The organism is Mycolicibacterium gilvum (assembly GCF_900454025.1).
In the GTDB taxonomy this organism is placed as follows: Bacteria; Actinomycetota; Actinomycetes; order Mycobacteriales; family Mycobacteriaceae; genus Mycobacterium; species Mycobacterium gilvum.
Window position 1 is genome coordinate 3,843,616 of sequence record NZ_UGQM01000001.1, and the last position, 57,671, is coordinate 3,901,286.

Consider the following 57,671-nt stretch of genomic DNA (forward strand, 5'->3'; position numbering starts at 1 on the left):
GTGATGCGAAAGCACGCCGATTCCCACGCCTTCTCGCGGGAGGTGTTTTCGGCCTTAGCCATCGGCGTCGATGGCACCGGTCCCATTTGTTGCAGTCCGACGGCGTTCACCCGCAGACGACGTGACTGACACGCGCAATCTCGGCGGCGTGCAGCTGCCGATCAAACGATCAGTTGGCCCGCACTTCTTATGCCCTCGACCTTCAAACCGAACACCGACACAAGGTGCAGCCGCAGCGCCCCTCGATCCAACTGCAGGCCAGCCACTATGGACCATGAGTTGAACGCCGCTGCACTTGGTCCGTCGTCGCAATCTGGGGCGCTCCACACTGCCCCGCCAAGCACCGTGCTGCTCCTCAAGGGAGCCGTCGCGATCCGGCGGCCGGGTGGTCGCCCTCGGTGCTCCCTCCGTTTTGGGAGCCCACGCCGACCGTCGACGCCGTCGTCACACCGAGGCCGACTTAGCATTTTCTGTTGCGCCGTTGCCGGTCTCACTGTTGGATCCGCGGCGCAGCACCGCCACGTAGTGCATGCGAACCGCTTCTCGCCGTGCGCTTCTCAATCTTCGGCGCGTGTCGCAGCATGGCCCTGACCTCGCCGATGCCGTCGCCGGTCAGTTCGGCGATCGTCGTCAGCGTCTCACCACTTTCCTGCAGCAACCGGATCGCCTCGCCGGCCTCGGCCCGAGTGCCGGCACGCCGCTTGTTTGCCTCGGCGCGCACCTGCCCGGTCACCGCCGCCAACCTTTCGGTCTCCTAGAGGTCGATTTCGGCCAGCCTGGCCTTGGCCACGATGTAGGTCGCCGCGTTTTCGATGTTGGCACGCTCCCGTGCGGCACGGGCCTGGTTGGCGCGCCGCGTCGCTTCACGTGCTCGCCGGCGGGCCTCGATCTTTGATGCTCCTGCTGTTGTCATGGTCGGCACTTTAGAAGCCCGCGGGCTGAGCGGGCCACCACCACAGCCACATTCGCTGTTCACTAACTCTTACGCCGCCACTCCTGCCGCGCAACCCGGTGCCTCACTCATCCAACGCTGTCCGTCGTTTCCCGCCCCTCCTCACCACAACTCAGCTCACCCCTCACAGGCCCACCGACAGACCACACACCTCTTGCAATCAGGTGTAGATCCTGAGATTTGTTTAAGAGTCACGGGTTTGGTGGTGGCCCTCGGGAACGTCGGGTTCGTAGCCTGCGGCGTATGTGGGAGCTCAGGAGCACGCCATGGTGATGACATTGCACAAGTTGACCGCCGGGGACGGCTACCTGTACCTGGTGCGCCAAGTCGCGGCTGCCGATAGCACCCAGCGGGGCCGCTCCACGCTGGCCGATTACTACTCGGCCAAAGGGGAAGCACCCGGGCGTTGGTTGGGACGCGGCCTGAGAGCACTCTCGCACGCCGCGCCAACAGATGTCAGTGACGAAGCGCGGGAGGAACATTGGACGGTCCAGGCTGGCTCCGAGGTCGGCGAGGAGCAGATGCGCGCCCTGTACGGAGAGGGCATTCACCCCAACGCTGACCGCATCATGGGCTACGTCGCCGGACGCGGGATGCGCGCGCAGCGTACGGCCGCCCAGCTGGGTCGCCGGTTTTTGGTGTACGACGGTCAGCCCGAGTTCGCCCGCCGGCTGGCAGCGGCCTACCGCGATTACAACGCCGCGGCGGGCAGGCATTGGCGGACCACGATCGCGGCCGCTGACCGCGCGGTGATCCGCACCCGGCTGGCGGTGGAACTTTTCGCTGAGCAGTACGGCCGCCCCCCGGCCGATGACCGCGAGTTGTCGGGTTTCATCGCCCGCAACACCCGCGCCCGCACGACCGCCGTCGCGGGATATGACCTGACGTTCTCGCCGGTGAAATCGGTGTCGGCGCTGTGGGCCATCGCCCCGCGATCGGTGTCCGATCAGGTTGAGGCCGCTCATGATGCGGCGGTCGCCGACGTGTTGGAGTGGCTGCAGGATCAGGCCTGTTTCACCCGTACTGGCACTGGCGGTGTGGCCCAGGTCGACACCGAAGGACTCATCGCGGCAGCGTTCACCCACCGTGACTCTCGCGCCGGTGACCCCGACCTACACACTCACGTCGCGATCTCCAATAAGGTCTCCCACGTCGACGTCAACGGCGTGCGCCGATGGCTCGCCCTAGACGGTCAACCGCTGCATCGGGTGACTGTCGCGGCCTCGGAGTTGTACAACACCCGCCTCGAAGCCCACATGATCGACCGACTCGCGGTGCCGTTTGTCGAACAGTCCCGCGGACGCGGGAAACGACCGATCCGCGAGATCGACGGAATTTCAACAGAATTGATGTCGCGGTGGTCGAGTCGGCGCGCCGCAATCACCGCGCGCACCGCCGAGCTGGCCAAGCAGTTTCAGGCCGATCACGGCCGCGAACCCACCAACGTCGAAATCATCGCCCTGGCTCAACAAGCGACGCTGGAATCGCGCGAGGCCAAGCACGAGCCGCGATCGCTGGCCGAGCAGCGCCACGTGTGGCGCACCCAAGCCGTAGAAGTCCTCGGCCGCGACGGTCTGCATCGCATGCTGGCCGGTGTCCTGACCGGTTCCCACCGCGACCGCACCACACCCGTTGTCGACGAGGAATGGGTGGCATCGCGTGCTGGCGAACTAATCGCGACGGTGTCGAAATCACGCTCCACCTGGCAGCGTCACCACGTGCGCGCCGAAGCGCTGCGCATCGCGCGATCCCACGGCGTGGCGCACGATGTCGCATTGGTCGAACGTCTCACCGATACCGCTCTCGGAGAGGCGTTTTCGGTGCCGCACGCGCGCATCGCGGACGCCGAGTTGGGCGAGCCTGTCGCGTTGCGTCGCCGCGACAGTGCCAGCGTCTACTCCCGCCACGGCGTGGCGCTCTACACCAGCCGCGACACACTGGCCGCAGAGCGGCGCATCTTGGACACGGCGCACCGCAGCGACGGGCGCGCCGCCACCGCCGCGGACGTCGAGTTAGCGCTCGCAGATGCGGCGGCGCGCGGAAGCCCGCTCAACCCTGGCCAAGCCGCGCTTGTCTCAGAAATGGCCACCCGCGGACGCCGTGTCGCACTGGCGCTGGCGCCGGCTGGAACGGGCAAAACCACGGCCATGGCGGTGCTGGCGCATGCGTGGCGCAGCTCGGGTGGACATGTGATCGGTTTGGCCCCGACAGCCGACGCGGCGATCGTGCTCGGGGCCGACCTGGGTGCGGTCACCGACACCCTCGACAAGTACGTCTGGTGCGCCGATCCTGATAAGGCTGCAATCTCCGGCGTGCCCGACTGGTTTCAGCGGGTCGGTCCCGACACGCTCATCGTCGTTGACGAGGCCGGTAAGGCCGCCACAGCGGGCCTGGACGCGATGATTACCGACGCACTGCGCAAGGGCGCGAGCGTGCGCCTGGTCGGTGACGACGGCCAGTTGTCCTCCATCTCAGCCGGCGGTGTTCTGCGCGACATCGCCGAAGCGACCGACGCGCTCACCTTGAGTGAAGTCGTGCGGTTCAAGTCACCGGCCGAAGCCGCCGCCGGGCTCGCGCTGCACGACGCCGACCCGGCCGGCATCGGCTTCTACATCGACCACCACCGCATCCATGTCGGTACCGACGAGACCGCCGCCGACATGGCCTATCAGGCCTGGCGTGCCGACCTCGCGGCGGGCGCAGATTCCATCCTGCTCGCACCGACCAACGACGTCATCAACGAGCTCAACGCCCGCGCCCGCGCTGACCGCTTGGCCGCTGATCCCGAAGCGGCCCGCGCCGCCACGGTGGTGCTGGCCGATCAGCTGCACGCCAGCGTCGGAGACACCATCCGCACCCGAAAAAACAAACGCCGCATCACCATCGGGCGCAACGACTTCGTGCGCAACGGCTACCGCTACACCATCACCGAAGTCCGCACCGATGGCAGCGTGAAAGCCCGGCACCTGCGCAGCGGACGCATCGTCACGCTGCCCGCCGACTACATTGCCGAACACGTCTCGCTGGGCTACGCCGCCACCATCGACTCCGCCCAGGGCCTGACCGCAGGACGGCGTGACACCAAGGGCACCTGCCACATCGTCGGCTCAGACATGCTGACCCGCCAGCACCTCTACGTCGCGATGACCCGTGCCACCGACGAAAACCACCTGTACCTCTCCACGGCCGAAGGCGATCCCCACCGGCTGCTCTGCCCCAAGGCCACCCACCCCGACACCGCCGTGGACGTCCTGACCCGAACCCTGGCCCGCGACGGCGCCCAGGTGTCGGCCACCACCGAAGCCCGCCGCGCCGAAGATCCGGCGACTCGGCTACAGGCCGCGGCCGACATGTTCTACGACGCCCTCGGCGCGGCGGCCGAAAATCAGCTAAGCTCAGGGGCGCGGGACCGGTTGGACGCCATCGCTGATGACGTGATCCCCCGGCTGAGCCAGCGCGAAGCCTGGCCGGTGCTGCGGCGCAACCTGTCCGTCCTGGCGATCGGTGGTGCTGATCCCCGCGAGCTGCTGACCGAAGCACTGGCCAAGGGCAGCGTCGACGACGCCGCCGACCCCGCCGCGGTCCTCGATCACCGCATCGACCCCGCCGGCACCCACTCCGCGGGCATCGGGGTACTGCGCTGGCTTCCCGCCATCCCACCGGCACTGGCCGACGATCCGCACTGGGGTGCCTACCTGGCCCGCCGCGAGCACCTGGTCGAAGACCTTGCCGACCAGATCCGCGAGCGCGCGCGGGCATGGACCAACGCGACCGCCCCCGCCTGGGCGCGGCCATTGATCACCGTGAATCCGGCACTGACCGCCGAGATCGCGGTGTTCCGCGCCGCCACCGGCGTCGAGGACGCCGACACCCGCCTCACCGGCGCGCGCCAATACCCCGTCCGGACCCGCGCCGTTCAAGCCACCCTGCAGCGCTACGCCGCCGCCGACATCGGGCGCCGCAGTGCCGACACCACCCGATGGAACGACCTCATCGACGCCATCGACCCGCACCTGCGCGCCGATGCCTACTGGCCACAGCTGGCCACCCAACTCGCCCAGGCCACCCGCAGCACCGCCGACCTGCGACAGATCATCACCACCGCCGCCCGCCAAGGACCGCTGCCCGACGAGCTGCCCGCCGCCGCGCTCTGGTGGCGCATCGCCGGCGCCCTGTCCCCGACCGCCACACTGGCCACCACCCATTCGCGGCTACGGCCGTCCTGGATCACCGACGTCGACGCCGTGTTCGGTGCCGCGCTGACCGAAACCATCACCTCCGATCCAGCCTGGCCCGGGCTGGTCGCCGCCATCAGCGCCGCCGACCCGGCCACCTGGACCCCCCGCGACCTGCTCCATGTCGCCGCCGAACACCTCGCCGACGCCGCCGACGCCGACCACCCGATCCCGCCGGGCGACTACGCCCGCCTGATCACCTACACCGTCGATGCCTTCACCCACCGCCTGCAGGCGCGTCTGGGCATTGACGTCGAGGACCTCCCCACCCCCCAGCACGCCCCGCCCCACCCCGACGAGGAAGCACTCTTCCCGCCCGACCCGGAAAGCCCCTTCGCCGAGATCGACGTAGCTCCACCGTTCGACGACCACTTCGACATCGCCCCGCCCAACTACTCATTTGAATACGCGTTCGAAGAACTCGGAGATTTGCAATTCGGAGACCTCACAGCAAACCGCCCCACGCCGGAACTGGGCATCACCATGGAATTGGTCGCCACCCTGCAACAGGAATACCGCGAGGTCAGCGCAAGAATCAAAAGCCTGGATTCAGAAATTCGAGCAGGAAATGGCCCGGCTATGCGCGCCGCAGCCGACGAGCTGTTGCGGATGCGCCACCAGGTCGACGCCGATCGACCGTACGCGCTGGCTGTCGCCGCAGTGATGGAGCGGTGGGCCGATGCCGACGCCGCCTACAACGACACGCTGCGCATGATCGAGCACGCCCGCACTCAGCTCGATCTCCTGCGGGCCAACCCCGACGCCGACGAACTCGACATCGCCTCAGCCCGCCGAAATGTCGTGTTCTACACCGCACTACTCCCGGAGGAGCCGCCTTCGCTCCAGTTCCAGCAGGCCCTAGCCCAGGCACAAGCAGCGCGCACCGCGGCCGCCGGTGGAGACAAGATCGTCACCGAACATGACATTGTCGCCGCACGCGGTGACGCCGAGCGCGCGGACCTGGCCGCCCGCGCGCAGATGCGCGACCGCCGCCAGACGCTGCGCCGCAAGCTCGACCGCGCTGAGCGCGACGTCGCCGGTGCCTTCGCCGCCGCCCAGACCGCCACCTCCGACACTCTCGAGCAGCTGCTGAAATCGGCGCGCTCCGAAGTAGCCCTCCTCCAAGTGGCCGGCGACGCCGACCTCACCCGTACGCCCTTGCCCATCCCCCCGGCGGCCCTCGCAGCGCACGAGCCGCACACCGCGGACCGGCTCAAATCCTTGGCCGCGCAGCCCTATCGGCTCGCCGTCGTGCGCGCAGACACCACCGACCGCGAAACCGCTGCGGCGCTCTACACCCTGCGCAGCACAGCCAACGCCAACGACCGCAAAGTGCTCTGGCTCTCGACCACCGACGCCAGCGCGGCGCCCGCCCGCGAGGCCGATCTGGCCGACACCATCACCACCGCTTGTCGCGCCGAGCGCCAAATCAGCGACCAGCAATGGGCGCTACCGCCCGGAGCAATCGTCATTATCGACGACCCCGCGGCCGCCGAACCCGACCAGCTGGCCGAAATCGCCCACCACGCCGCAGCCGCAGACGCCCGAGTCATCCTCCTCGACCCCAGCAACAGTCGCGGCCCCAGCTCGTCGGCGCTCCGGCTGCTCACCAACTCCCTGCCGTGGAACACCACCCTTACAGCCACCCCGTCAAGTCCCGTAGATCCGCTGCTCGACGCCATCCCAGCCGTCACCTTGGCCGATCGCCTCGGCCGCACCCACCTCAGCGAGTCCTGGCGTCACGTGCTCACCCAATACGACAACGCAGTGCGCGCCGTGCGCGCCGCCCAACGTCGCAACCTCTCCGTGGGATGGCGTACGCCCAAAGCCACGGTCGACGTTCCAGAGCACACCGTCGGTGCCGGCGTCGACGACTGACAACCAACAAATCCCGCTGTGGTGGTGGACTCCTCTACGCGCCACCCGCACGAAAAGAGCGCATGCTCGGTAACGGCTTGCGCGCCGACCAGTGTCAGCGGGTACGCCTAGGGAAAGTCTTGTCGTCGAGCGCGAGCGGGCTCCTCCGTTCGGCGCTGCGCGGGTGCAATCCCCACTGACGCGCTTCCCACGTTGATCGATCTGCGTCAATACGTCATTGTGGGCCGAGTTGACAGCGCTTCGGCTTGCGCGGCGTCAAGGCCCATCTTCGGGATGCTCACGGGGTAACGGTAGGCAGTAGAAGCGACAGGCCATCACCGACACGCTAGAGAACTCATACCTCTCGTATGAGTTATCGCGAGTAACGTTTGTGCCGTGGCCCCCTCAGCGCCGAACAGCTCAGTACAAGCGGGGGGATGTTCGGTCAGCTCGCTCAGCGGGTTCCGGGATTACCAATGAGTCGACGACGATGGTGCCGAACAATTCCCCGGACGGGACGTGTATGCGCGTGCAGTTCAGAATCGATGCCACTCAGCGTCAATCAGCAGATCCTCGACGCTGTCAGCACTGTTTACTCAACGGAGCTCGGCCTACCCGAGGATTGGACCGACCATCAACGGGCAGATTTCATCGCCGCAGAGGCAGACAAGATCACGTGGATGGTACGCGCGGAAGCCAACACCATTGGCGACCGGCTTATCGCTGAACTGGGTCGTCGATCCGGAGGAACGATCCTCGGGCTTGAGGTGCGTACCGAGTTGATGGCCGCGGCTCGTGTCCAGGCATTCGATAGCGTCCTTAGCACAGAGCTCTACGAGCTGATAGCTGACGACACCCGCGATCTTTGATTCAGGCGGCTTGACTGACTGCCAATCCGAGCGTCAGTCAAGCCAGATTTCGCCGGTCGACGACGACAAGCGGGGACATGTGAAGAATTTGCCCCGGTGGGCAATCCAATATGGCTCAGCTGGTGGACCTCATTCGGGACTTGACCCCGTGTGTTGGACACGCTCAATCCCAGGAATGTGCTGGGGGAAGCGAGATGATCCAACCCGATGGCAAGGAAAAATTACCCCGATGAGTTCAAGCGTGACGCGGTCGCGCTCTACCGGGACACCGAGGGCGCGACGATCGCCCAGATCGCTGCCGAGCTCGGTGTCAGCGAGGCCACGCTCTCGGCGTGGTGCAAGTCGGCCGGGGTGCCGATTCGGCACCGCCGCGGTGTCGTAGTGGCCGAGCCTGTGCCAGGGGCCGAGAGCCCTGAGCAGGAGCTGGCCCGCCTCCGCAGTGAGGTCAAGGCGTTACGCGCCACCGAGGCGCGGTTGTCCACCGAGCGTGACATCTTGCGGTCGGCGGCCAAATATTTCGCCGGGGAGACGAACTGGTGAGCCGCTTTCAGTTTGTCGCCGACCACCTGCACGCCTTCGAGGTGAAGTGGCTCTGCGCAGTCGTCGAGGTTGCGCGTTCGTCGTTCTACGCGTGGTTGGCCGGTGCTGACGGACGAGCGGCCCGTCGGGCTGCTGACGAGGCGCTGGCCGAGCGTATCCGCGCCGTCCACGACGAGGACAACACCTACGGGGCGCCGCGGATCACCGCCGAGCTCAACGACGGTGCGCCCGAGGGGCAGCGGGTCAACCACAAGCGGGTGGCTCGGGTGATGCGCGGCGCCGGGATCGCCGGTTATCGACGCCGACGTCGGGTCAAGACGACCGTGGCGGACCCGGCGAACCAGAAGGTCCCCGACCTGCTCAAACGGGATTTCACCGCCGCGCAGGTCAACACCCGTTACGTCGGCGACATCACCTACTTGCCATTGGCGACCGGCGCCAACCTGTACCTGGCCACCGTGATCGACTGCTGTTCACGGCGGGTCGCCGGGTGGGCGATCGCCGATCACATGCGCACCGAACTGGTCATCGATGCGCTCAAAGCCGCTGCTGCACTGCGGGGTTCACTGGCTGGTGCAATATTCCATGCAGATCATGGAAGTCAGTACACCTCACGGGATTTCGCGAATCTCTGCCGCGATCTGGGGGTCGTCCAGTCGATGGGTGCGGTGGGGTCAAGTGCCGATAACGCGTTGGCCGAATCGTTCAACGCCGCCCTCAAGCGCGAGATTCTGCAAGACCGTAACTGCTGGCCGGACGCGGCGATCTGCCGCCGTGAGGTCTTTCGGTGGCTGGCCCGCTACAACACCACACGACGGCACTCCTACTGCCGTCATTCCAGCCCCGCGACCTACGAAAGGAACCTGACACCGGCTACGCTGCCCGAAGCCGCATAACCACAAATCCCGTGTCCACTACATGGGGGCAAGGCCCTTCCACCCGAAGTCATACGTTCGCGTTATGCAATACCACGCCCAGGACCGTGCGCCGAGTAGCGACCCGGTGACCTGTGGCCAAGTCGCACCTTCAGTGATCCTCCTAATGGCACTGCGCCAATTGTCCACAAACTCTGCCATTGCACCACTGATTGAGCAGTACGTGGTGAACCTACCTGAGCTTCGACAACCTTCGGATCGAGGAGGTGAAACAATTGAGCAATAACATTTTTGACGGCCTGCCGCTCTTACTGGCAGTTCCTCGAGCCGCTGCGATTCTGGGCATCAGCCGCGCGGCAGCGTACCGGCTCGCTGCCGCGGGTGAACTGCCGGTGCGCCGACTTGGCGGCCGCGTATACGTGGTCACCGCAGAGCTAGAACAGTTGATTGCGTCGTAAGCGGTCGCGCCCTGAATACAGTGTTCGCGACCGGTCCATTACGCCTAGACTCATCGTTAGCTGAGGCGGATGCACTTCGTCGTGTCTACCTGTCACATATGTGAGGCAACGTGGGATGGAAACACTGGGCACCGACGTGTCTCGGCAGGAGGGCAGATGACGAACACTGACGAGGCGGGCGCCAAGCGGCCCCGTCGCGCTGAGCCAATCAGCAAACATATCGCACGAAACGGCGCGGTCAGCTACAGGTTCCAAGTCGACGTCGGCATCCGCCCCGACGGCACCCGCGACAGGCAGCGGTTCACCTTTCCCACGCTCGCGGAAGCGCGCCGCGAATACCGGAGAATCACCACCGAGGTTGCAGCGGGGGCATTCGTCAGACGCGATTCCACGACTGTCGCGGAGTACCTGAGCCGGTGGCTCGACAGCAGACGCGACGTGCGCCCCAACACCCTCACTGGATACCGGCATTCCTTGAAGCCCGTCATCGAGGCGCTTGGCGGCATCGGTCTCCAGCACGTGCGCACCGCTGACATCGACGCCCTGGTGACTGTGCGGTTGAGCGGCACACCGATCAGACAGCGCGATAAGAGAGGCCGTCGCGCAGCTGAAGTGCTCATTTTCTTAAGGGAACGAGCCGAAGGGGCGCAGTACAACGAGATTTTGGCCGCCCTCGGCGAACCGGGTATCAAGTCCCTCGATCGGCTAGTCGCCTCGGGTGGCGTGGTGCGGATAGGCCGTGGGCGCTACGTCGCCGTCGAACCACGCGACCCACAGCGCCCCCGGGTTCCCGGCAGCGTTAGTCCGCGGACTGTGGTCACCATGCTCGTCGTGCTCTCGTCCGCACTTGATGACGCGATGCGAGAAGGTCTGGTGTCGCGGAATGTGGCGCGTATGGTTAAGCGCCCAACGGTCGAACATCATGAGATGCGAAGCTGGACCCCTGAACAGGCCAGCCAGTTTCGGCATCACGTGCGCGACGACCGTCTGAATGCCTGCTGGTTGTTGACTCTCGCCGGACTTCGCCGCTCGGAAATACTCGGGCTGAGATGGTCTGACGTCGATTTCGATGCCGGCACCGTGTCCGTCGCTCAGGGTCGTGTGGTGGTCGAAGGCAGGGGGACAGTCACCGGCGATCCGAAGTCCAAGCGCTCGCGCCGGGCGCTCCCGATGCCAGTCGACGTCCTCACGGCGCTTCGGACCTTCCGGCTTCGCCAAGCCCAAGAACGCCTCGCAATTGGATCGCAGTATCCCGACACCGGACTCGTTGCCGTCAACGCAGCCGGCTCCCCTATCCGGCCGGAAACATACTCATCCCAGTTCGCTCAGCACGCGAAAGACGCTGGCGTGCCTTTCATTCGACTGCACGATGTGCGACACACCGCCGCCACTATGCTGCTCGACAGCGGCACCACACCGTCTGCGACGGCGAAGTGGCTTGGCCATGATCCGGCGATCACGCTGCGGGTGTATGGGCACGTTTATGACGATGCTCTCGCCGCGGCGGGTGATGCCCTGATGGGGCGGTCGCGCATTACCGGAGAACAGAAACGTTAATCTCCCGTGGTCGGGTGGTGGCCCGCGCTACGCGCCAGCGTTAACGCGCGCCTCAACGGCAGTTGATCAGTCGGCGGCGGCGTTCTGCGATGCGCTCAGGATTCAGGTCCGCGTCACGCTCGGCGGCGGCTTCTTCCCAGGCGCGACGCATTTCAGCGTCGCGGCACTCCACGGTGTTCGCCCTCACTCACCCCTCCCGGAAGACGCGACCGCCCCCACTTCGGGGGGCATCTCCCACCGAGTCGCTGCGCCCAAGTAGCCGGCGCCATGCGCTAAGCGTTGGGACGAGCCACCACCTCGTTGGCTCACTCGTTCGATATCTCTTGGCACACTCTTGGCACACCGGGGGTTCTGAAATTGGCTCAAATTCATGACTTTAGGCCTTTGAGCTGCAATAACTTTGGTGGGCGCGGACGGTATCGAACCGCCGACCGCTGGTGTGTAAAACCAGAGCTCTACCACTGAGCTACGCGCCCGATCCCGGGCAGGCTACACGGATTCGCCGCGCAACTGGAAATCGGTTCAGCCTCTGAGCGCCGCCAGCGCCCGCGTCCACGCCGCCTGGTCGCGGGCCTCCCCCGGTTCGTTGCACTCGGCGAACCGGATGAGTCCGGAGCGGTCGACGACGAAGGTGCCACGGTTGGAGAAGCCGGACGCGTCGTTGAAGACGCCGTAGGCCTGGCTGACCGCGCCGTGCGGCCAGAAGTCCGACAGCACGGGAAACGAATACCCCCGCTCCTTCGCCCACACCTTGTGGACGGGTGACGGACCCACCGACACCGTCAGGGTCGCGGTCTCGTCGTTGACGAAATCCGCGATGTGGTCGCGGATCTCGTCGAGTTCGCGCTGACAGATGCCGGTGAACGCCAGCGGGAAGAACACCAGCACGACGTCTTTGGCGCCACGGAAATCCGTGAGCGACACCGCTTGCTTGTTCTGGTCCTTCAGCGTGAAGTCCGGCGCAGTCGAGCCGACGGAGAGCACTACCGCTGCTTCGTGACGGCCTTGGCCTTCGGCTGCACCAGACGACTCGCGATCCAGTCACCGAGATTCGCCGACGACGTCTGCATCAGCCCCGCCGTCGGCGCGGACTCCGCGATCTCGGCGGGCTGCACGTGGCCTGGCTTGCCGGTCTTCGGGGTGACGACCCAGATGACTCCGTCTTCGGCAAGAGGGGTGATGGCGTCCATCAACGTGTCGACGAGGTCACCGTCGCCGTCGCGCCACCAGAGCAGCACAACATCGACGACCTCGTCGGCATCTTCGTCGAGCAGGTCACCGCCGCTCTCGTCCTCGATGTCGGCCCGGATGTCGTCGTCGGTGTCCTCGTCCCAGCCCAACTCCTGCACAACCTGATCTTTTTGGATGCCCAGCTTGCGGGCGTAGTTCGGGGGGTCACCCGCCGACACCACGGTCAGTCCTCCTTCAGCCGACTCGGCGCGCGTGTGCGCCAGGTACATGTTCTTCAGCCCCTATCGTCGCATGCCGGGGGCCGACAGCAAGCCATCTAGCGGCAGGTTCATCGATATGCCGCATCGCAGCGGTCCAGCGCGGTGGTCTTCGCGCGGTTGAGCACCTCGATCGCGGCGTTGAAAGCGTCGATGCCGTAGTTGCCGGCGATGGCCGTCGCCACCCCGCGCGCCGCGTCCACCCATCCGTTGAGCGCGTCGCGTAACTCCGAGGTCAGAGGGTCGGAGAGGCTTCCCGCAACGAGATCGGCGCTGTGATTGAGGGCGTCCACAGCCGGACCCGCGGTGCGTTCGACGTCGGCGGGGCTGTTGTTCATCGCGTCCACGTAGTTGTTCACCGAGCCGACCGCCTCGGCGCTGCTGGAACTCATCGCCTCGCACGACGTCCGCACCGCCTCCACCGTCAGCGACGCCTGACGTTCGGCCTCCCTGGCGCTGGAACTCGCGGCGGCCTCCTCACTCGACGCCGTGACCGAGGCCCGGTACAGCGGCGCCTCTCCGTCGGCCACCGCCGCGTCTCCGTCGGTGACGTTCGTACACCCGACGACGACCATCGCCAGAACCGCGGATGCGCCGGTCACGAGGCCCGCGAGCCGCACCCGGGGGGCGGTCAGCCAGCCGTTGCGCACAGCCTGCAGAGGTTACCGGGCACCTGCCGTTTCCGAGCGGCGTTCACACCGGTTGCGCGCTCCGCCCCACCCGCTGGTGCGGATGCGGCAGGATGAGAGAAGGATGGAACAGCGCATGCCGACGGCAACGTCACCAACGGGACCCGACGTGTGCGTGCTTGTTCACCGCCTAACAAGGAGCGGAAATTGACCACCGAGTTCGTGCGCCAAGACCTGGCCCAAAACTCCAGCAGCACAGGCGAACCCGACCGTGTTCGGGTCATCAGGGAAGGGGTTGCGTCCTATCTGCCCGACATCGACCCCGAAGAGACCGGCGAATGGCTGGAGTCGTTCGACGATCTGCTGGAACGCTCGGGCCCGGCCCGTGCCCGGTACCTGATGCTGCGGCTACTCGAACGCGCCGGCGAGCAGCGGGTCGCCATCCCGGCGCTGACCTCCACCGACTACGTGAACACGATCCCGACGGAGCTGGAGCCGTGGTTCCCCGGCGACGAGGACGTCGAACGCCGTTACCGCGCCTGGATCCGCTGGAACGCCGCGATCATGGTGCACCGCGCACAGCGTCCGGGAGTCGGTGTCGGTGGCCATATTTCGACCTACGCATCCTCGGCGGCCCTCTACGAGGTCGGGTTCAACCACTTCTTCCGCGGCAAGTCGCACCCCGGCGGCGGTGACCAGGTGTTCATCCAGGGACACGCCTCCCCCGGCATCTACGCACGCGCATTCCTCGAGGGCCGGCTGACCACCGATCAGCTCGACGGCTTCCGCCAGGAGCACAGCCACGCCGGCGGCGGTCTGCCGTCCTACCCGCACCCGCGGCTGATGCCCGATTTCTGGGAGTTCCCCACGGTGTCGATGGGGCTGGGCCCGATGAACGCCATCTACCAGGCCCGGTTCAACCACTATCTGCACGACCGCGACATCAAGGACACCTCCAAGCAGCACGTGTGGGCGTTCCTCGGCGACGGCGAGATGGACGAACCGGAGAGCCGCGGCCTGATCCAGGTGGCGGCCAACGAAGGGCTCGACAACCTCACGTTCGTCGTCAACTGCAACCTGCAGCGCCTCGACGGCCCGGTGCGCGGCAACGGCAAGATCATCCAGGAGCTGGAATCGTTCTTCCGCGGCGCAGGCTGGAACGTCATCAAGGTGGTGTGGGGCCGCGAGTGGGACGCGCTGCTGCACGCCGACCGCGACGGCGCGCTGGTCAACCTGATGAACACCACCCCCGACGGGGATTACCAGACCTACAAGGCCAACGACGGCAGTTACGTGCGCGACCACTTCTTCGGCCGCGACCCCCGCACCAAGGCGCTGGTGGAGCCGATGACCGACGCCGAGATCTGGAATCTCAAGCGCGGCGGCCACGACTACCGCAAGGTCTACGCGGCCTATCACGCCGCGATGGAGCACAAGGGTCAGCCGACCGTCATCCTGGCCAAGACCATCAAGGGCTACACGCTCGGCAAGCACTTCGAAGGTCGCAACGCCACTCACCAGATGAAAAAGCTTGCGCTGCAAGACCTCAAGGACTTCCGCGACGTCCAGCGCATCCCGGTCTCAGACGCCGAGCTCGAGGAGAACCCGTACCTGCCGCCGTATTACCACCCGGGGGCGGAAGCTCCCGAGATCCGGTACATGCTCGACCGCAGGCGTGCTCTCGGCGGGTTCCTGCCGGAGCGCCGCACCAAGACCAAATCACTGAAGCTGCCGGGCCGCGACACCTACAAGGCGCTCAAGAAGGGGTCGGGCAAGCAGGAGGTCGCCACCACGATGGCGACCGTGCGCACCTTCAAGGAACTGCTGCGCGACAAGAACATCGGATGGCGCTTCGTGCCGATCATCCCCGACGAGGCCCGCACGTTCGGCATGGACTCGTGGTTCCCGTCGCTGAAGATCTACAACCGCAACGGTCAGCTCTACACGGCCGTCGATGCGGAGTTGATGCTGGCCTACAAGGAGTCCGAGGTCGGCCAGATTCTTCACGAGGGCATCAACGAGGCGGGTTCGACGGCATCGTTCACCGCGGTGGGCACGTCGTATGCCACGCACAACGAACCGATGATCCCGATCTACATCTTCTATTCGATGTTCGGGTTCCAGCGCACCGGCGACGGCCTCTGGGCCGCGGCCGACCAGATGGCCCGCGGTTTCATCCTGGGCGCCACGGCCGGGCGCACCACCCTGGTCGGCGAGGGGCTGCAGCACGCCGACGGTCATTCACTGCTGCTGGCGGCGACGAATCCGGCGGTGGTGTCCTATGACCCCGCGTTCGCGTTCGAGATCGCCTACATCATCGAGAGCGGCCTGCAGCGGATGTACGGGGACAACCCCGAGAACGTCTACTTCTACATGACGATCTACAACGAGCCCTACGTGCAGCCGGCCGAGCCCGAAGGCATCGATGTCGAGGGACTGCTCCGCGGCATGTACCGCTACCAGGCGGCGCCGCAGAAGAAGTCGAACTCGGCCCAGATCCTCGTCTCCGGTGTCTCGATGCCGTCGGCGCTCAAGGCCGCCGAGATGCTCGCCGAGGAGTGGGACGTCTCCGCCGACGTCTGGTCGGTGACCAGCTGGGGCGAACTCAATCGCGAGGGCGTGGCCATCGAGAAGGAGCGGCTGCGGCACCCGGACCGCGAGGTGGCGACGCCGTATGTCACCGAGGCGCTCGCCGGCGCCGAAGGTCCGGTCGTCGCGGTGTCGGACTGGATGCGCGCCGTGCCGGAGCAGATCCGGCCCTGGGTGCCGGGCACCTACGTGACGCTGGGTACCGACGGTTTCGGCTTCAGCGACACCCGCCCCGCCGCGCGTCGCTACTACAACACCGATGCCGAGTCGATCGTGGTGGCGGTGCTGGAAGGTCTGGCCCGCGACGGCAACATCGACATCTCCGCGGCGGTCGACGCGGCGCGCCGGTACGAGATCGACGATGTGATGGCGGCGCCTGAGCAGACCTCAGATCCGGGCGTGGCCTGACGCTTGGAGGTTTCCCCCAAAACCTGGCGTAGGTTTTAGGGATGCCCGACAACAATCGGTTCGTGCCGCCGAACTCGACGGTCGAGGTGCTGGGGAGCGTCCCCGACTCGACCCTGCGCCGGCTCAAGCAGTACTCGGGCCGGCTCGCCACCGAAGCGGTGCACGCGATGGAGGAACGGCTGCCGTTCTTCGCCGACATGGAGGCCTCACAGCGCGCCAGCGTCCAGCTGGTGGTGCAGACGGCCGTCGTCAACTTCGTCGAGTGGATGCGCGACCCGCAGAGCGACGTGAGCTACACCGCCCAGGCGTTCGAGGTGGTTCCCCAGGATCTGCGCCGGCGCATCGCGTTGCGGCAGTCCGTCGAGATGGTCCGCACCACCATGGAGTACTTCGAAGAGGTGGTCCCGCTGCTGGCCCGTTCGGAGGAGCAGCTGACCGCCCTGACCGCGGGCATCCTGCGGTACAGCCGCGACCTGGCGTTCGCGGCCGCCAGCGCCTACGCCGATCAGGCCGAGGCCCGGGGTGCCTGGGACACCCGGATCGAGTCGAACCTCGTCGATGCGGTGGTCCGCGGCGACATCGGACCGGACCTGCAGTCGCAGGCCGCGGCCCTGAACTGGGACGCGACCGCGCCCGCGACGGTCATCGTCGGCACGCCTCGGCCCGATCGCACCGAGTTCGTCGTCGACGACGTCCACGACGTCGTGAAACGGCACGGCCGGGCCGCACTGTCCGATGTGCACGGCACCTGGCTGGTCGCGATCGTGTCCGGGAACCTGTCGCCGACCGACAGGTTCCTCGCTGAGCTGATGAGCGTCTTCGCCGACGGTCCGGTGGTGATCGGGCCGACGGCGGCGACGCTGGGCGGAGCCCACCGCAGCGCCACCGAGGCCGTCGCGGGGATGAACTCGGTCGCTGGATGGCCGGGCGCGCCCCGTCCGGTGGCCGCTCGCGAGCTGTTACCGGAACGCGCGCTTCTCGGTGACGTCACCGCGGCGACGGCGCTGGAGGCCGAGGTGATGAGGCCGCTCGCGGACGCCGGGCCCGCGCTGATGGACACGCTCGACGCGTACCTCGACTCGGGCGGGGCCATAGAGGCTTGCGCACGCAAATTGTTCATTCATCCAAATACCGTTCGCTACCGCCTCAAGCGAATCACCGATTTCACCGGTCGCGATCCGACGGTTCCGCGCGACGCGTACGTGCTCCGGGTGGCCTCGTCGCTGGGCCGGCTCACACGTCAGGCGTCTCAGTCACCGCCGTTGAGCGCCCGATCCGGGCCGCGTGGCGGTGTTGCCTCGGTCACAAACCCGGGGAGTTCTCCATGATCACATGTTGCGGCGAGATCTCGATGGAGTCGCATCACATGCGGATTTGTGCACTACCTACAAAAACATAAGACGAGGTTCATAATCTCTTACACCCCGCAAAACCGTCTTCACAATGTTTCCTTAAGAAGTGCCTCAGACGACTGTGCTTGCGTTCCTCGCGCCCGGACAGGGCTCGCAGACGCCCGGCATGCTCACCGAATGGTTGGAGCTGCCCGGCGCCGCCGAGCGCATCGCGTCCTGGTCGGAGATCAGCGGCCTCGATCTGGCCCGACTCGGCACCACCGCGACCGCCGAGGAGATCACCGACACCGCGGTGACCCAGCCGCTCGTGGTGGCCGCGACGCTGCTCGCCTATGAAGAGCTGAACAAGCGCGACGTGCTGACCGGTGACGAGAAGATCATCGCCGCGGGCCATTCGGTCGGTGAGATCGCCGCCTACGCGATCGCCGGTGTCATCTCCGCCGACGACGCCGTCTCGCTCGCTGCGACCCGCGGCAAGGAGATGGCCAAGGCGTGTGCGCTGGAGCCCACCGGCATGTCGGCCCTGCTCGGCGGGGACGAGGCCGAGGTGCTCGCCCGCCTGGAAGCGCTCGACCTCGTGCCGGCCAACCGCAACGCCGCCGGGCAGATCGTCGCCGCCGGCGCCGTCGCCGCGCTGGAGAAGCTCGCCGAGGATCCGCCGGCGCGGGCCCGGGTCCGCCCGCTGGCCACGGCCGGCGCGTTCCACACCCGCTACATGGCTCCCGCGCTCGACGAGTACACCCGGGTCGCGGACCGGATCGATCCGCAGGAACCCGCCGTCACACTGCTGTCGAACTCCGACGGCCGTCCCGTCTCGAGCGGGGCTGACGCCCTGGCCAAGCTCGTGGCCCAGATGACCCGGCCGGTGCGCTGGGATCTGTGCACCGCCGCCATGAAGGATCTCGGCGTCACCGCCCTTGTCGAGTTCCCGCCCGCGGGAACCCTGACCGGCATCGCCAAACGTGAACTTCGGGGGACGCCGACGCACGCCGTCAAGTCTCCCGCGGACCTGGACGGGCTCCGAGGGGCCTGGTAAGTACTCCGACCCTCATCCAGGGCTTTACCCAGCACGATCACATCCAGTTGAAGTAACCAAGAAATAGAAGGAGCCACAGTGGGCGCCACTCAGGAAGAAATCATCTCGGGTCTCGCGGAGATCATCGAAGAGGTCACCGGCATCGAGCCCTCCGAGGTCACCCCGGAGAAGTCCTTCGTCGACGACCTGGACATCGACTCGCTGTCGATGGTCGAGATCGCCGTGCAGACCGAGGACAAGTACGGCGTGAAGATCCCCGACGAGGATCTCGCCGGTCTGCGCACCGTCGGTGACGTCGTCGCCTACATCCAGAAGCTCGAAGAAGAGAACCCCGAGGCCGCTGCTGCCATCCGCGCACAGATCACGGGCGACAAGTGACCAGACCTTCCACTGCTAACGGCGGTTTTCCTAACGTCGTCGTGACCGCCGTCACGGCGACCACCTCGATTGCACCGGATATCGAGAGCACGTGGAAGGGTCTGCTTGCGGGCGAGAGCGGCATCCGAATCCTCGAAGACGAGTTCGTCGAGAAGTGGGATCTCGCTGTCAAGATCGGTGGGCACCTCAAGGAGCCGCTCGATCCCCTGATGAGCCGTCTGGAAATGCGACGCATGTCGTACGTCCAGCGGATGTCGAAGTACCTCGGTAACCAGTTGTGGGACAGCATCGGGCGTCCGGAGGTCGATCCCGACCGTTTCTCGGTCGTGATCGGCACCGGCCTCGGTGGCGGCGAGAAGATCGTCGAGACCTATGACGCGATGAACGAGGGCGGCCCCCGCAAGGTGTCGCCGCTGGCCGTTCAGATGATCATGCCCAACGGTGCGGCAGCGGTCGTCGGTCTGGAACTGGGCGCCCGCGCCGGGGTCATCACCCCGGTGTCGGCGTGTTCGTCGGGCTCTGAGGGCATCGCCCACGCCTGGCGCCAGATCGTCATGGGCGACGCCGACATCGCCGTCTGCGGCGGCGTCGAAGGCGGTATCGAGGCGCTGCCGATCGCGGCGTTCTCGATGATGCGCGCGATGTCGACCCGCAACGAGGATCCGGAAGGCGCGTCGCGGCCGTTCGACAAGAACCGCGACGGCTTCGTCTTCGGTGAGGCCGGCGCGCTCATGGTCATCGAGACCGAGGAGCACGCTCTGGCGCGTGGCGCCAAGCCGCTGGCCAGGCTGCTCGGCGCGGGCATCACCTCGGATGCGTTCCACATGGTGGCGCCGGCGTCCGACGGCCAGCGTGCCGGTTCCGCGATGAAGCGGGCCATGGAGACGGCCGGGCTGTCCCCCAAGGACATCGATCACGTCAACGCACACGCCACGTCGACCTCCATCGGTGACGTCGCCGAGGCCAACGCCATCCGGGTCGCCGGAGTGGAGCACGCCGCGGTGTACGCGCCGAAGTCGGCGCTGGGTCACTCCATCGGCGCCGTCGGTGCGCTGGAGTCGATCCTGACCGTGCTGGCGCTGCGTGACGGCGTCATCCCGCCGACGCTGAACTACGAGACGCCCGACCCCGAGATCGATCTCGATGTCGTTGCGGGTGAGCCTCGGTACGGCGACTACAAGTACGCGATCAACAATTCCTTCGGCTTCGGTGGTCACAATGTGGCCCTGGCCTTCGGTCGCTACTAGATCCGTCGCCCCCGGGCCCAGAGAAAGGACGCGCGGCTGAGTATGGCTTCGCCGACAACAGGCAACGGACTGCCCGATGTCGTGGTCACCGGAATCGCGATGACCACGGCTCTGGCGACGGACGCCGAGCAGACCTGGACGTCCCTGCTGGACGGCCGGAGCGGCATCCGCAGGCTCGACGACCCGTTCGTCGAGCAGTTCGATCTTCCTGTGCGGATCGGCGGCCATCTCCTCGAGGAGTTCGACGCTCAACTGACCAAGGTTGAGAACCGCCGCATGTCCTACATCCAGAAGATGGCCACGGTGCTGGGCCGGCGTGTCTGGGAGAACGCCGGCGCACCCGAGGTCGACACCGAACGTCTGCTGGTCTCGATCGGCACCGGTCTCGGTGGCGCCGAGGCCCTGGTGTTCGCCTACGACGGACTGCGGGAGCGGGGCCTGCGCTCGGTGTCCCCGCTGTCGGTCCAGATGTACATGCCCAACGGCCCGTCCGCGGTCGTCGGGCTGGAGCGGCACGCCAAAGCCGGTGTGGTGACACCGGTTTCGGCGTGCGCATCGGGCTCCGAGGGCATCGCCCAGGCGTGGCGCAACATCGTGATGGGCGAGGCCGACATCGCGATCTGCGGAGGCGTGGAGCAACGCATCGAAGCGGTGCCGATCGCCGCGTTCGCCCAGATGCGCATCGTGATGTCGACCAACAACGACGACCCGGCGGGCGCGTGCCGCCCGTTCGACAGGGACCGCGACGGTTTCGTTTTCGGCGAGGCCGGCGCCCTGCTGGTGATCGAGACCGAGGAGCACGCCAAGGCGCGCGGCGCCACACCGCTGGCCCGGTTGATGGGCGCCAGCATCACCTCCGACGGCTTCCACATGGTGGCGCCCGACCCCGACGGCGAGCGCGCCGGCTACGCGATGACGCGTGCCATCGAGCTCGCGGGCCTCACCCCGACCGACATCGATCACGTCAACGCACACGCGACGGGCACGAGCGTCGGTGACGTGGCCGAAGGGCGGGCGATCAACAGGGCGCTGGGCGGGCACCGACCCGCGGTGTACGCCCCGAAGTCGGCCCTGGGTCACTCGGTGGGCGCCGTCGGCGCCGTCGAGTCGATCCTGACGGTGCAGGCGCTGCGCGACGGCGTCGTCCCACCCACCCTGAACCTGAAGAACCAGGACCCCGAGATCGACCTCGACGTCGTCGCAGGCTCGCCTCGGCCGGGAAATTACAACTACGCCCTGAACAACTCGTTCGGATTCGGCGGGCACAACGTGGCACTCGCCTTCGGCAAGTACTGAGCACGCAGAGCAGGAGACATCATGACGACCATCGAGAACCCGCCGGCCCCCGGTGCAGTGAACGAATCCCTCGATCCCCGCGATCCCCTACTGCGTCTGGCGACCTTCTTCGACGACGGCAGCGTCGAACTGCTCCATGAGCGCGACAAGTCCGGCGTCCTCGCCGGCGCGGGCACCGTCAACGGTGTGCGCACCATCGCGTTCTGCACCGACGGCACCGTCATGGGCGGCGCGATGGGTGTCGAGGGCTGCAAGCACATCGTCGACGCCTACGACGTCGCGATCGACGAGCAGAGCCCGATCGTCGGTATCTGGCACTCCGGTGGTGCGCGTCTGGCCGAGGGCGTCAAGGCGCTGCACGCGGTCGGCCTGGTCTTCGAGGCCATGATCCGCGCGTCCGGCTACATCCCGCAGATCTCGGTGGTCGTCGGATTCGCCGCCGGCGGCGCCGCGTACGGCCCGGCACTGACCGACGTCATCGTGATGGCCCCCGACAGCAAGGTCTTCGTCACCGGGCCCGACGTCGTGCGCAGCGTGACCGGCGAAGACGTCGACATGGTGTCCCTCGGCGGCCCCGAAGCCCACCACAAGAAGTCCGGCGTGTGCCACATCGTGGCCGACGACGAGCTCGACGCCTACGAGCGCGGTCGTCGCCTGGTCGGATTGTTCTGCCAGCAGGGTCATTTCGACCGCACCAAGGCCGAAGCCGGCGACACCGACCTCAAGGCGCTGCTGCCCGAGTCGGCGCGACGCGCCTACGACGTGCATCCGCTGGTGGAGGCTTTGTTGGACGAGGGTGTCCCGTTCGAGGAGTTCCAGAGTCGCTGGGCGCCGTCGATCGTCGTCGGTCTCGGTCGGCTGGCCGGTCGCACGGTCGGCGTGATCGCCAACAACCCGCTGCGGCTGGGCGGCTGCCTGAACTCCGAAAGCGCCGAGAAGTCAGCACGTTTCGTGCGGTTGTGCGACGCGTTCGGCATCCCGCTGGTCGTCATCGTCGACGTGCCCGGCTACCTCCCGGGCGTGGACCAGGAGTGGGGCGGCGTGGTTCGTCGCGGCGCCAAGCTGCTGCACGCGTTCGGTGAGTCGTCGGTTCCGCGGGTCACGCTGGTGACCCGCAAGATCTACGGCGGCGCCTATATCGCGATGAATTCGCGGTCGCTCAACGCCACCAAGGTGTTCGCGTGGCCCGAGGCCGAGGTCGCCGTGATGGGCGCCAAGGCGGCGGTCGGCATCCTGCACAAGAAGAAGCTCGCCGCGGTCGAGGATCCGGCCGAGCGCGAGGCGCTGCACGAGGAGCTGGCGGTCGAGCACGAGCGGATCGCGGGCGGTGTCGATTCGGCGATCGAGATCGGTGTGGTCGACGAGAAGATCGACCCGTCGCACACGCGCTCGAGGCTGACCCAGGCACTCGCGGAGGCGCCGATGCGCCGCGGCCGTCACAAGAACATCCCGCTGTAACCACTCACTCACCCGCCGAAATTGCATTCCAGCAGGCTTCTACTCGGAAAACCCCTGCTGGAATGCAATTTCGGCGAGGATCTCGTCGGCAACTGACTCCGCACGGACGCGGTCGCGCGCAACCAAGCCGATCCGGGTGCGCCGGTCGAGGATGTCGTCGACGGTCAACGCACCCTCATGGGTGACGGCGTACTCGAATTCGGCCCGGACGACGTCGATTCCTTCTGCCACCGGATCGGTCGGCCGCGCGCAGGACGCTCGCGCGATCACGTTCGGCGCCTCGGCCCCGAAGCGTGCGACCAGTGACCCCGGAAGTTCGACCGGGGACCGCAGCGTCGCAACGGGATTCGACGGCGCGCCGACCAACGGCAGGTTCCGGGTCCGGCAGACGCCCGCGGTCAGGCCGCGCAGCTCGACAGCCCGATCGACGACGTCCTCGGCCATGTAGCGGTATTCGGTGAGCTTGCCGCCGATCACGCTGATCACACCCGACGGCGACTCGGTGACCGCGTGCTCCCGCGACACGTCGGCGGTCCGGCCGGTGCCGGTATCGATCAGCGGCCTCAGCCCGGCATAGGACCCGACGACGTCCTCGTGACGCAGCGCGGTGTCCAGGGCGGTGTTGACGGTGTCGAGCAGGAACGTGACCTCGGCGGGAGTGGGCTCCGGGACGTCGGGGATCGGACCGGGCGCATCCTCGTCGGTCAGGCCCAGATAGACGCGGCCGAGCTGCTCGGGCATCGCGAACACGAACCGGTTGATCTCCCCGGGTATCGGAACCGTCAGCGCCGCAGTCGGATTACCGAGTGCCGCCGCGTCGAACACCAGATGGGTGCCGCGGCTGGGCCGCAATGTCAGAGACTCGTCGATCTCCCCCGCCCACACCCCGGTCGCGTTGACGACGGCGCGGGCGGCGATCGTGATCGTCTCGCCGGTCAGCGTGTCGGTCAGGGAGACCGCCGTGCGTGACGCGTCCGAGGCCGCGACGCGGGTCAGGATGCGCGCGCCGTGCTGGGCGGCCGTGCGCGCCACCGCAGTGACGAGTCGCGCGTCGTCGATCAGCTGGCCGTCGTAGGCGAGCAGCCCTCCGTCGAGGCCGTCGCGCCGCACGGTCGGCGCCAGCGCGACCGCCCGCTGTGCGTCGACGCGCCGGGACCGGGGAAGGACCGACGCGGGCGTCCCGGCGAGCTTGCGCAGACCGTCGCCCGCGGCGAACCCGAAGCGCACCAGCGCCCGCGACGGGGCGCCCATCGACGGTAGCAGCGGCACCAGTTGCGGCATCGCATGGACGAGATGCGGTGCGTTGCGGGTCATCAGTATCCCGCGCTCGAGCGCGCTGCGCCGGGCGATGCCGACGTTGCCGGTGGCCAGGTAGCGCAGCCCGCCGTGGACCAGCTTGGAACTCCACCGGCTGGTCCCGAACGCCAGATCGTGCTTCTCGACCAGCACCACGGCCAGGCCCCGCGACGCCGCGTCCAGCGCGATACCCGCCCCCGTGATGCCGCCGCCGATCACGACGACGTCGACGGGCGCCCCGTCACCGAGCTGGGTCAGGTCGACCGTGCGCCGGGCGGCATTCAAAGATGTTGAGCCACTCATGGTTTCAGGTATCCGTTCAGGGAGTGGGCCAGCTCGGCGTTGAGCGCGTCGCGGTCGAGGAACTTCTCGACCATCTGTGCCGACTGAATGGTGGACTGTGCGATCAACAGGCACATCGCGCCCATCTGGTGCGGGTCGCCGGCCCGGACACTTCGGTGGGCCTGACCTTGCACGATCGCGGCGGCCAGCGTGTCGATCAGCAACTGCTGGCTCGTGCCGAGGCGTTCGGTGATGTACACCATCGCCAGTGTCGGGGCATTGAAGATCACCGACATCACGATTTCGTCGCGCCGCAGATGCTCGGCGATCCTGACCACGCGGTCGACGAGCTCTTCCCGGCCGGGACCCGCCGCGGGGACCGCCGCGAGGACATCGGAGATCCGGACGGTGAGCACCTCGGCGATCACCCATCGGATGTCGGGCCAGCGGCGGTAGATGGTGGGCCGGCTGACCCCGGCCCGCCGCGCGATCTCGGTCACCGTCGTCCGTTCGACGCCGTAGACGCGGATGCACTCCGCGGCCGCGTCGAGGATGCGCTGCTCGACCGGTTCGGAGTTACGGATTGACATCATCTGTAATACTGTAACGCATGATGCAGTGGAACGCCTGGGGCGACCCCGATGCCGCCAAACCGCTCTCGCCCGGGATCCGGTCGCTGCTCCACCAGGCCCTGGGGATCGACGGCACCCCGCTCGACGAGCCGACCCTCGATCAGGTCCGGTTGCGCCCGTCCGCCCTGTCCCCCGGCGACCGCGACGGACTGAGCGCGATCATCGGCGCCGAGCACGTCACGGTCGACGACCGGGCCCGATTGCTGCGTGCCGGCGGCAAATCCACCCTGGACCTGTTGCGGCGCAGGGACTTCGGCGTCCAGGATGCGCCGGACGCGGTCCTGCTCCCGGGTGGCGAGGACGAGATCGCCGAGGTGCTGCGCTATTGCGCGCACCGCAGCATCGCCGTCGTCCCGTTCGGCGGTGGCACCAGCGTGGTCGGCGGGGTGGACCCGCTGCGTGGAGACTTCAAGGCCGTCGTCTCGCTGGATCTGCGTCGGCTCGACGAACTGCACTCCCTCGACGACGTGTCGTGGGAGGCGGAACTGGGCGCGGGCCTGACCGGACCGGAGGCCGAGCGGCTGCTCGGCGAACGCGGCTTCTCGCTGGGGCACTATCCGCAGAGCTTCCTGTTCGCGACGATCGGCGGCTTCGCCGCCACCCGGTCCTCCGGCCAGGACTCGGCCGGCTACGGCCGCTTCAACGACATGGTCCGGGGCCTGCGGGCCGTGACGCCGGCGGGTGTCCTCGACCTGGGCAGGGCACCGGAGTCGGCCGCCGGACCGGATCTGCGCCAATTGCTGATCGGCTCGGAAGGCGCCTTCGGCATCATCACGCGCGTGCGGGTGCGGGTACACCCGGTGCCCGAGGTCACCCGCTATGAAGCCTGGTCGTTCCCCGATTTCGCGACCGGAGCCGACGCTCTGCGCGCCGTCGTCCAGACGGGCACCGGCCCCACCGTGATCCGGCTGTCGGACGAGGCCGAGACCGGTGTCAATCTCGCCACGACCGAGAACATCGGCGAACAGAAGATCACCGGCGGCTGCCTGGCGATCACCGCGTTCGAGGGCACCGAGGCGCACGTCGCCAGCCGGCACGCCGAGACACGAGACCTGTTGGCCGCCAAGGGCGGAACATCACTCGGCGAAGCCCCGGCGAAGGCCTGGGAGCACGGGCGGTTCAACGCCCCGTATCTGCGTGATGCACTGCTGTCGGCGGGCGCGCTGTGCGAGACGCTGGAGACCGCGACCAACTGGTCCAACGTCGCGGCCCTCAAAGCCGCCGTCACCGAGGCGCTGACCCGCTCTCTGGAGGATTCCGGGACACCGGCCCTGGTGTTGTGCCACATTTCGCACGTGTACCCGACCGGCGCCTCGCTGTACTTCACCGTCGTCGCCGCACAGCGTGGCAATCCGATCGAGCAGTGGCGCAAGGCCAAGGCCGCGGCGTCGGACGCGATGGTGCGCACCGGGGCGACCATCACCCACCACCACGCGGTGGGCGCCGACCACCGCCCGTGGATGACCGACGAGGTCGGTGGCCTCGGCGTCAGCGTGCTCAGGGCCGTCAAGTCCGTACTCGACCCGGCCGGAATCCTGAACCCGGGCAAGCTGATTCCGTGACACGAGTCACGGTCCTGACGAATCCGGCGTCCGGGCACGGCAGCGCGTCGCACGCCGCCGAACGGGCGATCACCCGGCTGCACCGGCGCGGTGTCGACGTCGTCGCCATCGCGGGACGCGACGCCGTCCACGCCCGTCAGCTCGTCGAGGGCGCGCTGGAACGCGACATGGACGCGCTCGTCGTGGTCGGCGGTGACGGCATCATCTCGTTGGCGCTGCAGGTGCTGGCACAGACGGACATACCGCTGGGCGTGATCCCGGCGGGCACCGGAAACGACCACGCCCGCGAGTTCGGGATCCCCACCGGGGATCCCGAGGCCGCCGCCGACGTCGTCGTCGACGGTGTCTCCGACCACGTGGATCTGGGCCGTATCTCGGGGGCCGACGGCACCGTGCGGTGGTTCGGCACCGTGATGGCCGCCGGCTTCGATTCCCTGGTCACCGACCGGACCAACCGGATGCGGTGGCCGCACGGACGGATGCGCTACAACCTCGCGATGGTCGCCGAGATCTCGAAGCTGCGGCTGCTGCCGTTCCGGTTGTCGTTCGACGGCGACGAGATCAGCACGCAGCTCACGCTGGCCGCGTTCGGCAACACCCGCAGCTACGGCGGCGGCATGAAGATCTGCCCGGGCGCCGACCCGCGGGACGGCCTGCTCGACGTGACGATGGTCGCCTCGGCGTCACGGACACGGCTGATCCGGCTCTTTCCGACGGTGTTCAAGGGCACGCATGTGAATCTCGACGAGGTGTCCACCCGGCGGGCACGCACCATCACCGTCGACTCTCCCGGCATCAACTCCTACGCCGACGGCGAGTACGTCTGCCCGCTTCCGGTCGAGGTGTCGGCGGTGCCGAAGGCCCTGAAGATCCTCCGCCCTGCCTAGCCCACGCCCCTGCTCAGCCAGCTGACCTCGGCGCCCGCGCCGCCGTCGCGGTAGGCCTCCAGCGCCTCGTCCCACGGGGTGCCCAGCACCGAGTCGAGTTCGGCCGCCAGCATGTCGGCACCCGACTCCATCAGCGCGCGCAGACGCATCTCACCGACCATCACGTCGCCGTTGGCGCTCATCGCGCCGCTCCAGAGCCCGAGTTGAGGGGTGTGGCACCAGCGGTGGCCGTCCACTCCGCTGCTGGGGTCCTCGGTCACCTCGAAGCGCAGCACGGACCAGGAGCGCAGCGCGTTCGCCAGCTGGGCGCCGGTGCCCACGGGCCCGACCCAGTTGGTGACGGCGCGCAGTTGTCCGGGCATGGCCGGTTGCGGAGTCCACTTCAGGTTCGCCCTCGCATTGAGGGTCGACGACAACGCCCACTCGACATGCGGGCACACCGCCGCGGGCGAAGCGTGGATGTACACCACGCCCGTCGTCGCGTCGGCGAATTGGTTCGCTGCACGCATCTCCTGCTCCTTCGGTTCCACGAGGGACGTCTTCCCCAACGACCTGGTGGTAACGAAAAGCACGGTGAGCGCGTTTATCGATGAAATTGTGGCTTGCGGGTCTATTGTGCCTCGTGAGGCGCGTGTTGCGCTAGTCCGCCCCGAACTCTCTTAGGACTTCATCAGACAGGGCCGGCATCACCGCATGCGCCCAGTCACCGAATGTGCGGTCGGTCAGCACGATGAGCGCCACCGACGCCCCGGGATCGACCCACAGAAACGTCCCCGACTGGCCGAAATGGCCGAACGTCCCCGGCGAGTTGCCGCCCCCGGTCCAGTGCGGCGATTTGCCGTCCCGGATCTCGAAGCCCAGCCCCCAGTCATTGGGACGTTGCACACCGAAGCCCGGCAGCACCCCGTCGAGCCCCGGGAACTGCACACTGATCGCGTCGTCGTGCATCTGCTGCGACACCAGCGCCGGCGTCAGCAGGTCGCCGGCGAAGGCGACCAGATCCTCGACCGTGGACGTCACGCCGTAGCCGGCGGCCTCGGCCCCGCCATCGAGGTCGGTGTCGCCCAGGTTCAGCGGCGCGAACACCGACTCGGCAAGGTAGTCGGGGAACGGGATCAACGACTCCGACTCGATCGTCTCGGCCAGCACGGTGAACCCGTAGTTGGAGTAGACCCGCCGCGTCCCGGGCCGGGCGATCACCTTCGAGGAGGTCATCTCGTAGCCGGCGGTGTGGGCGAGCAGATGCCGCACCGTCGACCCGGTCGGACCCGCAGCCGAGTCGAGTTCGACCGCGCCCTCCTCGACGGCGATCTGCGCCGCGCGGGCGACGAGCAGCTTGGTCACCGAGGCGAGCGGGAACCGGTGCCGGGTGTCACCGTGATCGGCCAGCACGCCCTTGCCGCCGACCACCGCGGCAGCGACGTTGGGGACCGGCCAGTCGCTCAGGACGTCGAGTGCGCTCATCGCGCCCGAGCTTATTCACTTCCTCGCGATGTAGTAGTAGTTGATCGGGTCGGACTCGATCTCGCGGACCTGCACGTCGCCGAAGCCGGCGTCGGCGAGCATCGTGGTCGCGACCTCACGCCCCCAGCACGTCCCGAGCCCGTCACCGTCCAGACCCAGCGACACGCTCATGCAGTGCATCGCCGACACCGTGTACAGATACGGCGCGAACGGCACCCCGATGTTGTTCTCCAGCCGGCTGGAGGACTTGATGTCGACCATCAGGAACGTGCCGCCGGGCCGCAGCGCCGAATGGATGTTGGCGAGCACTCGTGCGGGATGGGCCTGGTCGTGGATGGCGTCGAAGGCCGTGATCACGTCGAAGGACTCGGCGGCGTCGTAGGTGGCGACGTCCGTGGCGTTGAACGACGCGTTGGTCAACCCGAGGCGCCGGGCCTCGTCTCTACCTGCCGCCAGCCCTTCCTCGGAGAAGTCGATGCCGGTGAAACGGCTCGCCGGAAAGGCCTTCGCCATCACGTTGACGGCGTGCCCACTGCCGCAACCGAAATCGGCGACATCGACGCCCTGCCGCAACCGGTCGGTGAGACCCTCGGCCATCGGGAGAATCCCGTCGACGAGCGCGGCGTCGAACACCTCGCCGCTCTCCTCGGCCATCAGCGTGTGGAAGCGCGGATACTCGGCGTAGGACAGCCCGCCACCGTCGCGGAAGCACGCGATCACCTTCTGTTCGACCTCGCTGAGCAGCGGGATGAACTGGGTGACACGGGCGAGATTGTCCGGGCCGGCAGTCCTGGTGAGCACCGCGGCGCGGTGGGCGGGTAGTGAAAAGGTCTGTGCCGCAGGGTCGTAGTCGACGATGCGGCCCGCGGCGACTCCTCCGAGCCACTCCCTGACATAGCGCTCGTTGAGACCGGCCGCGTCGGCGATCTGGGTGCTCGTCGACGGCGGGAGGTTCGCCATGGTGTCAAAGAGGTGCGTCTGATGCCCGATGGACACCAGGAGGGCGAGGCTCGCGGCGTCGAGGGCGCCGACGATGCGCTGCGCGAACTCCTCGGTGGTCTCCGAGGAGGGAGCCGAGTTTTCTGCGAGTGTGGTCATCACTCGACGGTAGGCCTGTCAGACCAGTTCGACCGACCGTTTAGCGAGTCCCATCCAATAACCGTCGATCACCTGGTTGGGCCGCTGCCCGGGGTCGTCGGACGCGCCCAGTGCCACGAACAGCGGCGCGAAGTGCTCGATGGTCGGGTGGGCGTACGGCATGCCGGGTGCTTTGGCGCGAAAGTCGATGAGCGCGTCCACATCCCCGGCCGCCATCCGCTCGCTCACCCACTCGTCGAAGTCGACCGACCAGCCCGGCGGCGCCGCGTCGGGAGTCCAGTCGTGCAGGAAGGGCAGCCCATGGGTGGTGAAGCCCGACCCGAGGATGAGCACGCCGTCGTCGCGCAGCGGCCGGAGTCGTTCGCCGAGGGACACCAGGCGTTCCGGATCGAGGGTCGGCAGCGAGACCTGCAGAACGGGGATATCGGCGTCGGGGTACATCACCGTCAGCGGCACGTAGGCGCCGTGATCGAGGCGGCGGTCGGGATCGTGGCGCACGGGTTCGGCGCCGCGCATCAACCTCTCGACGTAGGCGGCCAGACGGGCCGCGCCCGGCGCGGCGTAGGTCACGTCGTAGAAGCGGTCGGGGAAGCCCCAGAAGTCGTAGGTCAACGGTGTGCGCGCATCGGTGGACCCGATCGTCAACGGCGCGGCCTCCCAGTGCGCGGAGACGACGAGGATGGCCGAGGGCGTGGGCAATGCCCTCGCCCACGCCTCGAGTTCGGCCACCCAGACGTCACTGTCGACCAGAGGCGGCGCGCCGTGGGAGAGGAACACCGCGGGCAGGCGGTCAGACATGTCTCGAGTGTGCCCGACCCATTAGGGTTCAGGCATGACTCAGACAGTGCGTGGTGTGATTGCGCGGGCCAAGGGCCGGCCGGTCGAGGTGGTCGATGTCGTGATTCCCGACCCCGGGCCCGGCGAGGTCGTCGTCGACATCCAGGCCTGCGGGGTCTGCCACACCGACCTGACCTACCGCGACGGCGGCATCAACGACGAGTTCCCGTTCCTGCTCGGCCACGAAGCCGCCGGCATCGTCGAAACCGTCGGCCAGGGCGTCACCAACGTCGCCCCCGGCGACTTCGTCATCCTCAACTGGCGCGCGGTCTGCGGACAGTGCCGCGCCTGCAAACGCGGCCGCCCCCACCTGTGTTTCGACACCCACAACGCCGCCCAGAAAATGACACTGACCGACGGCACCGAACTCACCCCCGCCCTGGGCATCGGCGCCTTCGCCGACAAAACCCTCGTCCACGAAGGCCAATGCACCAAAGTCGACCCCGCCGCTGACCCCGCCGCCGCCGGCCTGCTCGGCTGCGGCGTGATGGCCGGCCTCGGCGCAGCCATCAACACCGGCGGGATCACCCGCGACGACACCGTCGCCGTCATCGGCTGCGGCGGCGTCGGCGACGCCGCCATCGCCGGCGCCGCCCTGGTCGGGGCCAAGACGATCATCGCCGTCGACACCGACAACCGGAAACTGGACTGGGCCCGCCAATTCGGCGCCACCCACACCATCAACGCCCGCGACCTCGACCCCGTGGCGACCATCCAGGACCTCACCGACGGATTCGGCACCGACGTCGTCATCGACGCCGTCGGCCGCCCCGAGACCTGGAAACAGGCCTTCTACGCCCGCGACCTCGCCGGCACCGTCGTCCTCGTCGGCGTCCCCACCCCCGACATGACCCTCGACATGCCGCTGATCGACTTCTTCTCCCGCGGCGGATCACTCAAATCCTCCTGGTACGGAGACTGCCTCCCCGAGCGCGACTTCCCCACCCTCATCTCGCTCTACCTGCAAGGCAGATTCCCGCTCGACAAGTTCGTCTCCGAACGCATCGGACTCGACCAGATCGAAGACGCGTTCCACAAGATGCACGCCGGCAGCGACGATGTAGTCCTGCGCTCGGTGGTGGTCCTGTGAACGGCGGACCCATCCAGCGGCTGGTCACCAGCGGCACGTTCGAACTCGACGGCGGCAGTTGGGATGTCGACAACAACATCTGGATCGTCGGGGACGACAAGGAGGTCATCGTCTTCGACGCGGCCCACACCGCGGACCCGATCATCGAGGCGGTGGGCGGCCGACACGTCGTCGCCGTGGTGTGCACCCACGGTCACAACGATCACGTGACCGTCGCACCCCAGCTCGGAGAGGCGCTCGACGCGCCGGTCCTGCTCCATCCCGCCGATGAGGTGCTGTGGCGGATGACGCACCCCGACAGCGACTTCCGATCGGTGGCCGACAACGAGACGCTGCGGGTCGCCGGCACCGAACTGCACGCGCTGCACACGCCGGGACACTCCCCCGGTTCGGTGTGCTGGCATGCGCCGGAGTTGAACGCGGTGTTCAGTGGCGACACCCTGTTCCAGGGCGGGCCCGGTGCGACCGGCCGGTCGTTCTCCGACTTCCCGACGATCCTGGAGTCGATCTCCGGGCGCCTGGGTACGTTGCCCGGCGAGACGGTGGTCTACACCGGGCACGGTGACTCGACGACGGTGGGCGACGAGATCGTGCACTACGACGAATGGGTCGCGCGGGGCAACTAGCCGCGTGGCCAAACGCCGCTTCCGACGGCGCGCGCGCGGCGCGAGGACTACCGTTTGACTGATGATGGCTGAGTCCAGCATCGTCGTGCGTCCGGAACCGGCCGGTAGCCAGTTCTACAGTGCCGCGTCCCGTCTGCAGGCCTCCGGCCTGGTGCCGGCGATCGAGGTGTTCGAGCGGGCCGCCGCGGCGGTGCCGCTGCCGAAGCCGCCTCAGCCCATCGTGATCGCCGACTACGGCGCCGCCAACGGGCTGGGCTCACTGCTGCCGATCAGTGCGGCTATTGCGGTGCTGCGCAACCGAACCCGCCCCGAGCATTCGGTGCTCGTCGCCCACACCGACCGACCCGACAACGATTTCACGGCGCTGTTCGACACGCTGGAGAACGACCCGGACAGCTATCTGCACAAGGACAGGGCGACGTACGTCTCCGCCGTCGGGCGCTCCTTCTATCGTCAGATCATCCCGTCCAACAGTGTGAACCTGGGCTGGAGCGCGTGGGCGATCGACTGGCTGACCCAGACCCCGTGCGGTATCGACGGCCAGCTGCAGGTGAGTTTCACCTCCGATGCCGACGTGCGCACCGCCTACGGCAGGCAGGCCGCCCGCGACTGGCACGAGTTCGTCGCGTTCCGCGGTCGTGAGCTGTGTCCCGGCGGACGTCTGGTGGTGATGACCCAGGGCGTCGGCGAGGACGGTGCGGGCGGCTTCGAACCGATGATGACCGCGATGCTCGACACGCTCGAGGAGATGGCCGGCGCCCGGGTGCTGACCGCCGACGAGGTGGGACGCATGTGCATCCCGACGGTGGCGCGCAGCGCCGCGGACTTCCGGGCGCCGTTCGCGCCGTCGGGCCGCTTCGAAGGCCTGGAGATCGAGCACCTGGAGATCTTCGAAGCGTCCGACCGGTTCTGGGACCGGTACCGAATCGACCAGGACGCGCACGCTTTCGGCGCCCGCTGGGCCGGTTTCGCGCGCTCGTCGGTGTTCTCGGCGCTGGCGCAGGCGCTCGACGGCCCGGCCCAGCGTGCCGCGGATTTCTTCGACGTCCTGGAGAAGGGGATCGCCGACCGGATGGCCGCCTCCCCGGGGCAGACCCGGATCCCGCTCGCCCATGTCGTGCTGCACAAGCGGCCGAAGACCTAACGGATGGTGCCCACTCCGGGGATCAGCGGCAGATCCAGCGCGGTCACCCATCCCGGCGACAGGTCGTTGACCGCGGGCACCGCGTTCAATGCCCGCAGCCCGGTGGCCAGGCATCCGGCCGCGGCGGCGTCGCGTCCGGATCCGTCGGTGAACCGGAATGCCGTCTCCTGGAAGATGCTCGGCGTGCCTTCGATGTCGACGCGGTAGACGTCGCTCTCGGTGCCCGACGGCCAGTCGGGTGCGGCGTCGTGACCGATCCGGTTGACGTGCTCGAGCTGGATGCGGGTTTCACCGCGGTACACCCCGTTGATGGTGAACCGGACCGCCGCGACGTTGCCGGGCGCGATGACGCCCTTGGCCGTCCTGCGCTCGTCGGGGGTGACCCATTTGTCCCAGGTGGTGGTGATCTCGTCGAGCATGATGCCCGCGGCGTGCGCGATCATCGGAACCGTCGCGCCCCACGCGAACACCAGGATGTCCGGGTTCTCCAGCATCGGCGTGAACTCGGGTGGTTTACCGATGCCCATCTCGCGGTCGTAGTCGCCTTCGTAGTTGGTGTAGTCCAACAGCTCCGACGCGCGCACCGTGCGGACCTCCGAGCACAACCCCATGAGCGTCATCGGGAAGAGATCGTTGGCGAACCCCGGATCGATGCCGGTGGTGAAGCACGATGACTCGCCGAGTTCACATGCCACCGTGACGGGTTCGATCCAATTGGGTGGATTCAGGTGCATCGTGGGCCAGATCCACGGTGTCATCGCCGTGGAGCAGACGTCGATGCCCGCCCGCAGGAACCGGGTGATCAGCTCGATGTTGGCGTCCGCCCGTGCCGCGGTGGGTCCGTAGTGCACCAGCGCGTCGGGTTTGAGGTCGATGAGCGCGTCGACGTCATCGGTCGCGGTCAGCCCGAGGTCTCTGCCCAGCCCGCAGATGTCGCCGACGTCGCGGCCCACCTTGTCCGGGTTGCTCACGCCGACCCCGACCAGCTCGAAGCGCGGGTGTCCGACCACTTCGGCGATCACCATCCGGCCGACGAAACCCGTCCCCCAGATGACCACACGTTTCACGTCAGATCCGACCACAGCCAACGCCTTTCGTCGCGCCTAGAAGCAGCGTCGCAGCCCGCCGGGTTCACAGATCAACGGATACTGGTCGACAGGGATCGGCAGTGGCGCCTTGAAGGACAGGGTGAAGGGCACGTCGATGATTCCCGGCTGCAGGCCACACGCTCCGGCATGGGTGATCCTGCGCGTCCCCGAGGTCTCGTTGAAACTGACGTCCTCGGTCGTCGGCGCCCAACTGCCGTCGGGGCATTGAAGGCCTTCGCGGTTGTTCGTGGTGTAGGTCCACAGCCCTCCGGTCAGCCGCGCGTCGCCGCCTCTCACGCCTCCCGATGGTGTGACATGCAGGGTGCAGCCCACCGGCAGGTACAGCGGTTCGCGCAGATCACCGACGATGGGCACGCAGGTCGGGAAGATGGTCCACGTACCGGTTCTCCCCTCGTCGACGTAGGTGTAATCGCCCTGCATCACCGGCGTGTCCGCTGCCGCGGGGAGGGCCGTTGCGACCGACGCACCGGCAAGGACGGCGACCGCGGCCACACCGCGCAGCAGATTCATGCCCGCAGTATTTCAGCCGCGGGTCGACAAAGTCACCTGTTTGTCTGCCGGGTTTCGGCCCGAGGGTCACGGGGTAGACGACCGACCGCAAGCTCGAGTCCGGGGTGGTTGGCATATGGCGAGAACAGCGGTGGGTGCCGCTGTTCTCGCCGTATGCGCTCTTGTCCTGTCGTTGACGGGCTGCAACACCGGCGAGCGCGTGGACCTCGGCGACGGCGCCGGCGGTGCGCTGATCGCGGCCATCGCGGGCGAACCCGATCAGCTCGATCCTCACAAGACCACGGCCTATTTCTCGTTCGAGGTCCTGGAGAACGTCTTCGACACGCTCGTCGAGCCCGATCAGGATCTGCAGATGAAGCCGGCGCTGGCCGAGTCGTGGGAGGTCAGCCCCGACCAACTGACCTGGACCTTCCGTCTGCGACCCGGGGTGACGTTCCATGACGGGACGCCGCTGGCGGCCGAGGACGTGGTGTTCTCCTACCGCCGCATCATCGACGAGCAACTCGCCAACTCCGACAAGTTCAGCTCGGTGCAGGCGGTGGAGGCGCCGGACCCCTCGACAGTGGTCATCCGGGTCGACCGTCCGACCCCGAACATGTTGACCAATCTCGGCGGCTTCAAGGGCATGGCCATCGTGTCGCGGGCCAACGTCGAGAGCGGACGGATCGCCACCCACCCGGTCGGCACCGGGCCGTTCAGTTTCCTGGGCCAGAAGAGCGGCGACTCGATCTCGCTGCGCGCCAACCCGGACTACTGGGCCGGTCCGCCGGGGGTTGCCGGGGTGACCTTCCGGTTCATCCCCGAGCCGTCGACGGCACTGTCGGCGCTGCAGGCCGGCGAGGTCGACTGGACCGACTCCGTTCCACCGCAACGAGTCTCGCAGCTGCGCGACGACGAGTCGTTGCAACTGACCGTCACGCCGAGCAACGACTACTGGTACCTGGCGCTCAACCAGGCGCGAGCACCGTGGAACGACGTGCGGGTGCGCCAGGCCATCGCCTACGCGATCGACCGCGACGCGATCGTGCAGGCCACCAGTTACGGCACCGCGGCGGCCAACCAACTCGCGATACCCGAGGGCAATCCGTGGTTCACGCCGTATGACAGGTACCGCGAGGACGGCGAGGAGGGCCTCGAGACCGCCCGGGACCTGTTGCGCCAGGCCAACGCAACGCCCGGCGACCTCGACATGCTCGTCACCACCGAGTATCCCGAAACCGTGACCGCGGCCCAGATCGTCGCGGACAACCTTGCCCCGCTGGGCATCACGGTGAACATCCGCACCGTCGACTTCGCGACCTGGCTCGACGAACAGAACTCGGGCAACTTCGACATGCTGATGATGGGGTGGTTGGGCAACATCGACCCCGACGACTTCTACTACGCCCAGCACCACACCGACGGCACCAGCAACGCACAGAAGTTCTCGAATCCCGAGGTGGACCGCCTCCTCGACGCCGGGCGCGTCGAGACCGATGAGCAGACACGCAAGGCCGGCTACGCACGCGCGGCCACCCTGATCGCCGACGAGGTCAGCTACATCTACCTGTACAACCCGTCGGTGATCCAGGCCTGGAACCCGGCGCTGTCGGGCTACGAGGCACGCCGCGACGGCGCGGTCCGCTTCCGCAGCGCCTCCCTGGATTCGGACGGGAACGTCTGATCGTGCCCATCCTCCGGTTCGTCGCACGTCGCCTGCTGTACTCGGCGGTGGTGATGTTCGGTGTCCTGGTGGTGGTCTTCGCGCTCGTACACCTGGTGCCCGGCGACCCGGTGCGCATCGCGCTGGGCACTCGCTACACCCCTGAGGCGTACGAAGCCCTCAGGGCGGCAAGCGGTCTGGACCGCCCCCTGGTATCGCAGTTCTTCGGCTACCTCGGCTCGGCACTGACCGGCGATCTGGGCGTCAGCTTCCGCAACGGCGACCCGGTGACGGTCACCCTGCTCGAACGGTTGCCGGCGACCCTGTCGCTGGGCCTGGCCGGCATCGTGATCGCGCTGGCGATCGCGCTGCCCGCCGGTATCTACGCCGCGCTGCGGGAAGGCAGGCTCAGCGACGCCCTGGTACGCATCAGCAGTCAGTTCGGCGTCTCCATCCCCGATTTCTGGATGGGAATCCTGCTGATCGCGCTGTTCTCCACCGTCCTGGGCTGGCTGCCGACCTCCGGATACCGGCCGCTGTTCGAGGATCCCGCCGGATGGTTACGCCACATCATCCTGCCCGCGTTGACCGTTGCCGTCGTGGCCGCGGCCATCATGACGCGCTACGTCCGAGCGGCGGTCCTGGAGGTCGCCTCCATGGGCTACGTGCGCACCGCCCGATCCAAGGGTCTGACGCCGCGCGTCGTGACGTTCCGGCACACGGTGCGCAACGCGCTGGTGCCGATCCTGACGATCACCGGGATCCAGTTGGCCACGCTGCTGGGTGGCGTGATCGTCGTCGAGGTCGTGTTCGCGTGGCCGGGGTTGGGCCGCCTGGTGTTCAACGCCGTCGCCGCACGCGACTATCCGCTGATCCAAGGTGCGGTGCTGTTGATCGCAGCACTCTTCCTGCTGATCAACCTGCTCGTCGACGTGCTGTACGCCGTCGTGGACCCGAGGATCAGGCTGGGATGACGACCACCGACCCGCAGTCCACCCGCCTGTCGTCGTGGCGGCTGCTCGCGCTCAATCCGGTCACGTTGATCAGCGCCCTCGTGCTGATCGCCGTCGCCGTCGTCGCGGTCACCGCGAACTGGATCATCCCGTACGGCGTCAACGATGTCGACGTCCCCAATGCCCTTGCGCCGCCGAGCGGTTCGCACTGGTTCGGCACCGATGAGTTGGGCCGCGACGTGCTGTCCCGGGTCCTGGTCGCGACGCAGGCCTCGATGCGGATCGCGGTGGTCAGCGTGGCCTTCGCCGTCATCGTCGGTGTCGCGGTGGGGGTGATCGCCGGATATCGCGGCGGCTGGCTCGACACCGTGTTGATGCGCGTGGTCGATGTGATGTTCGCGTTCCCGGTGCTGCTCCTCGCGCTCGCCGTCGTCGCGATCCTGGGACCCGGTGTGACCACGACCATCCTCGCGATCGGCATCGTCTACACGCCGATCTTCGCGCGGGTGGCGCGGGCGAGCACCCTGGGTGTGCGCACCGAACCGTACGTGTCGGTGTCGCGCGCGATGGGCGCGGGAGATCTCTACATCCTGCGCCGCCACATCCTGCCCAACATCGCCGGTCCGCTGATCGTGCAGACGTCCCTGTCGTTGGCTTTCGCGATCCTGTCCGAGGCCGCACTGTCGTTCCTGGGCCTGGGAATTCAGCCGCCGCAGCCGTCACTGGGCCGGATGATCTTCGATTCCCAGGGCTTCGTGACGATGGCGTGGTGGATGGCGGTGTTCCCGGGCGCCGCGATCTTCCTGATCGTGCTCGCGTTCAACCTGTTCGGCGACGGGTTGCGCGACGTGCTGGATCCCAAGCAGCGCACCACCATCGAGGCACGCAGGCTCCAACGATGACCGTCTTGAATGTGCAGGATCTGTCGGTGCGCATCGGTGCGCGCACGATCGTCGACTCCGTCTCGTTCGCGGTGGAACGCGAGAAGACCGTCGGGATCGTCGGGGAATCCGGCTCGGGAAAGACGATGACGGTGCTCGCCGCCACCGGGCTGCTCGATGCCCCCGGCGCCCGGGTGTCCGGTGTGAGCACGCTCGGTGGCGAGGTCCAACTGGTCGGCGCCACACCCAAGGTGCTCCGCAGCGTGCACGGCGCCCGCATCGGGTTCGTGTTCCAGGACCCCGGCACGTCGCTGAACCCGCTGCTGACCCTGGAACGCCAGATCACCGAATCGCTGGAGACACACCGCAATCTGACACGGCGCGCCGCAAACGACCGGGCGCTGGAGTTGCTGGAGGCCGTTGGCCTGCCGGAGCCCCAGATGCGTCTGCACGCCTATCCCCACCAGCTTTCGGGCGGACAGCGGCAGCGGGTGATGATCGCGATCGCCCTGGCGTGTGACCCCGAACTGCTGATCGCCGACGAGCCGACGACAGCGCTCGACGTGACGACGCAGGCACAGATCATCGAGTTGGTCCGCACCCTGCAGCGTGACTTCGGCACGGCGGTGGTGTGGATCAGCCACGATCTCGGCGTCATCGGTCAGGTGGCCGACGACGTCACGGTGATGCGCAACGGGATCGCGGTCGAGCAGGCCCCGATCATGGCCGTGTTCGACGACCCGCGCGACGACTACACCCGCGATCTGCTGGCCGCGCGCCCGGTGCTCGAGCGCGCGGGACCCGGCCCGGTCACCGACGCCGAGACGCTGCTCGACGTCGACGGACTGGACGTGTCGTTCGCGGTGTCGTCACCGGTGGGCCGGTCGACGGTGCACGCCGTCAAGGACGTCTCGTTCCGGATCCGGCGCGGGACCACGCTGGGCCTGGTCGGGGAATCCGGTTCGGGGAAGTCGACCGTCGCAGCCGCGTTGACCGGACTGGTGACCCCCGATGCCGGCACGGCGACGCTGGCCGGTGACGACGTGTTCTCGGTGAAGGGTCGCGCCGCCAGGGACATGCGCCGCCGCATCGGGCTGGTGTTCCAGGATCCGTTCGCATCGCTGAATCCCCGTGCCCGGGTGGACACCTCGATCGCCGAGCCGTTGGTGGTGCACAAGGTGGTCGACGGGAAGGACGCCCGGCACCGCCGGGTGGGTGAACTGCTCGACCTCGTCGGGTTGCCGGCCGAATTCGCGCAGCGCTACCCGCACGAGTTGTCCGGCGGGCAGCGGCAGCGGGTCAGCATCGCGCGCGCCCTGGCCGCCGAACCGGACCTGCTCATCCTGGACGAGGCGACGGCGTCGCTGGACGTCTCGGTGCAGGCCCGCGTCCTGGAGTTGTTGTCACGCCTGCAGTCGGAGCTCGCGCTGACCTATCTGCTGATCGGTCACGACCTCGCTGTGATCCGGCAGCTCAGCCACGACGTTCTCGTCATGCGGGACGGTGAGGTTGTCGAGAACAGGCCTGCCGACGACCTTTTCGCCCACCCTGAGCAGCAGTACACCCGTGACCTGCTGGCGGCCGTGCCGCCGAGGACACCGCGCGCCGCCGTCTGAACCCCGCCACGGCCGTGAGAGGGTCATCGGCATGGGTCAATTGAGTGGCAAGGTCGCCATGGTCACCGGTGCGTCGGCAGGTCTGGGAGCGGAGACGGCGAAACTGTTCGCCGAGCGCGGCGCGACGGTGTTCGGCATCGCACGCGACGCCGACCGGATGGCAGAGGTGTTCGCCGACGTCCCGGGCGGCAGTTTCCGTTCCGTCGACGTGACATCCGCCGACGAGTGCCGCCGCGCCGTCGCGGAATGCGCGGCCGAGTTCGGGCGGCTCGACGTGCTGGCCAATATCGCCGGCTTCCACAAGATGCGGCACACGGTCTCGATGACCGACGACGACTGGGCGACCGACCTGTCGGTCAATCTGAACGGTCCCTTCTTCCTGTGCCGGGCGGCGTTGCCGCATCTGCTGGAGACGGGCGGCAACATCGTCAACGTCGCGTCGATCGCGGGCGTCGAAGGCGAGGTCTACTCGGCGGGCTACTGCGCGGCCAAGCACGGGCTGGTCGGTCTGACCCGCGCGCTGGCCATCGAGTTCACCAAGGAGAAGCTGCGCGTCAACGCGATCTGCCCGGGCGGCATGCCGACGGCGCAGACCACGGAGTTCGAGGCGCCGGAGAACGCGGACTGGGATCTGATCATGCGGATCGCCTCGCCGCGGGGATTCATGGCGACCGAGGACGTCGCGAAGACCATCGCCTTTCTCGCCAGCGACGATGCCGCCGCGGTTCACGGCGCGGTGTATCGCGTCGACAACGGCAAGGGCGCCGGCTGACCCCCTAATAGCATGCGGCACTGACACTTACGTGGATGTCCGCCCACTTATCCCCAACTCCGGATCTGTCCCCAGCCGCAAAAATGGCCCGTGCACCCGGGCGTCGACACGATTAGATTCGAAAGGGTGTTCGACAGTTTTCTCGCCGCCGTCGCGAACGTGCGCACCCCAGGGGACGGGGTCCGGGCGTGCGCTCGGCTGGAGAACGCCGCCTGTTCGGCGCGGCTGGGACACATGGCGGACATGTTGGCCGCCGCCTACGCGTCGGCCGGATCGGACAACCGCGAGCAGTGGCGCTGCGACAACTGGAGTGCGGTGTGCGCACAGATCGGCGCAGCGCACGCCGTCACCAGCGGCGTGGTCAGCGGGCTGCTCATGGACGCGGTTACGCTGCGCGAGCGACTGCCCAAGGTCGCCGCAGTCTTCGCCGAAGGTCTCATCGCCTACCGCCTGGTCCACCTGATCTGCACGCGGACCATGCTGGTCAAAGACGCAGAAGCGCTGCGCGCGTTGGATTCCGAACTTGCCGACATGCTGCGCACCTGGGGCGCCAGATCAAAGGACCAAACCCAGAGCGACATCGAGGCCCTGGTCTTACTCCATGACCCCGATGCGGTGCGGCGAAGCGAGTCCGGCAATCGCGGCAACTACGTGGAAGTGGCGTCTGACAACGCCACAGGCAACGCCTACTTGACAGCGACCGTGACCGCCACCGACGGCGAAGCGTTTGATCAGAGACTCGATGCGCTGGCGCGCACGGTGTGCGCCCGTGATCCCCGCGACCTGGACCAGCGCCGTGCCGCAGCGGTCGGCGCGATGAGCTTCGGCTGGGACCGCCTCCCCTGCCTGTGCGAAAACGACGATTGTGACGCCGCGGCCAAGCCCGCCGCCGGCGGAGTCGTCATCCACGTCGTCGCGCGTCGAGAGGCCTTGGGCCTGGACGTGGACAGCGGTGCGGGGCCGACGGATTCGGAAGGTCCGCGCGACGGGGAGCCGACGGGCGACCCCGACGATGCGGAGCCATCCGACCTCGACCCCAAGACCGACGACTCCGACCCTAAACCCGAGCCCGAGCCACCACGGGACCTCATCGCGCAGCGCCGGGCGCTGGTCGGCAAGAATCCGCCGCTGCTCCCCCGCCCCTGGTACAGCTACACGCTGACAGGACTGATCGGCGCACTCAAGGACGGCCAGGGTGAGTTCTGCGCCGTCGGCCCCGCGACCATCCTCGGAGGGGCGGTGATCCCGGCACCGGTCGCCGCGCAGGCGGCGATGCACGCGACGATCACGACGCTCATCCACCCCGGCCAGGCGCCACCCGAACCGCGATACCGGCCATCACGCAAACTCGCCGATTTTGTGCGCTGCCGCGATCAAACCTGCCGATTCCCGGGCTGCACAAGGCCATCTACCCTCACCGACATCGACCACACCATCCCGTACCCCTACGGGCCGACGTGTGCCTCGAACCTGGCTTGCCTGTGCCGGGAACACCATCTGCTCAAGACGTTCTGGCCCGGATGGTCCAACGTGCAATTTCCGGACGGGACCATCGTCTGGCGCGACCCGGACGGCAACACCGCCACCACCTACCCGGGAAGCAGGCTGCTCTTTCCCGAACTCTGCGGACCCACCGCCGAATTCGACGTGACCCGGACCCCGCCGCCAAAACACACCGCAGGGCTGACCATGCCCAAACGGCCGATCACCCGGGCGGTGGCCCGTCGGCAACGCATCGACGACGAACGCCGAAAGCCGAAGCACGGCCATCCTGGAACACCAGAGTACCGCTAGCAAACTCGAATCGCCCTTTCGTCACATCGAAAGCGGTGCTACCGTGCCTTCACAGGAAACACCCAACAATGGGGCATAATCATGGTTTTTAACCTACGCGTCAGCGCTGTGGTCACGGCAACCGCCGTCACCGGAGGGATCGTCCTGGCTACACCTGCGGAGGCCCCTGCGACGGCGCCACCACCGTCCCATGCATACGCGCCGGTCGAGCTGACCGCGTCGTCGCTGCTTCTCGAGCCGTCTGCGACGCCGGATCAGATCGACCAGTCCTTCATCGACTTCCGCACCTCTGTGCGGGTCGCCTTCACCCCGGCCGCCAATCAGCTCGGCTACCTCGGCAAGCAGCTCTACATCGGCTTCAACTTCGGCGAAAGCATCATCGCGAGTGCGGTTTTCAACGGCACCGACGTCCTCCGCGGCGAGGGTTTCGTGAAGAACCTCGGCGAATTCGCGAACGACGTTTTCCTGGCCGCCGTCTGGATCGTCGCCGACGAGGCCTACCTCCACATTCCGGGCCTGCCGCCTATCGTGACCCTGCCCAACCGGCCCCCCAGCGAGCGCGTACCCGGATGGCGACGTCCGTTACCCCCGCAGCCCGGCCGCGATCTCGTGGTACCGGTCCCGTACGTCCCCGAGTCCGAACAGTCACGCGCGATGGAACTGTCCCCTGCCGACGAAGCGCCGGACATCGAGATCGACGCTGACGAGCCACGACTGGAGAGCCGGAAGCCGTCTGCCGCGAGAGTCGACGACGAGCCCACCGACGAACCTGACGCGGAAAAGGCAGAGAGCGAAAAGGCAGAGAGCGACGAGGCAACTGCGGACGATGCCACGGATGCGGACACCGCGGCCAAGGATTCTCCAGGCACAGATGACGACGAATCGGGTTCTGCACCAACGTCGAAGAAGCCCGATTCCGGCAGTTCTGTGTCCTCGGACTCGGACTCAGACTCAGACTCGGACTCAGACGACGACTAGAGCTTGAAGCGTCCGGCGAAGCCGCGCAGCGGCAGATCCGCCGACGTGATGATTCCCGGCCGGGCTGCCACGACCGACGTGATCGACGCCAGCGCAGGCATACCGGTGACCGTCATCCCTATCGAGGCGAAACTAGCGGGGTCGGACAGGTCCACGCCGGGCTTCGGGAAGATCATGTGCTTGTTGTAGATGTTCGGATCACCCTTGATCTGAGTGATGTAGCAGCCCTTGATATCCCAGCTCGGATCGGTGTGCGGCGTCATCTGCCACTCCAGGTGCGTCTCGACGCGCGGCACACCGTCGACCATGCCCTGATACCTGATGTAGTTGCCGCCCAGCGATCCCTTCGGCAGCTGATACCAGCCCAGGTCGACGTCCTTCGTGCACGCACCGAGCTCATAGCTGAACTTCACCTCATCCAGCGTCAGGTCGAAGCAGTCGGCCATCATGTAGACGCTGTCGGCGAACACCCGCGTGTACTTCTCCAGCTTGCCGGGGATCTCCGGATCGTCGACCGGCTGGCCGTAGCCGACCTCGATCCAGGTGTCCTTGGAGTGGTGACACGACACGTCGACGGACTCGATCGTGGTGATGTTCTCGATCTCGGCGACGTCGGCTGAGCAGACCACCCCGAGGATCTGGTTCAGCCCGGGATTCATACCGGTGCCGTAGAACGTGGAACCGCCCTTCTCACAGGCTTCTTGGAGCAGCTGCGTGACAGGCTTTCCCGAGTGGTGCGGATGGTTGCGGTCGCGGTGCCAGCCGGTGATCCAGTCCGCTGTGGTGACGATGTTGATGCCCGCCTCGAGCACTCTGACGTAGAGATCCTCATCGGGGAACACCCCGTGGAACGTCACCACGTCGGGACGCGCGGCGATGATCTCGTCGACCGTGCCGGTGGCCTTCACCCCGTTGGGCGCCAACCCGGCGAGCTCACCGACATCCCTGCCGACCTTCTCCGACGAATAGCAGTGCACCCCGATCAGCTCGAGGTCCGGCTGATCGGCGATGCGCTTGATCATCTCGGTGCCGACGTTTCCGGTCGCGACCTGGAACACCTTGACTGTCATGGGAAGCCTCTCTAGTTCGCGGTTCGGGCGGCCAGCTCGGCGGCGCTGCCACCCAGGCCGTCGGGGTAGAACTTCTTGGCCCACTCGCGGATCGCGGTGAACCCCTTGAGTTCCGAGCTCGCCAGCGCCGGCGGGTCTGAGTAGCGCTGATGGGCCCAGATGTGGATGTCCTGGCGGAACTGGCGGATGACCTCGGCGCCGAACTCCTCGGCTTTGACGCGCGCACGCTCCGGATTGCGCACCTCGCCCTTGGGCCTGCCGATGTAGACCATGAACCGCACGTCCGACGTGGAGTCGTCGACCGGGGTGATCGCCGAGATGGTGCGGTTGTCGATCATCCCCCAGCTCTTGGTCACCGCGATGCCCAGTCCGCCGTTGATGGCCTCGACACCGCTTCGCACGTCGTCGATGCTCTGGCCGTCGTCCCCTTCGAACGTGATCGTGAAGTCGACGTAGGAGATCGCGTCGTCGAAGTCGTGGCGGGTGAAGATCGGGTTGATCGGTGTGCCGTGCACATACTTGAAATGTGCGAAGTCCACGCCGTTTTCGAGAACGTACTGCGGGTGCATCTCGTGGCCCTGCTCGAACAGGCGCTGCTGCGGGTAGTAGTCGTCGGCAGTCGCATCCGCACCGAAACTGGCGAACACATCCGGAGCGTCGAAGAAGGGTTCACGGTTCTCGATGTCGTGCCAGATGTACACCGACTCGTTGCGCTCGATCACCGGATAGGTCTTGATGCGACGGCCGCGGTTGGGACGGTCCTCGTACGGGATGCACACGTTGCGTCCCTGCTGATTCCACTGCCACCCGTGAAAGGGGCACTGCAGCACCTCGCCCTGAACGCTGCCGCCGAAACCGAGGTGGGCGCCGAGGTGTTCGCAGTAGGCGTTCATCACGGTCAGCTGTCCGGATCCGGCGCGCCACGCGACCATCTCCTGACCGAAGTACTTCATGGTGTGCACGTCGCCGATCGCGATCTCGTCAGACCAGGCGACCTGGAACCAGCCAGTCGGCTTCATCGACAGCGGCGGTGGGGCCATGCCGGGAAGCATAGAACAGTCAATGAAAGAAACATAGTGGGTTCTACGAAACTTTCGGTACCCTCGTCTGATGACCGAGGCAGTGGCGCGGCGCACCAACCGGCGCGGTCAGACGACGCGCGAGAACATGCTGAAGGCCGCGCTGACCTCCCTGGCCTCCGGTGACCCGGGCTCGGTCTCGGCGAACAGGATCGCCAAGGACATCGGCGCCACCTGGGGCGCCGTGCAGTACCAGTTCGGCGACGCCGACGGATTCTGGGCCGCCGTCCTGCACCGCACCGCAGAACGCCGGGCCGACGTGTTCGCCGCGGTCGACACCGCGGCACCGTTGCGCACCCGCGTCGCGAGCATCATCGATACGCTCTACCACGGTCTGGCAGAACCTGATTCGCGCGCCATCGAGAATCTGCGCGCCGCCCTCCCCCGCGACCACGCCGAGCTCGAACGTCTCTATCCGCAGACCGCCGCCGAGCTCCATTCCTGGGGCCAGTCGTGGCTGCAGATCTGCCACAACGCATTCGCCGGCATCGACGTCGACCCGGAGCGGGTGCGCGAGGTCGCCACGCTGATCCCCGGCGCGATGCGGGGCCTGGTGTCGGAACGTCAGCTCGGGTCCTACGCCGACCTCGACGTCGCACGCCGCGGACTGACCAATGCCCTCGTCGCGTATCTGCAGTCCCCGGCTCAGCCCCACAGCGACATCAGCGTCACGTAACACGTCGTGCCGGCCAGGATGCTGAGCATGGCCTGGCCGCGCCACAGGTGCAGGCCGGCCGTCACCGCCACAGCGAGGACGAGCCACAGCAGCTGCGCCGAGGTGTCCCCCGCGACCGTGCCCAGCGTGTAGGCCGTCAGGATCACCATCACCCCGACCGGCATGTGCACGCTGAGATACCTGACGGTCGTGCTGTGACGCAGTGGAGCCAGCACCGCGAACGGCAAGGCCCTCAGCGTCCACGTCACGGCGGCACTGACCGCGACCAGCACCGCGATGTAGCCGTTGTCAGGCACGTTCTGTCCTGCGCCGCACCAACATCCGAACCATCAGCGCCGCGGTGAAGGCGGCGAAGGCGCACACCAGGATCTGACCCGGCACCACCAGCCACGCGCCGATCCCACACATCGCCGCGATGGCCGCCGTCCACCGGTCGGGCCGCTGCCGGAACGCATCGATGCCGAGAACGATGAACAGCGCGGTCAGCGCGAAGTCGAGCCCCACCAGACGCTCGATCGGAAGTGCTTCGCCGACGAGGCCGCCCAGCGTGGCACCAGCGACCCACAGGAGATGGAACAGCAACTGCATCAGCAGGATCGGGCGGGTGGTCCAGGTCTGCGCGGCCGGGCTCACCCCCACCGCAAAGGCCTCGTCCGACAGCGTGTACGTGCTGTAGGCCTTCGCGGCCCGGCCGCGCACCCGGTCCAGAGGAAACGACAACGCGTAGAACACGTGCCGCGAATTCACCACGAACGTCGTCAGCGCGACCGTCGCGATCGGCGCCGCGGTGGCGGCCAGATGCACCATCAGGAACTCCAGCGAGCCGGCATAGATCACCGCAGCGAACACCGGGGCCCACCACCACGCCAGACCGGCGTGCACCACCAGAAACCCCAACGCCATCCCGAGCGGAATGAACGCGAGCCCGATCGGAGCCGACATCGCGACCACGCGCGGCGGCTTTCGGGGTGACACTGAAACACCTCCCGGAACCTCGATCAGGCCGCTAGCTTTTCACGGTGGACATCTTCGACGAGTGGCACCGCGGCGGCACGACCTTTTCCTGGACGTCGACCACGCCCGCCAACGGCGGGGCGCAGGTCGACGTGTTCGCCCGCCGCACCGGGACACCGGGCGCTCCGGCGCTGGTCTGCGTGCACGGCTTTCCGACCGCGGGCGTCGACTACCACGCACTGACTCGCGAGCTCGCAGACGACTTCGACATCTATGTGTTGGATTTCCCCGGCTACGGCCTGTCCGGCAAGCCACCGCACCCCTATGTCTACTCGCTTTACGACGATGCGCGGCTGCTGGTGCACGCCATCACCGGCGTGTGGGGCCTGGAGACGTTCAGGATGGTCACCCACGACCGGGGCAGCAGTATCGGGATGATCGCGCTCGGACTGCTCGACGACATCGGGCGTCGGCCGCTGGATCTGTTCATGACCAACGCGAACATCTACCTGCCGTTGGCGAACCTGACGGCGTTCCAGGTCGCGCTGCTCGACGACGACACCGGGCGGGCCACCGCCGCGGCGACCACGCCGGAGATGCTCGCCGCGGGGCTGGGCGCCGCCACGTTCATGCCGCGCCGGACCCTGCAGGATCCCGAGATAGCCTCGCTCGCAAGCTGTTTCGCCCACAACGACGGGATCCGGGTGCTGCCCGACACGGTCAGATACCTGCACGAGCGCGCCGCCGACGAGACCGGTTGGCTGGAGCGGCTTTCCACGATCCCCGTGGACACCACGGTGATCTGGGGGTTGCACGACGTCGTCGCGCCGCTGCGGGTCGCCAACCACGTCTGGCAGACCTACGTGAAACCCAAGCCCGGCCGCAACCACTACTGGGTGGTGCCCACAGCCGACCACTACGTGCAGTGCGACGCCCCCGCCGAGCTGGCGCAGATCATCCGCATGACCACAGACGGCGCCGACATCGACCTGCAGACACTCGGCAACAGGCCCGACGGCGCTGTGCTGGTGGACCGTTCAGACGGCGATCGTCTGTGACGGCGCGGCGCCGTAGATCTCGACGGTGTCGAACGCCTCGGCGATGGCGAGGCGCTGCGCGTACGTGAGCCCCTGCGACAACGCCGCGTCCAGCAGGGCGGCCCGGCCGTCGGAGAACATCGCCGTGGCGCCCAACCGCTCCAGCGAGTGGTAGAACACTTTGGCCCACGTGTCATCGGAGACGTCCGCGGTGGCCGGATCGGTCATCATCAGATACGCGGCGTGGCTGAAGATGGTGCTGTTGACGTGTTCGCCGCCGTCGTCGCCCTTCCCGGTGTAGCGGGTCGAGTAGCGGTCCCGGTGCGGGCCGTAGGACGTGGTGATGGAACGCGGATTGGCCAGGTCCCGGATGGTCCCGTTGTCGGAGTCCTCCGCGATCAGCCAGCGGTCCGCGCCGGACTTGCCCTCGATCAGGAGACCGAACACATCGGCGTAGGCCTCGTTGAGGGCACCCGACTCGCCCGACTCCCACACCGGGTCGCCGTTACCGACCATGCTGGTGACCACGGCGTGGGCGTATTCGTGGGCCACGATGTCGAGCGCGGCCTGGAAATACCCCTTGTCGCCGTAGGCGAACTGGCGGATCGTGGGATCCCACATCGCGTTGGCGTAGCCCAGCGGATACGAATCCGGCCGGTACTTGATGCTGACGATGATTGGGGCGCCCGCGTTGTCGTACGAACGACGGCCGAGGACGTCGTAGAAGTAGTCGTAGGCCACTGCGTGGTTCGCGTGCGCGGACACCGCGGCCTTGTCCCAGCTGAACCAGCCCTTCTTGACCACCTTGCCCGGAAGGACCGGTGCGCCCAGGCCGAAGAAGCCGTACGACGTCGTGTAGGTGGCGATCATGCGGCTGGAATCGGCCATCTCGTTGGTGGTGAAGAACCAGATCCGCCGGGTCTCGACGGTGATCGCACGTGTTGCCCCGAGCCAGTCTTTGGCGGTGGTCGTGGCCGCGGCGGCCTGCGCGTTGGAGACCGCGATGATGACCTCGCCCGCCTGCTCTCCGTCGGCGTCGATCAGGTACGTCATGCCCGACGGCGCCATCTCGCCGGTGTCCGGGACGTGCACGACGACGCGCCATGCCAGCCGCGGCGATGCGTCGTCGGTCGACGAGTAGACCAGCAGCTCCTTGCTGAATCGGCTTGCGGCGATGAAGGATTCGATGGCGGCGGGGTCGGCCCCGGAACCCACGTACGCGGTTCCGGCGATCCACCGGAGTTCGTCGTCGTCGTCGACGGACGTGTCGGGAGTGATGTCGAACCCGTCGCCGAGTCCCCGGTAGTAGTTGAAGACACTGGTCACGTCGCCGTCGGCGTTGGTCACGAGGATCACCTCGCTACCGACGACCGGCACTCCGCCGACCGTTTCGGCGAACCGGTAGAAGTGTTCGGCGCTGTCACCGGTCCCGGCGGTCGACCTGATGACCATCGCCTCATCGGCGAATCCCGCGGGCGCGCCGAGAGCGGAGGACAGGGCGTTGAGCACCGCGGCGGCATCAGCGGTGTTGACCACGATGTGATCGGTGACCCGTCCGTCGATGACCCGGCCGGGCGACCCGCTGTCGGACGCCACGGTGATGGGCGAAACAGATTGTGGCGCAGACGGATTCGCGGGAATGGCGATCGTCACCTCGGTCGGCCGGGTGATGCCGAGCAGACCGAGCAGGCCGTGGACGCGGAACGGATTTCCGGAGGTGTCGTCGACGCGGATCGTGAACGTGTCGGCGCGACCTGCCGCGGCCGCCCCGGGGGTGTAGGTGAACTGTCCGTCGGCGTCGATGCGCACCCGACCGTAGACCGGTCCCGCGGTGAGGCGGTAGGTCAGTGCGGTGTCGTCGAAGTCGACGGCGTTGAGGCTGCCCGTGACGGCGCCGTCGGGGCCCGGCCCGTCGATCGAGACGTCGGCGACCGGGCGCTGGTTGTTCCACGTGTACTGGTTCTGGCGCACCGCGAGCCAGAGGCCCTCCACCAGAGTCGAGACCGGGGTCTGGGGCGCGGGCGAGTCGTCGACCGACGGGCGCAGACCGATCCAGGTGAGGACGTCGGTGACGATGGCCTCGGCGGTGACGGGTCGCGCGCTGACGATGCTGCGGACGGTGCGGGCACCCTCCGTTTTGGGGATCGCCGCGGTTTGGGTGATCGCCGCGGTCGCCGGCTCGGCGACGGTCGATGCGACGGCCACGGCGTCTTCCGAGGCGGCGTCTTCCGAGGCGGCGTCTTCCGAGGCGGCGTCTTCCGAGGCGGTGTCTTCGGACTGGTCTTCGGCGATACGCGACGAAGGCTTGCGTGACGTCCGCTCGTCGGCCGCCTCGTCGGCCTCCTGCGACTCGTCGTCGTCGGCCACCTCCTCGGCGGCATCGGCATCGGCGTCGGCCTCGGTATCCGCGTCGGTGTCGGTCTCGGCGTCGGTGTCGGACGACGACGGGGATGCGCTCGCTGCCGCACCGGTGGAATCGCCGGGGCTCGCGACCGCGACGCCCTGGCCGACGACCATGCCCATGCCGATTCCGGCGAGGACGATGCCCGAGTACAGCCCGAGCCTCGACCCGTCCGGCACTCGTGAATCCGAACAGGACCCCACGGTGACCCCCAACGTCGATGTTGGGAAGAACCTACCACTCGTCAGCAAACTTGCGGGAGTTCTGACCGCAAACGCCGAGGCGACGAGAGACTGTTTGCCGAGTGAAGGATATTCGACCCTCGCCACCGGTGCCTCTGCCGGCGTCGCGCTTCCCGAGGGTCGTGTCGTGCGACCGCCGATACGTCCGTGTGTTCCCCGACGATCAGCAAAGACATTTCGACACTGCGTGCGTCGCTTCTGACGCAACGACCTAATGGGATCTGATCAGCGAGCCTGCGATCGGTAATGGTCGGTCCGGGTGATGCTGATTGCTGAGCCGCCGGCTCGGTGAGCACTGCTTCGCCTTGGAGAATCGTTCGACTCCTAAGCCTAGATCGTGCCCCGACTGGTTGGTGAGGTCACCTTTAGCGCTGATGGGGTGTCGTGCTCCGAGCACTGATCCATTAGGTTGCCGCCGGGTGTCCTTGGGCTCGTAAAAGGTTCCATGACATCGCGTAGGGAGGCGAGTTGACGCTATTTATTGGAGACGACTGGGCTGAAGACCACCACGACATTCATCTGATGGACGCCGAGGGAACCAGGCTGGCATCGCGTCGCTTACCAGAAGGGCTGGCTGGCATTCGCGGGTTCCACGAACTGGTGGCTGCCCACGCCCAGGATCCCACCGAGGTGGTAATCGGCATCGAAACCGACCGCGGCCTGTGGGTCGAAGCACTCGCCGCGGCCGGCTACGAAGTGTTCGCGGTCAATCCGCTCGCCGTGGCCCGCTACCGCGACCGCCACCAGGTATCGGGTGCGAAGTCTGATGCTGCTGACGCCAAACTCTTGGCTGATCTGGTGCGCACCGACCGGCACAATCACCGCCCGATCGCCGGGGACACCCCGGAGGTGGAGGCGATCAAAGTCCTGGCACGGGCGCATCAAAACCTGATCTGGAGCCGCAACCGCAACACCAACGCGCTGCGCAGCGCGCTGCGCGAGTACTACCCCGCTGCGTTGGAGGCCTTCGCCTCGCTGTCCGACCGCGACGCCCTGGCGATCCTGGGCCGCGCTCCCACCCCGACCGACGCCGCACGGCTGAGTGTCTCAAAGATCCGATCAGCGCTCAAAGCTGCTGGGCGACAACGCAACCTCGACGCCAAGGCACTCGAGATCCAAACCGCATTGCGCAGCGACCAGCTCGCCGCCGCGCCCGCGGTCACCGCCGCGTTCGGGGCCACCACCCGCGCCGCGGTCGCCATCATCACCGAGTTGAACCACCACATCGCCGACCTCGAAGCCGAATTGGCGGCACATTTTGAGACACACCCGGACGCCGACATCTACCTCTCCCTGCCAGGACTCGGTGTCATCCTCGGCGCCCGGGTGCTCGGTGAGTTCGGGGACGACCCCAACCGCTACACCACCGCCAAGTCTCGCAAGAACTACGCCGGAACCTCCCCATTGACCATCGCGTCGGGCAAGAAACGCGCCGTACTGGCCCGCCACGTCCGCAACCGCCGCCTCTACGACGCGATCGACCAATGGGCCTTCTGCGCCCTGACCAACAGTCCCGGCGCACGCACCTTTTACGACCAACACCGCGCCGCCGGCGACCTGCACCACCAAGCACTACGCGCCCTGGGCAACCGCCTCGTCGGCATCCTGCACGGCTGCCTCCGCCACCACACGCCCTACAGCGAACACAAAGCCTGGGCCCACCGCCAAACCGACTCCCGAGCTGCTTGACAACCTACGGTCCTGGGATGTCTAGGCTGTGTCGGTGACCCTCGTTCTCGGCCCCGTCCTGCGTCATGTCGGTGAGTCGACCGCCGCCGTCTGGGTGCAGACCGACGCGCCCGCCGAGGTCGAGGTGCTCGGCTGTTCGGCCCGGACGTTCCAGGTGCAGGAGCACCACTACGCCCTCGTGCCCGTCACGGGCCTGACCCCCGACTCAGTGCACGAATACCAGGTCCGCATCGACGGCGAGATCGTCTGGCCTGAACCCGATTCCGAGTTCCCGCCCAGCGTCATCCGGACGCGCGGCCCCGCCGGAGCCCACCGGCTGAAGGTCGTGTTCGGTTCCTGCCGGTATCCGAAGACAGGCGTGCAGAAGCTCGACGACAAGCTCGGACTCGACGCGCTGGACTGCTACGCCGAGCGTCTGACGGCGACGCCCGTCGACGAATGGCCGGATGCGCTCCTGCTCCTCGGCGATCAGGTCTACGCCGACGAGCTCACGCCCGAAGCGCGGCGCAACCTGTCGGGCCGCCGCCAGACCAAGCGCCGCCCACCCGACGAGGTCGTCACCTTCGACGAGTACGAGGGGCTCTACCGGCACACCTGGGGTGACCCCGAGATCCGCTGGATCCTGTCGACCCTGCCGACGGCGATGATCTTCGACGACCACGACATCCGTGACGACTGGAACACCTCGGCTCCGTGGCGGGCCGAGGTGAACGAGAAGCCGTGGTGGCGCGACCGGATCCATGCCGGACTGGGTTCCTACTGGGTGTACCAGCACATCGGGAACCTCAGTCCCGAGGAACTCGCGAGCGATGAGGACTACCAGAAGGTCCTCGCAAACGACGGCGACTGCTGGCCGCACCTGGTCGAACTGGCCGACCGCGCCGACTACGAAGTCGACGGCGACAAGGGGCTGCGGTTCAGCTTCCGCTGGGATCTGGGTCGCAGCCGCCTGATCATGGTCGACTCCCGCAACGCCCGCATCCTCGACAGCGGCGAACGGAAGATGCTCGGGGACCGCGAGTTTCGCTGGCTCGAGGATCAGGTCAACGACGATCTCGGCACCGTGGACCATCTGCTGATCGGGTCGTCGCTGCCCTGGCTGTTGCCCCCGGCCCTCGGTGACGTGCAGACGATCAACGAGATCGCCGCCGACCGCGACGGATTACGCGGCAAGCTCGCCGAGACGATCCGTCAGACGGCGGATCTGGAGCACTGGCCGGCGTTCCTGAAGTCCTTCCTGCGGTTGTCGGCGCTGATCGAGTCGGCCGCCGATCATTCGTCGACCGGTCCGGCGACGGTGTCGGTGCTCTCCGGCGACGTCCACCACAGCTACGCCGCGCGTGCCGATTTCCCCGGCAAACACGCCACCCGGGTGCATCAGCTGGTGTGCTCCCCGGTGCACAACTACGTTCCGGCGCCGCTGAAGCCGGTCTTCCGGCTCGTCTGGTCGCCCCGGCTCGCCCGCGTGACGCGGCGCTGGGCCCGCCGCGCAGGATCGCCCGACCTGCCGATGTCGTGGCGCAACCTCAGCGGCCCACTGTTCGGCAACACCATCGCGAGCCTCAACGTGTCGGGGCGCGACGCCGAGGTGGTCTTCGAGCAGCCCCGGGACGACGGCTCCCTGACCTCTGTCATCACGGTGTCGCTGACCGATTAGTGGACACCCTCCATCTGCCGGCTGATCCACGGCGAGATGGCGAACACGACGACACCTGCGACGACCGCAATCGCACCGAGAACGCCGAAATACGCCGCCTCCCGGGATGTGTCGTAATACCCGGCGAGCACGCCGGACATCGAGGTGCCCAGACCCACCGAGAAAAAGTAGAGCGCCATCATCTGTGCCCGGAAGGCTTGCGGGGCCAGCTTCGTGGTGACGGACAGGCCGATCGGTGAGAGCAGGAGTTCGGAGACAGCGAACACCCCGAGGATCGCCAGGACCACCAGGGCAGGCACGGCGCTGACACCCGCGAGCGGCACGAAGCACAGGAACGCGACGCCCATACCGATGACGCCGTAGGCGAACTTGCGGGGCGTGGTCGGGGCGCGTTTCCCCAGACGGGTCCACATCAGCGCGAACAGCGGTGAGAGCGCGATGATCCAGATCGGTTCGATCGAGCCGATCCAGTTCGACGGCGCGGTCCACCCGAAGATCGACCAGTTCATCCGCTCGTCGGAGTAGACGGCGAGCACGGTGAAGATCTGCTGGAACAGCGACCAGAAGACGGCGTTGGCGACGAACAGCGGGATGAAGGCCCGCACGCGGGTCCGCTCGGGCGCGGTGACCTTCGGGCTGCGGAACAGAACCACGAAGTAGGCGACCGAGGCGATCACGATGACACCCGTCGTGACCTGGGACAGATTCTCCAGCGTCACGAGTCGCAACGCGACGGCCGCGGCCACGGCGAGGACCACGACCGCGAACACGCCGGCGGTCTTGCCGATCGCGCCGCGCGGCAGCGGGTTGGGCACCTCCCGGCCGTGCTCGCCGAGGTTGCGCCGGAACGCGACGTACTGGATCAGCCCCAGCGCCATCCCGATCGCGGCGGCACCGAACCCGTAGTGGAAACCGATGCGGGTCTGCAGCAGACCGGTGATCAACGGCCCGATGAACGCACCGAGATTGATGCCCAGGTAGAACAGCGTGAAGCCGCCGTCGGCACGCGGGTCGCCCTTGGCGTACAGCGTGCCCAGCAGTGAGGATGCGTTCGCCTTCAGCGCCCCCGAGCCCAGGGCGACCAGAACCAGACCGGCGCCGACGCCGGCCAGCCCGGGCAGGACCGCCAGCGCGATGTGGCCGAGCATGACGACCACGCCTCCGTAGAAGACGGTGCGTTCCATGCCGAGGACACGGTCGGCGATCCAGCCGCCCAGCACCGTGGACAGGTACACCAGGCCGCCGTAGGCGCCGACGATGCCCGTCGCGGTCGCCTGCGGCAGCCCGAGCCCGCCCTCGGTCACCGAGTAGTAGAGGTAATAGCCGAGGATGGTGAGCATCCCGTAGAACGAGAACCGCTCCCACAGCTCCACGCCGAACAGATTCGTCAGTCCGATCGGGTGTCCGAACAGAGTCCGTGTGGAGTCCCGCTGATGAGTGACCATGGGGATACCCTGCACCTTCCCGCCCTTTCACAGCGAGTTCCTAGACTCGGGTCATGCCGGTTCCCGAGAAGCCCCGCCCTGGTCAAGAGTCGGTCTGGGACTACCCCCGGCCTCCCCGGCTGGAGGAGTTCCGGGGGTCGATCACCATCGAGTTCGGCGGCCGGACGATCGCCGCGACCGAACGCGCCTGGCGGGTGCTCGAGACCAGCCATCCGCCGACGTACTACCTACCGCCGGGCTGCTTCGCCGACGGGGTGCTGCGGCCCGCAGTCGGCTCGTCCTGGTGCGAATGGAAGGGCAAGGCCAGCTACTACGATCTCGTCACCCCGACCGCCGTCGCCGAACGCGCAGCCTGGACGTACCCCGCCCCGACCGCGGCGTTCGTCGACATCACCGGCGCCGTGGCCGTGATGGCGGCCCGGGTCGACCGCTGCACCGTCAACGGCGAGGAGGTCGTGCCGCAGCCCGGCGGTTTCTACGGCGGCTGGATCACCAGCTGGGTCGCCGGGCCGTTCAAAGGGGTGCCGGGTTCGTCCGGTTGGTGAGCGTGCCTACTCGCCGACGGCGTGGACCCGGCCGTTGGGGTAGGGCAGGGCGATGCCGTGCTCGTCGTAGGCCTGCAGGATCGCGCGGCGAAGGCGGCGCTGCACCGCCCACTGAGCGTTGGGTCGCACCTTCACCGTCATCCGCAGCTTGATCAGGTCGGGTGAGAGCTCCTGGACGCCGAGCATCTCCGGTTCCCCCAGCACCTTGCCCGCCAGGGACTTCTCGGCGACAGCGGCCTCGGCCGCCTCCACGGCGACCTGCTCGGCGCGCTCGATGTCGGCGCTGAGCGCCACCGGCACCTCGATCCGGGCGACCGCATACTCCTGGCTCATGTTGCCCACCCGCGCGATCTCGCCGTTGCGGACGTACCACAGCGTGCCGTCGATGTCGCGCACCGTGGTGATCCGCAGCCCGACGCTCTCCACCTCGCCGACGGCCTCGCCGAGGTCGACGGTGTCGCCGACGCCGTACTGGTCCTCGAGCAGCATGAACACGCCGGTGACGAAGTCACGGACCAG

General features: G+C 67.4%; 49 protein-coding genes and 1 tRNA gene (1 of these 50 running past the window's edge). 29 read left to right on the top strand and 21 right to left on the bottom strand.

Annotated elements, in window-relative coordinates; translation table 11 throughout:
• Nucleotides 1-490 precede the first annotated feature (490 nt).
• A complete protein-coding gene (locus tag DYE23_RS31505; RefSeq protein WP_235660450.1) occupies nucleotides 491-733 on the bottom strand; it encodes a hypothetical protein in 243 nt (80 codons plus the stop codon).
• Between the two features lie 21 nt (nucleotides 734-754).
• Nucleotides 755-913 (bottom strand): hypothetical protein, encoded by a 159-nt coding sequence (locus tag DYE23_RS31510; protein ID WP_235660451.1) that lies wholly within the window; start codon nucleotides 911-913, stop codon nucleotides 755-757.
• Between the two features lie 305 nt (nucleotides 914-1,218).
• On the opposite strand from DYE23_RS31510, the gene mobF reads away from it, so the two are divergent.
• From mobF to DYE23_RS17980, 5 genes are all read left to right on the top strand, one after another.
• Complete coding sequence (mobF, locus tag DYE23_RS17960) at nucleotides 1,219-7,065, top strand: MobF family relaxase (protein ID WP_115327815.1); 5,847 nt, start codon at nucleotides 1,219-1,221, stop codon at nucleotides 7,063-7,065.
• Nucleotides 7,066-7,589: 524 nt separating this feature from the next.
• Complete coding sequence (locus tag DYE23_RS17965; protein ID WP_115327816.1) at nucleotides 7,590-7,913, top strand: hypothetical protein; 324 nt, start codon at nucleotides 7,590-7,592, stop codon at nucleotides 7,911-7,913.
• A 207-nt stretch (nucleotides 7,914-8,120) separates the two neighbouring features.
• Nucleotides 8,121-9,349, top strand: a protein-coding gene (locus DYE23_RS17970; RefSeq protein WP_109536170.1) for an IS3 family transposase whose coding sequence is annotated in 2 segments (ribosomal slippage) — nucleotides 8,121-8,433 and nucleotides 8,433-9,349 — 1,230 coding nt in all. Because the reading frame shifts where the segments join, the coding sequence is not laid out codon by codon here.
• Between the two features lie 254 nt (nucleotides 9,350-9,603).
• Nucleotides 9,604-9,786, top strand: coding sequence for a helix-turn-helix domain-containing protein (locus DYE23_RS17975; protein ID WP_276051888.1), 183 nt, complete (start codon nucleotides 9,604-9,606; stop codon nucleotides 9,784-9,786).
• A gap of 156 nt (nucleotides 9,787-9,942) precedes the next feature.
• Nucleotides 9,943-11,343, top strand: a complete 1,401-nt coding sequence (locus DYE23_RS17980; protein WP_235660452.1) for a site-specific integrase — start codon at nucleotides 9,943-9,945, stop codon at nucleotides 11,341-11,343.
• Nucleotides 11,344-11,744: 401 nt separating this feature from the next.
• On the opposite strand, the gene DYE23_RS17985 is transcribed toward DYE23_RS17980, so the two are convergent.
• The 4 genes from DYE23_RS17985 to DYE23_RS18000 form a co-directional block, all read right to left on the bottom strand.
• Nucleotides 11,745-11,819, bottom strand: a tRNA-Val gene (locus tag DYE23_RS17985).
• Nucleotides 11,820-11,865: 46 nt separating this feature from the next.
• Nucleotides 11,866-12,327: a peroxiredoxin gene (locus tag DYE23_RS17990; protein ID WP_115327819.1), complete on the bottom strand. Its 462-nt coding sequence runs from the start codon at nucleotides 12,325-12,327 to the stop codon at nucleotides 11,866-11,868.
• Complete coding sequence (locus DYE23_RS17995; protein ID WP_115329018.1) at nucleotides 12,327-12,755, bottom strand: DUF3052 domain-containing protein; 429 nt, start codon at nucleotides 12,753-12,755, stop codon at nucleotides 12,327-12,329. Before DYE23_RS17995 ends, DYE23_RS17990 begins: the two co-directional genes overlap by 1 nt.
• Nucleotides 12,756-12,862: 107 nt before the next feature.
• Nucleotides 12,863-13,441, bottom strand: coding sequence for an Rv2240c family protein (locus tag DYE23_RS18000; protein WP_115327820.1), 579 nt, complete (start codon nucleotides 13,439-13,441; stop codon nucleotides 12,863-12,865).
• Nucleotides 13,442-13,627: 186 nt separating this feature from the next.
• On the opposite strand from DYE23_RS18000, the gene aceE reads away from it, so the two are divergent.
• The 7 genes from aceE (at nucleotide 13,628) to DYE23_RS18035 (ending at nucleotide 23,184) form a co-directional block, all read left to right on the top strand.
• Nucleotides 13,628-16,417, top strand: coding sequence for a pyruvate dehydrogenase (acetyl-transferring), homodimeric type (gene aceE / locus DYE23_RS18005; RefSeq protein WP_115327821.1), 2,790 nt, complete (start codon nucleotides 13,628-13,630; stop codon nucleotides 16,415-16,417).
• Nucleotides 16,418-16,458: 41 nt separating this feature from the next.
• On the top strand, nucleotides 16,459-17,745 hold the full coding sequence (locus DYE23_RS18010; protein WP_115327822.1) for a PucR family transcriptional regulator: 1,287 nt from the start codon (nucleotides 16,459-16,461) through the stop codon (nucleotides 17,743-17,745).
• A gap of 145 nt (nucleotides 17,746-17,890) precedes the next feature.
• The gene (locus tag DYE23_RS18015; protein ID WP_013471404.1) at nucleotides 17,891-18,805 is read left to right on the top strand and encodes an ACP S-malonyltransferase; all 915 of its coding nucleotides are present in this window, start codon (nucleotides 17,891-17,893) and stop codon (nucleotides 18,803-18,805) included.
• Nucleotides 18,806-18,883: 78 nt separating this feature from the next.
• Nucleotides 18,884-19,183, top strand: a complete 300-nt coding sequence (acpM, locus tag DYE23_RS18020) for a meromycolate extension acyl carrier protein AcpM (protein WP_011893658.1) — start codon at nucleotides 18,884-18,886, stop codon at nucleotides 19,181-19,183.
• Nucleotides 19,180-20,430: a 3-oxoacyl-ACP synthase KasA gene (kasA, locus tag DYE23_RS18025; protein ID WP_011893657.1), complete on the top strand. Its 1,251-nt coding sequence runs from the start codon at nucleotides 19,180-19,182 to the stop codon at nucleotides 20,428-20,430. The genes acpM and kasA overlap by 4 nt, the downstream gene beginning before the upstream one ends.
• Nucleotides 20,431-20,472: 42 nt before the next feature.
• Entirely contained in the window at nucleotides 20,473-21,726 is a 1,254-nt protein-coding gene (kasB, locus tag DYE23_RS18030) for a 3-oxoacyl-ACP synthase KasB (protein WP_013471403.1), read from the top strand.
• A gap of 21 nt (nucleotides 21,727-21,747) precedes the next feature.
• Complete coding sequence (locus tag DYE23_RS18035) at nucleotides 21,748-23,184, top strand: acyl-CoA carboxylase subunit beta (protein WP_011893655.1); 1,437 nt, start codon at nucleotides 21,748-21,750, stop codon at nucleotides 23,182-23,184.
• Nucleotides 23,185-23,223: 39 nt separating this feature from the next.
• On the opposite strand, the gene DYE23_RS18040 is transcribed toward DYE23_RS18035, so the two are convergent.
• On the bottom strand, nucleotides 23,224-24,783 hold the full coding sequence (locus DYE23_RS18040; RefSeq protein WP_115327823.1) for a glycerol-3-phosphate dehydrogenase/oxidase: 1,560 nt from the start codon (nucleotides 24,781-24,783) through the stop codon (nucleotides 23,224-23,226).
• Nucleotides 24,780-25,355, bottom strand: a complete 576-nt coding sequence (locus DYE23_RS18045) for a TetR/AcrR family transcriptional regulator (protein ID WP_115327824.1) — start codon at nucleotides 25,353-25,355, stop codon at nucleotides 24,780-24,782. Before DYE23_RS18045 ends, DYE23_RS18040 begins: the two co-directional genes overlap by 4 nt.
• Before the next feature lie 20 nt (nucleotides 25,356-25,375).
• Here DYE23_RS18045 and DYE23_RS18050 point away from each other — a divergent pair, with 20 nt between their 5' ends.
• Both DYE23_RS18050 and DYE23_RS18055 read left to right on the top strand, forming a co-directional pair.
• Nucleotides 25,376-26,956: an FAD-binding oxidoreductase gene (locus DYE23_RS18050; RefSeq protein WP_041788519.1), complete on the top strand. Its 1,581-nt coding sequence runs from the start codon at nucleotides 25,376-25,378 to the stop codon at nucleotides 26,954-26,956.
• Nucleotides 26,953-27,843, top strand: coding sequence for a diacylglycerol kinase (locus tag DYE23_RS18055; RefSeq protein ID WP_011893651.1), 891 nt, complete (start codon nucleotides 26,953-26,955; stop codon nucleotides 27,841-27,843). Before DYE23_RS18050 ends, DYE23_RS18055 begins: the two co-directional genes overlap by 4 nt.
• Here DYE23_RS18055 and DYE23_RS18060 read toward each other — a convergent pair.
• The 4 genes from DYE23_RS18060 to DYE23_RS18075 all read right to left on the bottom strand — a co-directional run bounded on the left by DYE23_RS18060 (nucleotide 27,840) and on the right by DYE23_RS18075 (nucleotide 31,203).
• Nucleotides 27,840-28,352 carry a DUF3145 domain-containing protein gene (locus tag DYE23_RS18060; RefSeq protein WP_041800658.1) on the bottom strand — a complete coding sequence of 171 codons (513 nt, stop codon included), beginning with the start codon at nucleotides 28,350-28,352 and terminating at the stop codon, nucleotides 27,840-27,842. The two genes, DYE23_RS18055 and DYE23_RS18060, sit on opposite strands and share 4 nt — an antisense overlap.
• 130 nt (nucleotides 28,353-28,482) lie before the next feature.
• Nucleotides 28,483-29,307: a serine hydrolase domain-containing protein gene (locus tag DYE23_RS18065; protein ID WP_011893649.1), complete on the bottom strand. Its 825-nt coding sequence runs from the start codon at nucleotides 29,305-29,307 to the stop codon at nucleotides 28,483-28,485.
• 15 nt (nucleotides 29,308-29,322) lie between these two features.
• Nucleotides 29,323-30,405, bottom strand: a complete 1,083-nt coding sequence (locus DYE23_RS18070) for a class I SAM-dependent methyltransferase (protein WP_013471399.1) — start codon at nucleotides 30,403-30,405, stop codon at nucleotides 29,323-29,325.
• Nucleotides 30,406-30,423: 18 nt separating this feature from the next.
• Nucleotides 30,424-31,203: a dioxygenase family protein gene (locus DYE23_RS18075; protein ID WP_115327825.1), complete on the bottom strand. Its 780-nt coding sequence runs from the start codon at nucleotides 31,201-31,203 to the stop codon at nucleotides 30,424-30,426.
• Between the two features lie 34 nt (nucleotides 31,204-31,237).
• Here DYE23_RS18075 and DYE23_RS18080 point away from each other — a divergent pair, with 34 nt between their 5' ends.
• From DYE23_RS18080 to DYE23_RS18090, 3 genes are all read left to right on the top strand, one after another.
• A complete protein-coding gene (locus DYE23_RS18080) occupies nucleotides 31,238-32,332 on the top strand; it encodes an S-(hydroxymethyl)mycothiol dehydrogenase (RefSeq protein WP_115327826.1) in 1,095 nt (364 codons plus the stop codon).
• Entirely contained in the window at nucleotides 32,329-32,958 is a 630-nt protein-coding gene (locus tag DYE23_RS18085; protein ID WP_011893645.1) for an MBL fold metallo-hydrolase, read from the top strand. The genes DYE23_RS18080 and DYE23_RS18085 overlap by 4 nt, the downstream gene beginning before the upstream one ends.
• A gap of 64 nt (nucleotides 32,959-33,022) precedes the next feature.
• Nucleotides 33,023-34,102: a class I SAM-dependent methyltransferase gene (locus DYE23_RS18090; RefSeq protein WP_172527930.1), complete on the top strand. Its 1,080-nt coding sequence runs from the start codon at nucleotides 33,023-33,025 to the stop codon at nucleotides 34,100-34,102.
• Here the strand turns inward: DYE23_RS18090 and DYE23_RS18095 are convergent.
• Nucleotides 34,099-35,127, bottom strand: coding sequence for an NAD(P)H-dependent amine dehydrogenase family protein (locus DYE23_RS18095; RefSeq protein ID WP_372516273.1), 1,029 nt, complete (start codon nucleotides 35,125-35,127; stop codon nucleotides 34,099-34,101). The two genes, DYE23_RS18090 and DYE23_RS18095, sit on opposite strands and share 4 nt — an antisense overlap.
• A gap of 78 nt (nucleotides 35,128-35,205) precedes the next feature.
• A complete protein-coding gene (locus DYE23_RS18100; protein WP_011893642.1) occupies nucleotides 35,206-35,721 on the bottom strand; it encodes a hypothetical protein in 516 nt (171 codons plus the stop codon).
• 115 nt (nucleotides 35,722-35,836) lie between these two features.
• On the opposite strand from DYE23_RS18100, the gene DYE23_RS18105 reads away from it, so the two are divergent.
• From DYE23_RS18105 to DYE23_RS18135, 7 genes are all read left to right on the top strand, one after another.
• Complete coding sequence (locus tag DYE23_RS18105) at nucleotides 35,837-37,384, top strand: ABC transporter substrate-binding protein (protein ID WP_011893641.1); 1,548 nt, start codon at nucleotides 35,837-35,839, stop codon at nucleotides 37,382-37,384.
• Between the two features lie 2 nt (nucleotides 37,385-37,386).
• Nucleotides 37,387-38,337 (top strand): ABC transporter permease, encoded by a 951-nt coding sequence (locus tag DYE23_RS18110; protein WP_013471395.1) that lies wholly within the window; start codon nucleotides 37,387-37,389, stop codon nucleotides 38,335-38,337.
• Complete coding sequence (locus DYE23_RS18115) at nucleotides 38,334-39,218, top strand: ABC transporter permease (protein WP_011893639.1); 885 nt, start codon at nucleotides 38,334-38,336, stop codon at nucleotides 39,216-39,218. The genes DYE23_RS18110 and DYE23_RS18115 overlap by 4 nt, the downstream gene beginning before the upstream one ends.
• On the top strand, nucleotides 39,215-40,813 hold the full coding sequence (locus tag DYE23_RS18120) for a dipeptide ABC transporter ATP-binding protein (protein ID WP_115327828.1): 1,599 nt from the start codon (nucleotides 39,215-39,217) through the stop codon (nucleotides 40,811-40,813). The genes DYE23_RS18115 and DYE23_RS18120 overlap by 4 nt, the downstream gene beginning before the upstream one ends.
• Before the next feature lie 31 nt (nucleotides 40,814-40,844).
• Nucleotides 40,845-41,585, top strand: coding sequence for an SDR family NAD(P)-dependent oxidoreductase (locus tag DYE23_RS18125; RefSeq protein ID WP_115327829.1), 741 nt, complete (start codon nucleotides 40,845-40,847; stop codon nucleotides 41,583-41,585).
• Nucleotides 41,586-41,711: 126 nt separating this feature from the next.
• Nucleotides 41,712-43,379, top strand: a complete 1,668-nt coding sequence (locus DYE23_RS18130; protein ID WP_172527807.1) for a DUF222 domain-containing protein — start codon at nucleotides 41,712-41,714, stop codon at nucleotides 43,377-43,379.
• A 108-nt stretch (nucleotides 43,380-43,487) separates the two neighbouring features.
• Nucleotides 43,488-44,357, top strand: coding sequence for a hypothetical protein (locus DYE23_RS18135; RefSeq protein ID WP_235660453.1), 870 nt, complete (start codon nucleotides 43,488-43,490; stop codon nucleotides 44,355-44,357).
• Here DYE23_RS18135 and DYE23_RS18140 read toward each other — a convergent pair.
• Nucleotides 44,354-45,427 (bottom strand): NAD(P)H-dependent amine dehydrogenase family protein, encoded by a 1,074-nt coding sequence (locus DYE23_RS18140; protein ID WP_013471390.1) that lies wholly within the window; start codon nucleotides 45,425-45,427, stop codon nucleotides 44,354-44,356. The genes DYE23_RS18135 and DYE23_RS18140 overlap by 4 nt on opposite strands.
• A gap of 11 nt (nucleotides 45,428-45,438) precedes the next feature.
• Nucleotides 45,439-46,467 carry a Rieske 2Fe-2S domain-containing protein gene (locus DYE23_RS18145; protein ID WP_115329019.1) on the bottom strand — a complete coding sequence of 343 codons (1,029 nt, stop codon included), beginning with the start codon at nucleotides 46,465-46,467 and terminating at the stop codon, nucleotides 45,439-45,441.
• Nucleotides 46,468-46,537: 70 nt separating this feature from the next.
• Here DYE23_RS18145 and DYE23_RS18150 point away from each other — a divergent pair, with 70 nt between their 5' ends.
• Complete coding sequence (locus tag DYE23_RS18150; protein ID WP_013471388.1) at nucleotides 46,538-47,182, top strand: TetR/AcrR family transcriptional regulator; 645 nt, start codon at nucleotides 46,538-46,540, stop codon at nucleotides 47,180-47,182.
• Here DYE23_RS18150 and DYE23_RS18155 read toward each other — a convergent pair.
• Together DYE23_RS18155 and DYE23_RS18160 are read right to left on the bottom strand one after the other, a co-directional pair.
• Nucleotides 47,152-47,478 carry a branched-chain amino acid transport AzlD family protein gene (locus DYE23_RS18155; protein WP_011893631.1) on the bottom strand — a complete coding sequence of 109 codons (327 nt, stop codon included), beginning with the start codon at nucleotides 47,476-47,478 and terminating at the stop codon, nucleotides 47,152-47,154. The genes DYE23_RS18150 and DYE23_RS18155 overlap by 31 nt on opposite strands.
• Nucleotides 47,471-48,157, bottom strand: coding sequence for an AzlC family ABC transporter permease (locus DYE23_RS18160; protein ID WP_115327832.1), 687 nt, complete (start codon nucleotides 48,155-48,157; stop codon nucleotides 47,471-47,473). The genes DYE23_RS18155 and DYE23_RS18160 overlap by 8 nt, the downstream gene beginning before the upstream one ends.
• A gap of 44 nt (nucleotides 48,158-48,201) precedes the next feature.
• On the opposite strand from DYE23_RS18160, the gene DYE23_RS18165 reads away from it, so the two are divergent.
• Nucleotides 48,202-49,194 (top strand): alpha/beta fold hydrolase, encoded by a 993-nt coding sequence (locus tag DYE23_RS18165; RefSeq protein WP_013471385.1) that lies wholly within the window; start codon nucleotides 48,202-48,204, stop codon nucleotides 49,192-49,194.
• Here DYE23_RS18165 and DYE23_RS18170 read toward each other — a convergent pair.
• Nucleotides 49,174-51,753 carry a M4 family metallopeptidase gene (locus DYE23_RS18170; RefSeq protein WP_115327833.1) on the bottom strand — a complete coding sequence of 860 codons (2,580 nt, stop codon included), beginning with the start codon at nucleotides 51,751-51,753 and terminating at the stop codon, nucleotides 49,174-49,176. The two genes, DYE23_RS18165 and DYE23_RS18170, sit on opposite strands and share 21 nt — an antisense overlap.
• 531 nt (nucleotides 51,754-52,284) lie before the next feature.
• Between DYE23_RS18170 and DYE23_RS18175 the strand changes: the two genes are divergently transcribed.
• Both DYE23_RS18175 and DYE23_RS18180 read left to right on the top strand, forming a co-directional pair.
• Nucleotides 52,285-53,505: an IS110 family RNA-guided transposase gene (locus tag DYE23_RS18175; protein ID WP_011892095.1), complete on the top strand. Its 1,221-nt coding sequence runs from the start codon at nucleotides 52,285-52,287 to the stop codon at nucleotides 53,503-53,505.
• A gap of 34 nt (nucleotides 53,506-53,539) precedes the next feature.
• Nucleotides 53,540-55,162, top strand: coding sequence for an alkaline phosphatase D family protein (locus DYE23_RS18180; protein WP_435404792.1), 1,623 nt, complete (start codon nucleotides 53,540-53,542; stop codon nucleotides 55,160-55,162).
• Here the strand turns inward: DYE23_RS18180 and DYE23_RS18185 are convergent.
• Nucleotides 55,159-56,607: a peptide MFS transporter gene (locus DYE23_RS18185; protein ID WP_115327834.1), complete on the bottom strand. Its 1,449-nt coding sequence runs from the start codon at nucleotides 56,605-56,607 to the stop codon at nucleotides 55,159-55,161. The genes DYE23_RS18180 and DYE23_RS18185 overlap by 4 nt on opposite strands.
• A 53-nt stretch (nucleotides 56,608-56,660) precedes the next feature.
• On the opposite strand from DYE23_RS18185, the gene DYE23_RS18190 reads away from it, so the two are divergent.
• On the top strand, nucleotides 56,661-57,152 hold the full coding sequence (locus DYE23_RS18190; protein ID WP_011893625.1) for a DUF427 domain-containing protein: 492 nt from the start codon (nucleotides 56,661-56,663) through the stop codon (nucleotides 57,150-57,152).
• A 6-nt stretch (nucleotides 57,153-57,158) separates the two neighbouring features.
• Here DYE23_RS18190 and DYE23_RS18195 read toward each other — a convergent pair whose 3' ends face one another.
• A protein-coding gene (locus DYE23_RS18195) for a mechanosensitive ion channel family protein (protein WP_011893624.1) crosses the window boundary here: on the bottom strand, nucleotides 57,159-57,671 show its 3' portion. 435 nt of this gene lie beyond the right edge of the window; 513 of the gene's 948 nt are visible here — the last part of the coding sequence; its start codon lies beyond the right edge, outside the window; its stop codon occupies nucleotides 57,159-57,161.

Excerpts from the sequence above, each read along its gene's own strand:
- DYE23_RS18090 (WP_172527930.1), top strand. The coding sequence starts at position 33,023 with ATGGCTGAGTCCAGCATCGTCGTGCGTCCGGAACCGGCCGGTAGCCAG.
- DYE23_RS18190 (WP_011893625.1), top strand. The coding sequence starts at position 56,661 with ATGCCGGTTCCCGAGAAGCCCCGCCCTGGTCAAGAGTCGGTCTGGGAC.
- DYE23_RS18145 (WP_115329019.1), bottom strand. The coding sequence starts at position 46,467 with ATGGCCCCACCGCCGCTGTCGATGAAGCCGACTGGCTGGTTCCAGGTC.
- DYE23_RS31510 (WP_235660451.1), bottom strand. The coding sequence starts at position 913 with ATGACAACAGCAGGAGCATCAAAGATCGAGGCCCGCCGGCGAGCACGT.
- DYE23_RS18080 (WP_115327826.1), top strand. The coding sequence starts at position 31,238 with ATGACTCAGACAGTGCGTGGTGTGATTGCGCGGGCCAAGGGCCGGCCG.
- DYE23_RS18125 (WP_115327829.1), top strand. The coding sequence starts at position 40,845 with ATGGGTCAATTGAGTGGCAAGGTCGCCATGGTCACCGGTGCGTCGGCA.
- DYE23_RS18140 (WP_013471390.1), bottom strand. The coding sequence starts at position 45,427 with ATGACAGTCAAGGTGTTCCAGGTCGCGACCGGAAACGTCGGCACCGAG.
- DYE23_RS18075 (WP_115327825.1), bottom strand. The coding sequence starts at position 31,203 with ATGTCTGACCGCCTGCCCGCGGTGTTCCTCTCCCACGGCGCGCCGCCT.
- DYE23_RS18100 (WP_011893642.1), bottom strand. The coding sequence starts at position 35,721 with ATGAATCTGCTGCGCGGTGTGGCCGCGGTCGCCGTCCTTGCCGGTGCG.
- DYE23_RS18070 (WP_013471399.1), bottom strand. The coding sequence starts at position 30,405 with ATGACCACACTCGCAGAAAACTCGGCTCCCTCCTCGGAGACCACCGAG.
- DYE23_RS18040 (WP_115327823.1), bottom strand. The coding sequence starts at position 24,783 with ATGAGTGGCTCAACATCTTTGAATGCCGCCCGGCGCACGGTCGACCTG.
- kasB (WP_013471403.1), top strand. The coding sequence starts at position 20,473 with ATGGCTTCGCCGACAACAGGCAACGGACTGCCCGATGTCGTGGTCACC.
- DYE23_RS18185 (WP_115327834.1), bottom strand. The coding sequence starts at position 56,607 with ATGGTCACTCATCAGCGGGACTCCACACGGACTCTGTTCGGACACCCG.
- DYE23_RS18065 (WP_011893649.1), bottom strand. The coding sequence starts at position 29,307 with ATGAGCGCACTCGACGTCCTGAGCGACTGGCCGGTCCCCAACGTCGCT.
- DYE23_RS18045 (WP_115327824.1), bottom strand. The coding sequence starts at position 25,355 with ATGATGTCAATCCGTAACTCCGAACCGGTCGAGCAGCGCATCCTCGAC.
- mobF (WP_115327815.1), top strand. The coding sequence starts at position 1,219 with ATGGTGATGACATTGCACAAGTTGACCGCCGGGGACGGCTACCTGTAC.
- DYE23_RS18115 (WP_011893639.1), top strand. The coding sequence starts at position 38,334 with ATGACGACCACCGACCCGCAGTCCACCCGCCTGTCGTCGTGGCGGCTG.
- DYE23_RS18095 (WP_372516273.1), bottom strand. The coding sequence starts at position 35,127 with ATGGTGATCGCCGAAGTGGTCGGACACCCGCGCTTCGAGCTGGTCGGG.
- DYE23_RS18120 (WP_115327828.1), top strand. The coding sequence starts at position 39,215 with ATGACCGTCTTGAATGTGCAGGATCTGTCGGTGCGCATCGGTGCGCGC.
- DYE23_RS17980 (WP_235660452.1), top strand. The coding sequence starts at position 9,943 with ATGACGAACACTGACGAGGCGGGCGCCAAGCGGCCCCGTCGCGCTGAG.
- DYE23_RS18105 (WP_011893641.1), top strand. The coding sequence starts at position 35,837 with ATGGCGAGAACAGCGGTGGGTGCCGCTGTTCTCGCCGTATGCGCTCTT.
- DYE23_RS18035 (WP_011893655.1), top strand. The coding sequence starts at position 21,748 with ATGACGACCATCGAGAACCCGCCGGCCCCCGGTGCAGTGAACGAATCC.
- DYE23_RS17965 (WP_115327816.1), top strand. The coding sequence starts at position 7,590 with ATGCCACTCAGCGTCAATCAGCAGATCCTCGACGCTGTCAGCACTGTT.
- DYE23_RS18010 (WP_115327822.1), top strand. The coding sequence starts at position 16,459 with ATGCCCGACAACAATCGGTTCGTGCCGCCGAACTCGACGGTCGAGGTG.
- DYE23_RS18060 (WP_041800658.1), bottom strand. The coding sequence starts at position 28,352 with ATGCGTGCAGCGAACCAATTCGCCGACGCGACGACGGGCGTGGTGTAC.
- DYE23_RS18150 (WP_013471388.1), top strand. The coding sequence starts at position 46,538 with ATGACCGAGGCAGTGGCGCGGCGCACCAACCGGCGCGGTCAGACGACG.
- DYE23_RS18050 (WP_041788519.1), top strand. The coding sequence starts at position 25,376 with ATGCAGTGGAACGCCTGGGGCGACCCCGATGCCGCCAAACCGCTCTCG.